Below are 54,759 nucleotides of genomic sequence, written 5' to 3' on the forward strand. Positions count from 1 at the left end.
AAAAGTCGCCCTCGTCGCGTGCATGCGCAAACTGCTCATCACGCTCAATGCCATCGCCCGCTCGGGCGAGCGGTGGCAGCCGGATTTCAAGGGCGCATGACATGGGCTGTCTCAAGATGGTTGCTGTTTGTATGTTTTGTGTACGGCTTCTTGGCACCTTGCACCGGGCAAACGGCGGCGTTCCACGCGGAGCGAGGCGTAACGCACCGAGCACGTCGTATTGCAGGTCCGGATGCAACTTACAAGTAGTGTGTATTGCTTGTTAATTGAGCAAAGCCTCGGATTGGACAGCCGTCAGCGGCCCGCTACGATCCTGGAGAATCGGCGGTACGACTCGGCGTTGCGGAAGGGAGCGGGGCGCTCGTGACAACCGGCGCCGGACGGGAAAACCGGGCTGGTCAGTCGGCGGAGCGCCGCTTGCCGGTCTTGTTGCGATTGCTGTCGATGTTCTGCTTCGGTACCGGCTGGCGCATCCCTTCGGTAATCAGCCGGATTGCCAGCTCGCGCCAGAGGTGGAACGCGGCGGTGACCTCGCCGAGATCGCCGCCGGTGACCACTTTGACGGTGAGCCCACGGATCACTGCGCTGGTGAGCCATTCGACCCGCTTGACGGTTTCTCCGGCCGGGCTGCCCACGGCTTCGATAACACCGTCGCTCAGATTCGAGAATCCGTCGGTGAAGCGCCCGTGAACCGCGGCGATTGCGCGATCGAGCTCGGGATCGCTTCGCCTGGCCAGTTCGATTTCCATGCTCGCGGCAAACAACGGTGTGCCGATCAATTCTCCAGCCACATCCAGTAACCGCTCAATGCGTTGGAGCGGGTCCGCTACGTTTTGCGCCGCCTCCTGGATGCGCATGAGGCGTGCGCTGATGAGTTGTTCCTGCGCGGCCGCCATCAATTCCGCCTTGGTCGGAAATTGATGCTGCATGGCACCCATGCTCATGGCTGCAGCTTTTCGAATGGCCAGCGTGGTCGCCCCCGAATAGCCGACGGTGTGCAGCAGGTCGATCGCGGCGTTCAAGACTCGCTCGCGTGTCGCTTGGCTTCGTTCTGCTTGCGTGGGTCGGCGTGCGTGCAGTTTGTCGCGAGGGGGTCGATCTATCGTCATTTCCACTTATGCCTCGATCGTGGGCATCGTCATATCGTGTTCAATCGGTGCCGACTGCGCCGGATGTGCAGGATTCGCCTATTGCGGCGAATTTTTCGTCTCTGTGCGTCGGGTAGTCGACAAGTGGCAATTATTGCATTCCTCGTTGCTACCGGAACAGCTGCCGCATGCCTTCTCCATCCTCTTGAAAAAGAGTCGACCTGTTTCAGGATGGGCACAGAAATGAAAAAAGGCCGGCTGGAAGCCGACCTTTTAGAAAACAGATGGTGCCCGGGAGACGACTCGGTCACGCATGCGCCCCCAGCTGCGCTTGCAAGCGCAGCCTTCGAACCTTTACGCAAAGCGCGCAGACGCCTGGCTTCCTTGGGCTTGAAATGAAAAAAGGCCGGCTAGAAGCCGACCTTTTTTCATGAATCAAGTGGTGCCCAGGAGAGGACTCGAACCTCCACGATGTTGCCACCGCTAGGACCTGAACCTAGTGCGTCTACCAATTCCGCCACCTGGGCACGTTTCGCTTGCTGCGATGCGAAGACTGCTATTGTAGCGTGTCTTGCCGGGCTGTCAACATAATTTGACGTTGGGGACGAAAATAATTTAGCGGGCTTGCCGGGGACACCGGGCAGTGAAGTCGAAGAATGCTGAAGGCGATAAACGGAGCCGGCGTCGGATGGCGTTGAACAATCATCGCCCTCGTCGCGCCAGCTTCGCCCCGTGCCAGGTACGTCGGTTGCTCGAAGGACCACGTAAGCTTTTGCAAGGAGAGCGACATGCCCGAACGGAAAACGATCGAGCGAGCACGCGCCGACAAGCGCGCAGGGAAGTCACCGAGCACGCAAGCAGGTGAGTTCGTCAAGGAGGAGGTCGACCGCGTACGCAGCGGCAAGCACGGTGTGCGCTCCGCCCGGCAGGCAGTGGCGATCGGCTTGTCGAAGGCCCGGCGCGCGGGCGTCGACCTGAAGCCGCCCACGAAGGGCAAGGCAAGCGAAGCGACGCGCAAGAAGGCCGCGCAGGACGCCGCTGCGGGCCAAGGCAGGAAGATGACGGGCCAAAGCACGGAATCGAAAGCAAAACGTTCCCGAACCACGACCGCCGTGTTGAAGCGCGAGAGCAAGGCCGGGGCATCGACAGGCGCGATGTCGAAGCAGGCGAAGAGCGCCGCGGCGCGTCGTCCGGCCGCCAGCCGCTCCGCGGCGGCCAAGAAGGCCGCGCAGACCAAGGGCGCGGCGGGTCGCTCCGCGGCGGCGAAGAAGGCGGCGCGGACGCGGGCGGCGCATGCGCACCAGGGGCATCGGTAAGGTCCGAATGGGTGGAGCGACGGTTTCTCGATAGTGGGGGCGCCGAAACCTCGGCGGGACGGGCGGAGCCTTTGCATGTCGACGCGTGCGGAATGGCGGCCGCTACGTTCCGACGTTTCCGACCGCCCGTGACGCCGGGCACCGATGCGGCCATGCCGGTTGCCGCTACCCGAATGACTGTTGGGGTGGAGAAAGCTGCCTGAAGCGTTTCCACAGCTTTTTCATCCGAACATAATCGGCAGCCACGCGTGCAGCCCAGAACCCTCGCGCGAACGCTGCGCCCGATGCGGTAGCGGAATGGGTAAGGGGGAGCGAATCCAGCAGACGGTGGGCCACCACTGCGTCGTTGCGCCAGCCCAGGTCGTCCTGCAAGGTACTCAACGTCGCGACGTAATGCTTCACGGCCGATTTCGAAAATAGCGAAGCAAAGAATTCCGTGGCATACCGAAGTTTCTTTGCTGCAATACGAGCCCGATGCCGGCGGCGATCGTCGAGACCGGCCAGCCCTCGGCCTCGTTTGAGCAGCTTGTCGTGCCTGCGGCGCAGGATGTCGGATGCAAGCCGCTTCGCCGGCTTTTGCAGGGTTTCGCACGCCTGCTGCGCCATGCCGTCACGCCATCCTGCGCCATTGAGCCAATGCGTCAGTTGAAGCATCAGTCGCGTATAACGGACGGAATTTGCAGCCGCGGCTGCATGGGCGCGCTTTTTCGTTGCAATCTGCTTGCATGCGCGTTCCACGGCACGACGTTCTTCTTTCTTGTCCGTCTCTGCAAGTGCCTGGCCAAGTGTCGAGCGGGTGAGCACTTCCCAGTCGCGCGCATCCCCAAGTTCCGATGCGATCCAGCGCAATTCGTCCTGAAGCCCCGGATAAGCGGGAATGACCTTATCGAACAGATCGAGCGCGGAGCGCAAGCGCCTGAGACCGACGCGCATCTGATGGACACTTGACGGGTCGTGACCGGATACGACTCCTCGTTCGTTCGCGTGAATCTGTTCGAGGCAATTGCGTGCAATCTTGCTGAATGCCGTCTCGACGCTGTCTCGTTTGTGAAGCGTCACCGGCCGCGCCTTGACGGGCGTCTGATGTCCTTGCAGAAGCATTTCATAGCCGCGGTCGGCCTTGCTCATGTAGTCGAAGCGCAGCGGGACTGTTTCCAGCAGATCGAGCGCGATTCGATAAAGACGGTCGGGCTCACCCTGCTTCAGTTCCATTTCGACAGCTGCGATGGAAGTCGATGCCGTGTCGGTATCGATGGTGCCTTCATCGATCGCGAACTCGATTTCCTCGCCGGCTTGCAAGCGCAATGGCAAAACGGTGCGGCGAATCCTCGTGACGAAGCGCGCTTCGAGTTGCGCGGCCGTGTGTTCGTCGCGGATGAGCTTTCCCACGCCGCTATCGGCAGGTATCGCATCGTAGAACAATCTCAAATCGGGAGCGTCGCCCTCGACCGGCATTTCGAATTCGTCGCGCTCGTACAGGCCAGCCTCTGCGGATCCGTCGAGCTTGATCGTCTGGATGGTCTTGTCGTTGTGATTTCGCACGCGCAGGGACGCATTGCACTGACGAAATGCCAGGTCAGACGTGTCGTAGTAGGTGCTGGTCAGCAGTGTTTCCGGCAAGGCGGCGTCCTTGCAATCCGAGAACATGGGCGCCTCGCGGATTTTGCCGACGTCCTTGAGGTCGACCAGCAGCTTCAATTCGCTTTCCATTGCACCTCCTTGCTCGTCACCGTCCGGGTAGTCCCGACGTCGTCGTGCGGCGAAGCGACTGATTCGACTGAACCGGCGAGCATTTTTCGCGCCCCTGACACCCGCGCGCGGGCTTGATGGGAACGGTCACGCAGGCTCGGAGTGTCGACTTTCGTTCCCATCGCCCAGCCCCCCGCCGCGCGGGCAGAGATATTTGCGCCAGCGAGGTAAAACATACAAATCGACGGAGGTGCGGTAGTACGGAATCGAGACGATCAAAAGCGCGTTCATCCGCCGGGTACAGGTTTTGCAACGTGAAGGAAAGCGTGCTCCGCATGGACTATTAGCTGGGAGGCTCGTCATGGAACCGCGCGATCCGAAAGTTCATTATCAGGCCAATATCTGGCGGGGCGAGATGCGTGGCTCGTGATGGCGTGATACGCGGATTGAAGGTGCTTGCCCGCTGGGTGCCGGGCATCGAATGGGTCAGGGCGTACCGGATAGCGTGGCTGCCGGGCGACGCAATCGCGGGCGTAACGCTCAGCGCCGTGCTGGTGCCCGCCGGTATGGCCTACGCGACTGCGTCCGGCCTTTCACCCGCGTCCGGACTCTATGCCTCGATTGCCGCGCTGGTCACCTATGCTGCGTTCGGACCGAGCCGAATCCTCGTGCTCGGACCAGACTCCGCGCTCATCGCGCTCATCGCGGCGAGCGTCATGCCGCTCGCGCACGGCAACCTCCAGCATGCGGCCGCGCTCGCGAGTGCGCTGGCATTGCTCTCCGGAGCCATCTGTCTGGCGGTAGGCCTGACCCGGCTGGGCTTCATCACCGATCTGCTCTCCACGCCGATCCGCTACGGCTATCTGAACGGCATCATTGTGACGATCATCGTCAGTCAGTTGCCGAAGCTGCTCGGTCTGGCGGTGCATGAAGCACCGATTCCGCAACAATTGCGCGAGCTCGCAAGCGCCGTCGCTTCAGGAAAGACCAACTTCGCGGCATTGACGATCGGTGTGCTGTCGCTGGCCGTGATCCTGGCGTTCAAACGCTGGATGCCGAAAGTGCCGGGTGTTCTGGTCGCCGTGGCGGTGGCGACGGTCGGGAGCGCGCATTTCGATCTGGTCGCACGGGCGCGCGTGAGTGTGGTGGGCGCCTTGCCTCAGGGGTTGCCGCTGCCGGATTTTCCGGCGTTAGCCTCGAACGAGTGGCTTGCGCTATCCGCGAGCGCCGCCGCCGTCGCGTTGGTGTCGTTTACCGACATCAGCATGCTGTCGCAGATCTATGGTGCCCGTAGCGGCGGCGACGTCGACCGCAATCGCGAATTCGTGGCACTCGGTATCGCGAACGTCACGGCCGGACTCTTTCATGGGTTCTCCGTCGCGGCCAGCGGATCGCGCACGCCGGTCGTCGAGGCAGCGGGCGCGAAGAGTCAGGCCTGCGGCCTGATCGCGGCGCTCATCGTTGCGGCGTTGCTGCTTTTCGCGCCGCAGGCACTGCGTGATACGCCGCACGCTACACTCGCGGCCGTCGTCGTGGCTGCATCGCTCTCGTTGATCGAAATCAGCGGGATGCGACGGCTCTACCGGTTGCGTCGTCCGGAATTCGTGCAGTCGCTCGCATGCTTTGCCGGAGTCGTGCTGTCGGGCGTGGTGGTCGGCGTGGGCATCGCCCTCGGGCTTGCCGTGCTGACCTTTCTCTGGCGGGCGTGGCGCCCTTATTCAGCGGTGCTCGGCCGGCGCGACGGCGTGAAGGGCTATCACGATGTCGCGCGTCATCCCGACGCGCGGCGCATTCCCGGCCTGGTTCTTCTGCGCTGGGATGCACCGCTGTTCTTTGCCAATGCAGAAATCTTTTACGAGCGCGTCATGACTGCTGCACGCACTGCGCCAACCCGCACACACTGGCTCGCCATTGCGGCCGAGCCCGTGACGGATATCGATGTCACAGCGGCCGACATGCTGGCGAGGCTCGACGACGAACTCGACGATTTGCATGTGCAGCTATGCTTCGCGGAACTCAAGGGCCCGGTCAAGGACATCCTGAAACGGTACGGACTGTTCGAGCGGATCGGCGAAGAGCACTTTATGCCAACGGTCGGCGAAGCCGTGTCGGCGTATCTGAAATCCCACTCGGTCGACTGGCATGATTGGGAAGGAGACGCGTGATCCTCGCGCCGGGTGCCGACGTCAGTAGCAATACGAACGATCACTGTTTCTTCGGCGACGCCGCGGCAGGCGCGGATGAATCGGCTGTGTCCGCGCTCGGCGTGCCCGGCGGCAGATGCAGTCCTTTTCCCTTTTTGCGCTGCCCTGGCGGCGGAGCGGTGGGTTGTTGAGACTGCATTGCCGTTATCAGTTGCTGGCATGGCAGCGGTTTGTGATTGCTCGGTGCAATCAGCGGAATCAGGGCGGCAAACGGATTAAGAAGACCGAGGCCGACCATCGCGCCGCCGCGTAACGCGAGGGCGGTCGGATTCACACCGACATGCGGATTCTTGAAGGTGCCCTTGACGTAGAGCGGCGAGCGCAGCGTGAAAATACGCAGACCCTTCGTGTGCGGGTGCACGCCGAGATCCATCGTTTCGTCCTTCATGTTCACCTTGCCGTCGACGTTGATCACCGCGTCGTCCGTATCGAGCGCGAACGCGTGCGAATCGAGAATGCCATCCGTGACGACGAAATCGGCGGCGGCACAGTTGATATGCACGACGCGTTCGCCATAGAGCTTTTCGTATACGACATTGGCCACGTTGAGGCCCGCGGCTTCCAGCAGCAGACGGCTGAGCGTGCCGTCGGTGACGAGCAGCTTCACCTCGCCATTGGAGGTGGCCGCGAGCGCCGCCGGCGTATTGCCTGTCGCGGACAACTGCGCGTCGCCGTTGACTTCGCCGAGCGCGCTCTGCATCGTCTTCACGGTCGGCAGCAATTGCTTCAGCCTGAGATGGCGCATTTGCGTCGAAGCGCGGGCCTTGAGCGGTCTCGCGCTGCCGTCGAGATGGAGGTTCGACGCCATCGAGCCGCCCGCGACGCCGAACTTCAGAGGCTCCAGCGACAGCACGCCGTCGGTCATCACGATGTGCGTGTACAGATCCGTAACGGGCAGTGCCGGGTTCCTGACGATGCGGCGGCCCGTGAATTTCACGTCGGCGTCGATCGCCTTCCAGCGCTCGGTCCTGAAGCCTTCGGTAGGCACGGCCTTGTTCGGCGGCTGCCGTGCGGCGACGCCGCGCTTCGCCTTGCTCGCGTTACTGTCCGCGCCCACCACCGGCGCGAGATCCTTGAACTGCAGCAGATTCGAAACCAGCTCGCCTTTGAGCAGCGGACGCGGCTGACGCTGTGTATAGATCAACGTGCCATTCAGGTCGCTTCCGCCCACCCGGCTTGTAAATTTTTCATAGCGGAACACGCTGCTGCCCGACTGGATGTTGCCTGTCAGGTGACCTTCCGTTGCATAGGGCGGTGTCGCGGGAAGCGTGATGCCCGTCAATTGATACAGGCGATCCATGCTGGAGCCTTGCAGCCACAGGCGCAAATCGACGGCAGCCAGATGCGCGAGGTTCGTGACGGTGCCGACCAATGAGATACGCAGGTCGCCTGCCTTGACGTCAGCCTGCACGGGGATGGGCCGCGAGGCGTCCTGCAGGGCAAGCAGGCCGCCAAGCTTGCCGCTGCCCGACACGGGGGAACGGCGGTAGCTGCCTGTTACTGTCCAGCCGATGCCGTATTGCGGTTCGTTCTTCTGCTGCGCGACGGAGGCAGTGGTTCCACTTGCGTCGGTCTGGCCAGCCGACGCGCTGCTTCCGCGCGTAGTCGCCGGCGCCGGCACGCCCGACGCTTCCGATGCAGTCGCTTTTGCCTGTGCGCTCAGTTGTTGCGCACCTCGCTTGCCGACGGCCTCGGCCGACGCGCTGCGTGACTTTCGTTCTTGCTGCCTGAGCGCTTCGCCGATCGGAATCGGTTGGCCGAGCGTATCGACCGTGGCCTGCATCACGATCTCTTTTTGCTGGTCGGAGAGCGCGACGATGCCCTTGTTGAGTCGAATGTCGTGCAGATCGAGCTTCCAGTCCAATGGTCGAGCGGAGGACTTGAGCTTGAAGGTCCAGTTGTTTCGTCCATCGGCGAGTCGCTCGAGGTCGACGGAAGGATTCGTCAGATTGATCGTCGGAATGACGATGTCATGCGTGAGCAGCGGAAGCAGCTTCACCTGGAACTCGATTTCGTCGAGCGTGGCGAAGTGCGGCCGTTTCGCCCAGTCGGGATTGGCGATCGTGATATTTCGCGCGGCAAAGGTCGGCCACAGCACCCACGCGCGCCAACCCGTTTCTCCGGCGGCGCGATGCCATCTCACCGTCAGATCGCCCTGGATGACGAACGGGCGGCCTATCGCTGCGCTAACCTTGTTGTCGACGAGGGGTCGCGCGCGATTCCAGTCGAACGTGAAAATGAACAGCACGACCGCTGAGGCCAGAATGATCAGCACTACGACGAGCCACGCCACGACCCTGCCGATCATTCTGCCGACGGTCGTTCCGGGCGAGTGCAGTACGGCCATGGCGGTCCCGTCGAGAATACGACCTTAGGTCGCGACGCAGCATGCGACGTGCCCACGACCGTCGCATCGACAGGGCGCGGCGCCCGAGATCGGCTTCATAGGCGGGCATCGGTTTTGCTCGCCGATCGTTATCGATTCGGGTTCGAGGCGACGTGACGACGACTCATACTGCTCGGCGCGGGCAAAGAGCTGGATGCGTTGCAGATCGGCATGCGGCCGCTCGCCGGATTGGTCCTCGCGCTGATAGGGGGGCGGGATTCCCGGTCGGCGCGCGTTTGACCAGACGCTCGGCGTTCGACGCGTCGTCGCTTCGACCACGATGGAGCACGGAATACCGCCGTGCGAAAGCGAGCAACGGATTCCCGCACCGGATAAAGGAGAAACTCGATGACGAAGTCACCCGCAGCCAAAGATGCCACACCTGAATCCCGCGATCCGTTCGTGATGGATATCGCAAAAATTCGCGAAGACGCGCGCAAGCACATGTCGGATGGCCCGGTCACGCAAACTTATGGCGCGGACCGCACCGTGGTGCTGAAGCTGCTCAATGATGCGCTGGCGACGGAGATCGTCTGCACGTTGCGCTACAAGCGGCACTATTTCATGGCCAAGGGCATCAATTCCGAGGCAGTAGCGCAAGAGTTTGCCCAGCACGCGACCGAAGAGCAGGGGCACGCCGATCGGATTGCCGAGCGCATCGTGCAACTCGGCGGCGAGCCGGATTTCGCGCCGGACGGCCTGAAGACGCGCGCCCATTCCGAGTACAACGAAGGCACGGACCTCACCAGCATGATTCGCGAGAACCTGGTGGCCGAGCGGATCGCGATCGATACGTATCGCGAAATCGTTCGCTATCTCGGCGAGAAGGATGTCACGACGCGCCGGCTATTCGAGGAAATCCTCGCGGTAGAGGAAGAACATGCCGACGATATGGCCGATCTGCTCCAGGGACGCGAGTAATCGGCGGGAGGCGCTACGCCGGGTGCGTGCGTCCGTGTTCGTGAACCCGGCGCGCAGGCGCTGATTTTTCAGGCTCTCACGCAACCGGCGCAGGCGCTTCGTGAGGGCTTGAAATGAAAAAAGGCCGGCTAGAAGCCGACCTTTTTTCATGAATCAAGTGGTGCCCAGGAGAGGACTCGAACCTCCACGATGTTGCCACCGCTAGGACCTGAACCTAGTGCGTCTACCAATTCCGCCACCTGGGCACGTTTCGCTTGCTGCGATGCGAAGACCGCTATTGTAGCGTGCTGGCGGAGTCTGTCAACACAATCTCATCCGAAACAGCAAAAATATCGCGCGCCTTATGCGCCGCGATCGTCACGCGCCCACCGGCTCCGCGTGCTTCGCCGTGAAATTCCAGCGTTGCGCCTGGCTCGTATCGACGCGAGCGGGCAGCAGTCCCGCCGCCAGGAACGTATCGGCGATCTTCTGTTGTTCGCCGAAGTTTTGCGCGGCCACCGCGCGGACGAGGTAGCTGCGTCGCGCATTCGCGCGTGCGATCGTCGCGGCATCGAGCCCCCAGATCGGCGCGAGCGTGTTCGCGGCCTCCTGCGGATGGTCGCGCAGCCACGCGCCGGCCAGCGACAGTTGGTCGAACAGGATCTGGACGACGTCGGGGCGCGCGGCGGCAAAAGTGCTCGATGCGAGGTAGTAGCGCTGGTACGACGCGAGTCCGTTGCCGTCGGCCAGGATCCGCACGTCGGGATTCCGGTCGACCGACGCGACATAGGGGTCCCAGGTGATCCATGCGTCCACGCTGCCGCGCTCGAATGCGGCGCGGCCGTCCGCGGGCGTCAGGTAATGGATCGCCACGTCGGCGGGCGCGAGCTTCGCGCGCGCGAGCGCGGCAAGCAGCAGGTAGTGACTGCCGGCCGCCTTCGTGACGGCGATACGCCGGCCCTTGAGATCGGCGAGCGTGCGCAGCGCGCTGTCCTGCTTGACGACGATTGCCTGAGCCTTCGGCGAAGGCGCTTCCTGCGCGACGTACACGAAACGCGCGTGCGCGGCCTGCGCGAAGACCGGGACCGTATCGGCCACGTCGGCACTGAAGTCGACGGCGCCGACATTGAGCGCTTCGGTCAATGGCAATCCGCTCGCGAATTCATGCCATGACACGCGCAGGCCGAGCGGCGTCAGCGCCTGCTCGAGCGTGCCGCGCGTCTTGAGCAGCGTGATCAGCGTCGACGACTTCTGGTAACCGATGCGCAGCGTGGCCGGCGCGTTCTCGGCGTGCGCGCGGACACCGGCGGCAGCGAGGCCCGCGGCCAGCATCGCGCGCGTGAATGCGCGGCGGTTCATCGACGTCATGAAGGGGGCTCCTCGTTGGATGCGTTGAAAGCGAGGCGGCTAACGTAACAACGGGGAGGGTGATTGATAACCGATAAATTCTGCTATCGATCGGAGCGCCCGACATAAGGGCGGACGACATGCGCGCGGCAAGCGCTGAAATGAAAAAAGGCCGGCTAAAAGCCGGCCTTTTTTCATAAATCAAGTGGTGCCCAGGAGAGGACTCGAACCTCCACGATGTTGCCACCGCTAGGACCTGAACCTAGTGCGTCTACCAATTCCGCCACCTGGGCACGTTTTGCAGTAGCTGCCTGCTGCAAAGAAGCGAAATTATAGCGCCCCAATTATTCCTGTCAACGTTTTTTTGCGATACACCGCAAACCAGCCGCCACCGTGCGCGGCCGCGGCATTCCCGCCATTTGGCGACACAAGCGGGTGATAGAATGACTCGCCGCCGTCAATATAGAACTGTCAGACGGACACCTCTATGTTGATGCCGTGCACTATCAGTCAACGCAACGAGAACAATCATCGACAAACCCTTGAGCAAATATCCGTATCCCATTCCGAGCCGTGAAGAGATTCTCGGCGTGCTGCGGACGAGCGACGCATCGCTGGCCGCCAACGACATCGCCGAAGCCCTGTCGATCAAGCGTCAGGAGCGCGAGGGGTTCTTCCGGCGCGTCGCCGCGATGGAGCGCGACGGCCAGATCCGCCTCGACAAGCGCGGCCACTACCAGTTGACCCATCCGTCGAATTTCGTCGCGGGGCGCGTGCAAGGGCATCGCGACGGCTACGGGTTCGTGATCCGCGACGACGGCCAGGACGATCTGTTTTTGCCGAACGGCGAAATGCAGAAGGTGATGCACAACGACCGCGTGCTCGCACGGATCGTCGGCTACGATCGCCGCGGCCGCCCGGAAGGGCATGTCGTCGAAGTCACCGAGCGCGCGAACAAGCGCGTGATCGGCCGCTTGCTCAACGAGAACGGTGCATTGATCGTCGCGCCGGAAGACAAGCGCATCGGTCACGACATCATGATCACGCAGAACGTGAAGAAGGCGAAGGTCGGGCAGGTCGTCGTCGTCGAGCTGACCGATTTCCCGAGCCGTCATTCGCAGCCGCTCGGCCGTGTCGTCGAGGTGCTCGGCGATATCGACGATCCGGGCATGGAAATCGAGATCGCGGTGCGCAAGTACGGCGTGCCGCACGAATTCAGCCAGCCGGCGCTCGACGGCGCCGCCGCGCTGCCCGACAAGGTGCTGCCGGCCGACCTGCGTTTTCGCGTCGACCTGCGCGACGTGCCGCTCGTGACGATCGACGGCGAGGATGCACGCGACTTCGACGACGCCGTCTACTGCGAGCCGGTCAAGGTCGGCCGCGGCGACGGCTTCCGGCTGATCGTCGCGATCGCCGACGTGTCGCACTACGTACAGCCGGGTAGCGGGCTCGATGCCGATGCGCTCGAGCGCAGCACGTCGGTCTACTTCCCGCGCCGCGTGATCCCGATGCTGCCGGAGAAGCTGTCGAACGGCCTCTGTTCGCTGAATCCGCAGGTCGACCGCTGCGTGCTCGCATGCGACATGGTGATCACCGCGCGCGGCGAGATCAAGGCATACCAGTTCTATCCGGCCGTGATCCATTCGGCGGCGCGCCTGACGTACACCGAAGTCGCGGCCGTGCTGTCGAACACGAAGGGGCCGGAGGCTGCGCGCCGCGCCGATCTGCTGCCGCACCTGCAGGATCTGTACGGTGTCTACAAGTCGCTGTTCGCCGCGCGGCAAAAGCGCGGGGCGATCGACTTCGACACGACCGAAACCTACATCGTCTGCAACTCGCAGGGCAAGATCGAGCAGATCGTGCCGCGTCAGCGCAACGACGCGCACAAGCTGATCGAGGAATGCATGCTGGCCGCGAACGTCTGCGCGGCCGATTTCCTGAAGCGCAACAAGCATCCGGGCCTGTACCGCGTGCACGCGGGGCCGACGCCGGAGAAGCTCGAGAACCTGCGCGCATTCCTGCGCGGCATGGGTCTGTCGCTCGGCGGCGGCGACAAGCCGCATGCGAGCGACTACGCGGCGCTGATGGCGCAGATCCGCGACCGGCCCGACGCGCAGATGCTGCAGCCGATGCTGCTGCGCTCGATGCAGCAGGCCGTCTACAGCCCGGACAACATCGGCCACTTCGGTCTCGCCTACGAGGCGTACGCGCACTTCACGAGCCCGATCCGCCGCTATCCGGACCTGCTCACGCACCGCGCGATCTACGCGATCCTGTCGGGCAAGAAGTACGCGCCGAAGGCGCCGGAAGGCTTCGAGCTGAACACGGCGCTGTCGCCGCGCGCCCGCGCGATGCAGCAGGCCGACGACGAAGCGCGCGGCCGCTCGCGTTCGAACACGGCGATCTGGGAAGAGCTCGGCCTGCACTGTTCGGCGAACGAACGCCGTGCGGACGAAGCGTCGCGCGACGTCGAAGCGTGGCTCAAGTGCTACTTCATGCGCGACAAGCTCGGCGAGGAGTACGGCGGGATGGTGAACGGCGTGACGTCGTTCGGCATCTTCGTGCAGCTCGACACGCTGTTCATCGAAGGGCTCGTACACGTGACGGAGCTCGGCTCCGACTACTTCCAGTACGACGAGATCAAGAACGAGCTGCGCGGCGAACGCACGGGCATCCGCTATCGCCTGTCGGATCGCGTGCGCGTGCAGGTGAGCCGCGTCGATCTCGATGCGCGCAAGATCGATTTCCGCCTCGTGCGCGATACGCCGGTGAAGGCGCCGCGTCCGTCGCCCGCGCCGGCTGCCGGCGTCGATCGCAACGGCAACGGCAACGGCCCGCGCGTGCGCGCGCTGCCGCCGGTGGAGGAAACCGTGCCGCGCCGCAAGACGGCCGCGAGCGCGCCGAGCGTCGCGGTGAAGGAAGCGCGCGCCGCGCGCGGCGCCGCGAAGAAGAAGGGCGGTGGCGGTGGCAGCGGCGCGCCGGCGAAGCCGGTCGCGAAGAAGGCCCGCGCCCGCAAGAAGTATTGAGCGTTCGGGGCGGCGCAAGCGCACGCCCCGCAGTATCGAGAGACGCCGCGTCACCGGTCATCGGCCGGCCACGCGGCGCTTTCCTTTTCCATGGATCGCGGCTGCGCACGTCGCGCGGCCGCACGTTTGATCGAAGGTTGTTCCAGTCATGTCACGTCTGAAGGTTCTTTACGGTTTTCATGCGGTGACCGCACGTATGCGGCACGATGCATCGACGGTGGCGGAGGTGCTGTACGACCAGACGCGCCGCGACCGCCGCATGCAGGAGTTCCTGCATGCCGCGAAGGAAGCGGGCGTGCGGCTGATCGCCGCCGACGAAACGCGCCTGTGGGGCCTCGCGCATACCGAGCGCCACCAGGGCGTCGTCGCGCGCGTCGAGGACATGCCGCTCGCGCAGAACCTGTCCGAGCTGCTCGACGGCATCAACGGGCCCGCGCTGCTGCTCGTGCTCGACGGCGTCACCGATCCGCACAACCTCGGCGCGTGCCTGCGAGTCGCCGATTCGGCCGGCGCGCACGCGGTGATCGCGCCGCGCGACCGGGCGGTGGGCCTGAACGCGACCGCGGCCAAGGTGGCGAGCGGCGCGGCCGATACGGTGCCGTACATCACGGTGACGAACCTTGCGCGCGCGCTGCGCGAGCTGAAGGAAGCCGGCGTGTGGATCATCGGCACGTCGGACGAGGCGTCGGCGACGCTCTACGAAACGAAGCTCGACGGCCCGGTCGCGCTCGTGATGGGCGCGGAAGGCGAAGGCATGCGCCGGCTCACGCGCGACACCTGCGACGAGGTGATGAGCATCCCGATGGCCGGCAGCGTGGAAAGCCTGAACGTGTCGGTCGCCAGCGGCGTGTGCCTGTACGAAGCCGTGCGCCAGCGGCGCGTGAAAGGCTGATCCCCGCGGCCGCCCCCCGGGGCGGCCCCGTCCCGCGCGCGATGCGCGGGCGTCGAATGACCCGAACGATGCGCGCCCCGATGCAAGCTCTCCGGAACCCGCGACCGATGACCCTGTTCCGTGTCGGCGTCTCCTGCGCCGTGCTCGGCCTGCTGGCGGCCTGTACGTCGCCGACGCTCGTCGAACGCGGCACCTACTACGCCGACACGAGCCTGCACGCACGCGGCGCCGATTCGCGGATCCGCTTTCTCGTGATGCACTACACCGAAAGCGACGAGACGAAATCGCTGCGCACGCTGACCGGCGATTCGGTCAGCGTGCATTACGTCATCCCGCCGCAGCCGCGCACCGAGCGCGGGATGCCCGTCGTCTACCAGCTCGTTCCGGAAGCGCGGCGCGCGTGGCATGCGGGCATCAGCGAGTGGCAGGGCACGACCGAGCTGAACGCGGTGTCGATCGGCATCGAGAACGTGAACCGCGGCCCGCTCGATCCGCAACATCGCACCTGGCAGCCGTATCCCCCCGAACAGGTCGACGCGCTGATCCGCCTGTCGAAGGATATCGTCAGGCGCTACGGGATTCCGCCGACGCGCGTGGTCGGGCACAGCGACATCGCGCCGCAACGCAAGATCGATCCGGGGCCGCTGTTCCCGTGGCATGCGCTCGCGCAAGCCGGCGTCGGCGCATGGCCGGACGACGCGACCGTCACCGCACGGCTCGGCGGCCGCGACCCGCACGCGCCGGTCGACGTGCGCGAACTGCAGTTCAAGCTCGCGCGCTACGGCTACGACGTGCCGACCGACGGCGTGCTCGACGCGCGCACGCGGCGCGTGTTCGCGGCGTTCCAGATGCATTTCCGGCCGTCCGACTACGCGGGCAACCCGGACGCGGAAAGCGACGCGATCGCGCAGGCGCTGCTCGACAAGTACTTCCCCGGCACGCAAGCGTCGGACTCCGCCCCGGCGGCTGACACGCGCTGAATACGCGCTGAATACACGGCGCATCGCTCGCCGAAAAACGCGGGGCCGTCCGCCGACTCCGGTAAACTGGCGGTTTTTCCGCAATCCCGCAGCATTACCACGCCATGACTCAAGACGAACTCAAACGCCTCGTCGGCCAGGCCGCCGCCGATTACGTGATCCAGAACGTGCCGGAAGGCGCCGTGATCGGTGTCGGCACCGGCTCGACCGCCAACTGCTTCATCGACGCGCTCGCCGCCGTCAAATCGCGCTATCGCGGCGCCGTGTCGAGCTCGATTGCCACGACCGAACGCCTGAAATCGCACGGCATCAAGGTGTTCGACCTGAACGAGATCGACGCGCTGCAGGTGTATGTCGACGGCGCCGACGAGATCGACGCGAGCGGCGCGATGATCAAGGGCGGCGGCGGCGCGCTGACGCGCGAGAAGATCGTCGCGTCGGTGGCCGACACGTTCGTCTGCATCGCGGACGCCAGCAAGCGCGTGCCGGTGCTCGGCGCGTTCCCGCTGCCGATCGAGGTCGTGCCGATGGCGCGCACGGCGATCGGCCGGCGCGTGACCGCGCTCGGCGGCGTGCCCGTGCTGCGCGTGACGAAGGACGGCGCACCGACCATCACCGACAACGGCAACGAGATCATCGACGTCAAGGGCCTGCAGATCGCCGATCCGCGCGGTTTCGAAGCGCAGGTGAACGCATGGCCGGGCGTCGTGACGGTCGGCCTGTTCGCCGAGCGCGGCGCGAATCTGTGCTTGCTCGGCACGGAAAACGGCGTTGAAACGATCGTTTATCCGGCTGGCTGAATCTGAATGAGAAGCAGTCCGTAACGGCGCGGTATCGGCCGTCATGGATTGGATATATAAATCTTGTGGAAACCGGGGTCCGGCAGGCGCGGCGCGCTTCCCGGGCCTTTTTTTTAGCCGTATAAATCACCTCGTTCAAAAGAGGGATAACCCTGTCAGGTGTTTACCAGATAGCGAAATATCGTCGAACTCATCAACTTATAGATCATAAGAACAGTAGTAACCAGGGCCGGCGGAACTGCGGAGCAGGTGTTCGCAAATCGACGCACGGGGAGGTGTCATGGAGCAGGGCAAAGACCGGTCACTGGTCGCCAAAGTGATGGATGGGCTTGTCGCGGGTATCGTCGAAGACAAGTACGGCGGCATCTTGCCGCCACAGGACGTGCTGTCGAAAGAGTTCGATGTGAGCCGCACGGTGATGCGGGAAGCGTTGTCGATGTTGCTTGCGCGCGACATGCTCGACGTGCGTCCGAAAGTCGGTACGCGCGTGCGGCCGATGCGCGACTGGCGGATGATCGACGAAGACGTCGTGAGCTGGCGATTTCGGGCAAAGCCCGATCCGCAGTTCATGCGCGACGTCATCGAATTCCGGATGCTGATCGAACCACGCGCGACCGCGCAGGCGGCGGTGCGTGCGACGGCGGCCGACATTGCGGGCATTCGCGAAGCGTTCGATGCGTTCAAGGTGCTGCAGCCGGGCGACCCCGGCTACGACACGGCGGACGAGTTGCTGCATACGCGGATCGTGCAGGCGAGCGGCAACCAGTTCTTCCAGCAGATGGCGGCGATCGTGCGCGGAGCAGTGCGTCTCGTGAATCCGCGCGTCGTGCAGAAGGAAGGCGCGCACGACATCGCGGTGAAGGCGCATGCGCGCGTCGTCGATGCGATCGAACGGCGCGACCCGCGCGAAGCCGAAGCGGCCTCGCTCGCGCTGATCGATTTCAGCGCGGACGAGATATCGCGCGATTTCTCGGTCGAGGTGCCGGTGCGTGCCTGACGCTGCGCGTATCGTTCATCCGTGTGCCGCCGGGCCGTTTATCATGACGGCCGGCCGGCAGCGTGCCGGCAACCGTCATACGACCGACACGGAAGATCAGGATGAACGACAACGACCATCGCCCGGTGCGCTTCGGCATCGTCGGTGCGGGCAGCATTGCGCGCCGCTTCGCGCAAAGCCTCGCGCACGTGCCGGGCGCCACGCTCGCCGGCGTCTGGGCCCGCCGCGCCGATGCAGCGGCCGCCTTCTGCGAGACATACGGCGGCGCGCCTGCCGCGCGCCTCGACGCGCTCCTCGCGAGCGATATCGACGCGGTCTACATCGCGACGCTCCATGACAGTCACGCGCAGTACACACTGGCCGCATTGGCTGCCGGCAAGGCCGTGCTGTGCGAGAAACCCGCGGCGCTGAACACCGCGCAACTCGACACGGTGCTGCACGCGGCGCGCGATGCCGGGCTGCTCTTCATGGAGGCGATGAAGCCGCCGTTCTTCCCGCTGTACCGTCAGTTGCGCGCGCACCTGCGTGACGATCCGATCGGCGAGATCCGGCTCGTACGGGCGGGCTGCGCATCGTCGTCGGTGCCGGGGGACCATTCCGTCTATCGGCTCGATCGCGCGGGCGGCGCGCTGCTCGACATCGGCATCTACGAGGCGTTTCTTGCCGTCGACTGGCTCGGCGCGGCGCGCGACGTGCAGACGCTCGGCCGCGTCGGTGCGACGGGTGTCGACCTGTTCGCGAGCCTGAACAGCGTGCATGCGAACGGCGGGATCGCGCAGCTCTTTTGCGGCCTCGACGTGATGGGGCGCGGCGACGCGCTGATCGCCGCGGCGGGCGGCCACGTGACGATTCACGAGAAGTGGTGGAACCCCGCGCGTGCGACGATCCGCTACGCGGACGGGCGCACCGTCGAACTCGATGCGCTGGTCGACGGCGGCGGGCTGAACTACGAGACCGCGCATTTCTGCGACCTGCTGCGCGCGGGCGAGACCGAAAGCCCGATCATGACGCACGACCATTCGCGGCGGATGATCGCGATGATCGACGCGGCGCGCGCCGTGCTCGGCGTGCGTTATTCGGGCGAATAAGCGGGCGAATAAGCGGGCGAATAAGCGGGAAGACCGGCGCCGGGCCCGCGAGCGCGGCCCGGTGCGACCGCGCGGCTCAGTGCCGCGACGGCAGCGACAGACGCTTTTCGTACCAGCGCTGCACCCATTCGAGGATCTGGCACAGGATCCAGTACACGGCCGCGGCGGCGAGATAGAGCGGCAGCGGCTGATAGGTCGCCGCGATCACTTCCTGCGCGCTGCGCAACAGCTCGGTCACGGTGATCACGGACACGAGCGACGTGTCCTTGATCAGGCTGATCAGGCTGTTCGACAGGCTCGGCACCGCGATGCGCAGCGCCTGCGGGCCGATCACGTAGCGCAGCGTCTGTCCCCACGACAGCCCGAGGCTGTACGCGGCGAGCCATTGGCCGCGCGCGATCCCGTTGATCGCGCCGCGCATGCTTTCGGACATGTAAGCCGCGACGTTCGCGGACAGCGCGATGACGCCGGCCGGCGTCGGGTCGAGCGAGATGCCGAGGCTCGGCAGCCCGTAATAGATGACGAAGATCTGCACGAGCAGCGGCGTGCCGCGCATCAGGCTCACGTACGCGCGCGCCAGCCACGCGAGCGCGTTGACCCAGATGCGTTCGAAACCGTCGAGCGCTTCGCTTTGCCGGATGCCCATCATCGCGAGCATGACGGCGCCAAGCAGGCCGAACACCATCGACAGCACGGCGAACTTGACGGTCAGTACGGCACCCTGGGCGAGCACCGGCAGCGATTGGACGAGCAAGGACGTTGTCGACATGGAATACGAGCGAATGCGTGCGCGAAAGCGCAATCATAAACCGGACCGATAAAACAAAGGGCGGCATCGTTGCGGATGCCGCCCTTCCGGCCCGCCGTCAGGCGGGAAATGCAGGCGTGCTTACTTGATCGGTTTCGTCACGTCGATGCCGAACCACTTGTCGGAGATCTTCGTGAACGTGCCGTCGGCCTCGAGTTGCGCCATCGCGTCGTCGATCGCCTTCTGGAACTTCGGGTTGCCCTTCTTGAACGGGATGCCCGACGGGTTCGCCGAGCCGACGTTCGCGCCCGGGCGCAACGGCAGCTGGGAATTCTTCGTCAGGTACGCGAGCATCAGGCGGTCGTTCAGCGCCGCGTCGAGGCGGCCCGCCGCCAGATCGCGCAGGTACTCGGGCGCGCCCGGGTACGTCTTCACGTCGATGCCCGGCACCGATTTCGCCATGTCCATGTAGTTCGTGCCGAGCGCGACGCCGAGCTTCTTGCCCTTCAGGTCTTCCAGCGACTTGAACTGGCGCGTGTCGTCCTTGCGCTGGATCAGCTGCGCGGACGAGTACGTGTACGCCGGCGAGAAGTCGAGCGTCTCCTTGCGCTTGTCGGTGATGCCGACCTGGTTGGCGATCACGTCGAACTTGCCGGCTTGCAGGCCCGCGATGATGCCGCTCCATTCGGTCGTCACGAATTCGGCCTTCACGCCGAGCTTCGCCGCGACGGCCTTCGCGATGTCGACGTCGAAGCCGACGAGCTCGCCCGACGGGCTTTTCGAGTTGAACGGCGGGAACGTGCCTTCGAGGCCGACCCGCAGCGTGCCGCGTTGTTTGACCTGGTCGAGGAGGTCGGCCGCATGCGCGGTCGCCGCAGCGAACGACGTGCCGATCACGCCGGCAACCAGCAGCTTCTTCAGCAGCGAAAATTTCATCGTGTGTGTCCTTGCCCTGTCCGGGTCGATGATCTGATAGTGAAGTCGAGGATAGCAAAAATACTATCGATATCTAAATATAGTTTGCTTATGGCTATATTACGCGCTGCGTTCGCGGGCAATTGCCTTCACGCACTCCGACACGAGTGCCGGGCCGCGATAGATGAAGCCGGTGTAGAGCTGGACGAGCGCCGCGCCGGCCGCCAGCTTCGCACGAGCGTCGTCGCCCGAGAAAATGCCGCCGACGCCGATGATCGGCACGTCGTTGCCGACTTGCGCGTGCAGCTTGCGGATCACTTCGTTCGACGCGTCGAACACGGGGCGGCCCGAGAGGCCGCCGGCTTCGTCCGCGTGCGGCAGGCCCTGGACGGCCGCGCGCGACAGCGTCGTATTGGTGGCGATGACCGCTTCGATCTTGTGGCGCAGCAGCGTGTCGCCGATTTCCTTGACCTGTTCGTCGTCGAGATCGGGCGCGATCTTCAGCGCGAGCGGCACGAGCTTGCCGTGCAGGTCGGCGAGGCGCTGCTGCTTGTCCTTCAGCGCCGCGAGCAGCGCGTCGAGCTCGCCGGCGCCCTGCAACTGGCGCAGGTTCTTCGTGTTCGGCGACGAGATGTTGATCGTCACGTAGCTCGCGAACGGGTACACGCGCTCGAGGCAGTACAGGTAATCCTCGGCCGCGCGCTCGATCGGCGTGTCGGCATTCTTGCCGATGTTCAGGCCGAGGATGCCGCGATAGCGGGCGGCCTGGACGTTCTTCACGAACTGGTCGACGCCATGGTTGTTGAAGCCCATCCGGTTGATCAGCGCTTCGGCCTGCGGCAGCCGGAACATCCGCGGGCGCGGATTGCCGGGCTGCGGGCGCGGCGTGACCGTGCCGACCTCGATGAAGCCGAAGCCGAGCGCCGCGAGGCCGTCGATGGCCGCGCCATCCTTGTCGAGGCCGGCCGCGAGTCCGACCGGATTGCGGAACGTGAGCCCCATCACGGTGCGCGGCGCGTCGGGCACGCGGGCCGACAGCGCGCAGGCGAGGCCCGTGCGGCCGGCCGCGCCGAGCGCGCGCAGCGTAAGGTGGTGAGCGTCTTCCGCATCCATTTTGAACAGGGATGCGCGGGCCAGCGGGTAGAGGGAACTGAACACGGGAATGGGGCGGACGGCCGAAATGAATGACAACCCGCTATTTTACCGGGAGTTGCGCGGCACGGGCGTGCTTCGCTTCGTAGCCGCCGCGACGTGCGTCAGTTCGTGCCGGAATGCCCCCCCGGCAACGGCGCGCGCGCCAGCGCCGCGTCGACGGGCGGCAGGTCGATCCGTTCCGGATCGAGCGCCTTCCAGCGGCCGTCGATCAGCCCTTCGAGCGGATGGAAGTTCGCCTTGTAGGCCATCTTCGGGCTCTCGCGGATCCAGTAGCCGAGGTACACGTAGGGCAGCCCGAGACTCTTCGCCTGTTCGATCTGCCACAGGATGTTGTAGGTACCGTAGCTCGTGTGCCGGTCGTCGGGCTCGAAGAACGTGTAAACCGACGACAGCCCGTCGCCGAGGATGTCGATCATGCTGACCATTCGCAGCTTGCCGGGTTCGCCGCCTGGTGCGTCGAGGTCGCGGAATTCGACGAGGCGCGAGTTGATCCGGCTTTGCAGCAGGAACTGCTCGTACTGGTCGCGGCTGTCGCGATCCATGCCGCCGCCCGCGTGGCGCGCGGACTGGTAGCGCATGTAGAGCGCGTAGTGCTCTTCGTCGTAGTGCAGCGGCGAAACCGTCGCGACCAGCGCGCGGTGCCGCTTCCACATCCTGCGCTGCGTGCGCGTCGGCACGAATTCGCCGACCGGCACGCGCACCGGCACGCACGCGCGGCAGCCGTCGCAGTACGGGCGGTACGTGAAGACGCCCGAGCGGCGGAAGCCGGCCTTCACGAGTTCGGTGTAGATGTCGGAATTGATCAGGTGGCTCGGCGTCGCGACTTGCGAGCGCGCGATGCGGCCGTCCAGATAGCTGCACGGATAGGGCGCCGTTGCATAGAATTGCAACGCCGAAAGCGGTGAAAGCGGCAGCTCAGTCGGGTGAGTCATGGGCAGCTCTCGATGCAGGGAAGGAGTGCCGCGCTAGCGCTCGGTCCCGGAGGGCGCCGCCGTTTCGGCGGGGCCCGTCAGCGCGGCGAGCACGCGCTTGTCGAACTGCCACGGAATCGGCGGTTCGGCTACCGCGCGGCGCACGTGAGCGACAAAGGCCTTGCGTGCGATCTCGCGGCCGCCGAGCGACGCTAGATGCGACGTATTCTGCTGGCAGTCTATCATTTCCAGCCCCTGCTCGCGAAGGTGCGCGATGAGCGCGGCCAGCGCGATTTTCGACGCATCGGTCACGTCCGCATACATCGACTCGCCGAAAAACATCCGGCCGAACGAGACGCCATAGAGGCCGCCGACGCGGCGCCCCTCGTGCCATGTCTCGATGCTGTGCGCGTTGCCGCTGCGGTAGAGCGACGTATAGGCGTCGATGATCTCGGCGGTGATCCAGGTGCCGCGCTGTCCGCGGCGAGGCGCCTGCGCGCAGGCGCGCATCACGCCGGGAAAGTCGTGATCGACGCGCACCTCCCATTCCGGCTCGCGCAGCACGCGCTTGAGCGTTTTGCGCAGCGACGGCGCTACCTTGAATTCGGTCGGCACGAGGATCATGCGCGGGTCGGGGCTCCACCACAGCACCGGCTGGCCGTCCGAGTACCACGGGAAGATGCCGCGCAGGTAGGCGTCGATGAGGCGCGACGGCAGCAGGTCGGCGCTCGCGGCGAGCAGCCCGGGTGCGCCGGTCGCGGGGCCGAGCGCGCGTTCGATGGACGGAAACGGATCGTCCGGGCCGAGCCAGGGAACCATGGGTGCGGGGCTCAGCCGTTGCGCAGCGAGCGGAAGATATCGCCGGTGTGCACGCCGTAGTCGCCGGCGGCGCGATCGGCGAAGAAGAAGCGCAGCGTCTGGCTGACGGTCGGGAACGCGATCTCGTCCCACGGAATGTCGGCTTCGTCGAACAGTTTCACTTCGAGGCTTTCCTCGCCGGCTTCGAAGCCCGGATCGGTGAGCCGCGCCAGGTAGAACAGGTGGACCTGGTGCACGTGCGGCACGTTGAGCAGCGTGAACAGGTTCTGCACCTCGACGCGCGCGCCGGCTTCCTCGAGCGTTTCGCGCGCGGCGGCTTCCGCGGTCGTTTCGCCCATTTCCATGAAGCCCGCCGGCAGCGTCCAGAATCCGTAGCGCGGTTCGATCGCGCGGCGGCACAGCAGGATCTGGTCGCCCCAGACCGGCACCGTGCCGACGACGTTGCGCGGATTCTGATAGTGGATCGTGCCGCAGTGATCGCAGACGAAGCGCTCGCGGTTGTCGCCCGGAGGAATGCGCGCGAGGACTTCGTAACCGCAGACGGAGCAGAATTTCATGTCGAATGGAAGGGACGAGGTGATGCGAGTGTATCACCGGGCCGCGGCATTCTCGAACGCCCGCGCATGCGGCGGCGTGTCGTCCGAAATGGCGGCCGCGTGCGCGAAGAGGGGGCGGCGCCCGGACGCGCAAAAACAAAAAGCCCGGCGTTAAGCCGGGCTTTTTGCGAAATTCTGGACGGTTGGTTGCGGGGGTAGGATTTGAACCTACGACCTTCGGGTTATGAGCCCGACGAGCTGCCAGACTGCTCCACCCCGCGTCCGTCGAAGAAATGAATTATAAGGAGTTACCCGAGCGCGTGCAAGCACTTTCTGACAATCGCGTGTCGTGTCTTGTGGGGCCGGTACGGTGGGTGGGTGCGCTAGAATCGAACGGTTTGTTTCGTTTCTTCGGCAACGGCGCCTTGCGCGATCGCATCGGCGCCGTTGCGACTCTCACTACTGCATCGACGGATTCATGGACATCGCTCACGATCTGCAATCGATCGGCGCGCAGGAACAGGCGCTCGTGTTTCCCCATTTCGATCCCGCCCGCGCGTGGGCGCTCGGCAACCGGATGCATGCGCTCGCGACGTCACGCGGTCATGCGATCGCGATCGACATCGTCACGTTCGGCCAGCCGCTGTTTTACGCGGCGCTTGCCGGCGCGACGCCCGACAACGCCGACTGGGTGCGCCGCAAGCGCAACGTCGTCGCGCATTTTCGCCGCAGCTCGTACGCGATCGGCCTGCGCATGCAGCAGGCCGGCGCGACGCTCGCGGACAAGCATGGATTGGCGGTCGCCGAGTATGCGTCGCACGGCGGTTCGTTTCCGCTGACCGTCGCCGGCGCCGGCGTGATCGGCTCGATCACCGCGTCCGGGCTGCCGCAGCGCATGGACCACGAGTTCGTCGTCGAGGCGCTGTGTGCCGAGCTCGGTCACGACTATGCGGTACTGGCCCTCGCAAGGAGCTGAGCGATGCAACTGCCCGGTTACGCCTGGCTCGCGATCGCGATCGTCGCGGAAGTGATCGGCACGTCGGCGCTGCGCGCGGCGGACGGTTTCACGCGCTTCTGGCCGTCGGTGCTCGTCGTCGCCGGTTACGGCGTCGCGTTCTACTGCCTGTCGCTCACGTTGCGCACGATGCCCGTCGGCATCATCTATGCGGTCTGGTCGGGCGCCGGCATCGTGCTGATCACGCTCGTCGCGATGCTGCTCTATCGCCAGGTGCCGGACGTGCCGGCGGTGATCGGCCTGGGGCTGATCATCGCGGGCGTCGTGGTGCTGAACCTGTTCTCGAAGATGCAGGCGCACTGAGCGTGCGACTGCCGTTTGACGGATGACCTTCATGACCGATTCCACTTCCGCCGCCGTTTCCGCCGAATCCGCCCAGCCCGACGTGCGTGCGTATGTCGCGAACCGCATCGGGTTTCTCGAACTGAACCGGCCGAAGGCGTTGAACGCGCTGTCGGTCGGCATGATCCGGCTGATGCAGCAGGCGCTCGACGCATGGCGCGACGATCCCGACGTCGTCGCGGTCGTCGTGCACAGCCCGCATCCGCGCGCATTCTGCGCGGGCGGCGACGTGCGCTTCTTCCACGACGCGTGGCAGCGCGGCGACCGCGATGCGGTCGACACGTTCTTCATCGAGGAATACACGCTCAACCATGCGATCTTCACGTATCCGAAGCCGTACATCGCGCTGATGCACGGCGTCGTGATGGGCGGCGGCATGGGGATTTCACAGGCGGCGCGGCATACGGGCGGCCTGCGCGTCGTGACCGACTCGACGAAGATGGCGATGCCCGAAACGCGCATCGGCCTGTTCCCGGATGTCGGAATGAGCTGGTTCCTCGCGCGTACGCCCGGCGCGATCGGCCGCTATCTCGCGGTGACCGGCGCGACGCTCGATGCGGCCGGCGCGCTGTACGCGCAACTCGCCGACGTCTATCTGCCCGATGCCGCGCTGCCGGTGCTGCTCGACACGCTGCACGGCGTGCGCATCGACAGCGGTGCGCACGCCGTCGCCTGCGTGACCGAGGCGGCTGCCGCGCACAAGGTCGTGCCGACGCCCGACACGTCGGCGCTCGCCGACGCGCGCGCCGGGATCGACCGGCATTTTGCGCGCCCCGACCTCAACGCGATCCTCGCGTCGCTCGACGCCGAGCAGGATTGCGCGGCGGTCGACGGGTGGGTCGAGAAGGCGACCCACGCGATGCGCGAGCAGTTGTCGCCGCTGTCGATGGCCGTGTCGCTCGAAGTCGTCGAACGCGCGCGCGGCGCGACGATGGCCGATTGCCTGCGGCGCGATCTCGATCTCACGCGCTCGACCTTCGCGCGCGGCGACGTGATCGAAGGCGTGCGCGCGCTGATCGTCGACAAGGATCACCAGCCCGTGTGGCGTTTCAGGTCGACCGCCGACGTCGGCCGCGCCGACGTGCTCGCGATGTTCGACAGCCCGTGGACGCCCGACACGCATCCGCTGCGCAAGCTGAAGGACTGACGTCGATCGGGCCGACCCGCGCGGCCCATCAGCCGCGACACGGAAACGAAAAGGCCGCGTGCACATGCACGCGGCCTTTTTCATGGACATCGGCCGGCCCGAGCCCGAAGGGTGCGTCGCCCGCGCCGACGTTATTCGTCGCCCGCGTCGTCCGACATGAAGGCGCGCATGAACACGAGCGCGCCGAAGCCCCACACCGCGTTCGCCGCGAAGCCGGCCGCGAGCACGGGCATCATGTTGCCCGACGGCCAGATGCCGCGCAGCGGATCGATCGCGAACACGCGGGCGGCCGTCAGCACGATACCGCCGAACACGAGCGCGCCGATCCACGATGCTTCGCGTTCCGGCGAGACGCGCAACAGCCATGCCATCGGAATCGCGCAGCACGCGCTGATCAGCGCATTCGCGACAAATTCAGGAATGCCGAGCGGCGCGAACGGTTGTGTCGAGAAGCCGGTTGCGGCGATCAGGTCGGCCGTGTGAAGGAGGGCGAGCGTGGCCTCGCGGAAGAACAGGGCGGCCAGGAAGCCGGACAGGAATGGCAGGATGACTTTCTGCATCGATGAGTGCACCGCAGGCGCGCACGGCGGGGCCGGGCGCGCGGAGTTATTCGGATAGGTGCGCCATTATAGAGCCCGGCCGCCGCGATATTCGCTCCAGCGTCGCGCTAATCACGAAAGCGGAAAACCTAAGCTCAAAAAAATCGTTCCAAAGCCCTGGACCGATCCCTAGACTGATTTCCCGGAAACAGCCGTGCGATCGCGTCCTCGTCCGCTGCACGGCCTCACCGGCGAGCCATCCCGATTCGAATGCACTCCATGCATGCGTCGCTCATTCGCGACGCGAGCAGGGCGACGTTTTTTCAAATTTTGGCAGTGACAGTCAAGCAGGAGCAGCAGATGAATGTGTTCTGGTTTATCCCCACGCATGGCGACAGCCGCTATCTCGGCACGGCCGAAGGCGCGCGTGCCGCGGACTACGATTACTTCAAGCAGGTTGCCGTGGCGGCGGATACGCTCGGCTACGACGGCGTGCTGCTGCCGACCGGTCGTTCCTGCGAGGATGCGTGGGTCGTCGCGTCGAGCCTCATTCCGGCAACGCAGCGCCTGAAGTTCCTGGTCGCCGTGCGCCCCGGCATCGCTTCGCCGGGGCTGGCCGCGCGGATGGCCGCGACGTTCGACCGTCTGTCGGGCGGCCGCCTGCTGATCAACGTCGTCACGGGCGGCGATGCGGCCGAGCTCGAAGGCGACGGCCTCTTTGCCGATCACGACACGCGTTACGAGATCACCGACGATTTCCTGAACATCTGGCGTGGGCTGCTGGCCGCGTCGCACGACAACGGCGGGTTCGACTACATCGGCAAGCACCTGCAGTCGAAAGGCGGCAAGGCGCTTTATCCGCCCGTGCAGCATCCGCATCCGCCGCTGTGGTTCGGCGGCTCGTCGCCGGCCGCTCATGCGATTGCCGCCGATCACATCGATACCTACCTGACCTGGGGCGAGCCGCCCGAGGCCGTCGCGAAGAAGATCGCCGACATCCGCGCCCGTGCCGATGCGCGCGGCCGCAAGATCAAGTTCGGCATCCGCCTGCACGTGATCGTGCGCGAGACCGAGGACGAGGCATGGCGTGACGCCGAGCGGCTGATCAGCCGGCTCGACGACGACACGATCGCGCGTGCGCAGAAAGCGTTCGCGAACATGGATTCGGAAGGCCAGCGCCGGATGGCCGCGCTGCACGGCGGCAAGCGCGGCGGCCGCGAGGTGCTCGAGGTCTATCCGAACCTGTGGGCCGGCGTGGGGCTCGTGCGCGGCGGCGCCGGCACGGCGCTCGTCGGCAATCCCGAGCAGGTCGCGGAACGCATGCGCGAATACGCGGATCTCGGCATCGAGACGTTCATCCTGTCCGGCTATCCGCACCTCGAGGAGTCGTATCGCTTCGCGGAACTCGTGTTCCCGCTGATCAAGGGCAAGGGCGTCGAGAAGGCGGCCGGCCCGCTGTCGGGGCCGTTCGGCGAGATCGTCGGCAACAACTATCTGCCGAAGACGAGCCAGAGCTGAGCAACGGAGGCTTGCGATGACAACGAAAACATCGACGACGGGCGCCGCCGTGGCCGCTCGCGCATGGCGCGGCGTCGCGCCGTGGCTCGTGCCGCTCGCGTTGCTGGTGGTGTGGGAAGTCGGTGCGCGCACCGGCTGGCTGTCGACCCGCGTGCTGCCCGAGCCGGTGGCGGTCGTGCGCGCGGCCTGGTCGCTCGTGACGTCGGGCGAAATGTGGGCGAATGTGAAAGTGAGCACGTGGCGCGCGCTGTTCGGCTTCGCGATCGGCGGCGGCGTCGGCCTCGCGCTGGGGCTTGCGACCGGGCTGTCGAAGGCCGCCGAGGTCGCGCTCGACTCGACGATCCAGATGATCCGCAACATCCCGGCGCTCGCGATGATCCCGCTCGTGATCCTGTGGTTCGGCATCGACGAGAAGGCGAAGCTGTTCCTCGTCGCGCTCGGCGTGTTCTTCCCCGTCTACATCAATACGTATCACGGGATCCGCTCGGTCGACGCGAACCTGATCGAGATGGCGAAGAGCTACGGTGTGCGCGGCTTCGCGCTGTACCGCGACGTGATCCTGCCCGGCGCGTTGCCGTCGATCCTCGTCGGCGTGCGTTTCGCGCTCGGGCTGATGTGGGTGATGCTGATCGTCGCGGAGACGATCTCCGCGCAGTCGGGCATCGGCTACATGACGATGAACGCACGGGAATTCCTGCAAACCGACGTGGTGGTGGTCGGCATCCTGCTGTACGCGGTGCTCGGCAAGCTGGCCGATGTGCTGGCGAAATGGCTCGAACGCGTGATGCTGCGCTGGCACCCCGCTTATCAATCAGGAGCAAAGGCATGAATGCGACGACTTCGGCGGCCGCCTATGGCCCGCTCGCCGGCGCAGACCTCGAGGCCGAGCTGGCGCAGGCCCGCGTCGCGGACGGCGACGCGCGTGACGCGGCGATCCTCGAGCGCGACGGCGGCGCATCGGTCGTGCCGCTCGCGCGGCGGCGTGCGGCGGGCAGCCCGGCCCCCGACGACGCGGTCACGCTGTCGGGCGTCAGCAAGCGCTTCGGCGCCCGCACGGTGCTCGACAACGTCGAGCTCGGCATCGCGCGCGGCAGCTTCGTCGCGATCGTCGGCCGCAGCGGCTGCGGGAAGTCGACGCTGCTGCGTCTGGTCGCGGGGCTCGAGCAGCCGAGCAGCGGCGCGCTCGTGAGGCGCGGCGAGGGCGGCGGCGTGCTCGATACGCGGATCATGTTCCAGGATGCGCGCCTGCTGCCGTGGAAGACCGTGCTGCAGAACGTGATGCTGGGCCTCGGCCGCGGCGCGCGCGACCAGGCCCGCGCGGTGCTCGACGAAGTCGGGCTGCTGGAGCGCGCGAACGACTGGCCCGCGCAATTGTCGGGCGGGCAGCGGCAGCGTGTCGCGCTGGCCCGCGCGCTCGTGCACCGGCCGCAACTGTTGCTGCTCGACGAGCCGCTCGGCGCACTCGATGCGCTGACCCGCATCGAAATGCATGCGCTGATCGAGCGCCTGTGGCGCGAGCACCGGTTCACCGCGCTGCTCGTCACGCACGACGTGCAGGAGGCCGTCGCGCTCGGCGACCGCATCCTGCTGATCGAGCAGGGGCGCGTGGCGCTCGACCAGCCGGTGCCGCTCGACCGGCCGCGTGCCCGTGCGTCGGCCGCATTCGCGGCGCTGGAGGATCGCGTGCTGAAACGCGTGCTCGCCGGCGGCCCCGGCGCGGCCGTTCAAGACGCGGAGCGTGAAGCAGACAAGGTTCGGCCGGCCGGGCAAATCCGCTGGGCCGTTTAATTCCGGGCGGCTCCGGCCGCCCGTTCTGAGACTTTTTTCTTCGGAGCGATCATCCCGATGAGCATCACTGCAATCAACGTACGGAACCAGTTCAAGGGCAAGGTCAAGGAGATCATTCGCGGGTCCGTGGTTTCCGAAGTCGACGTCGAGACGCCGTTCGGCATCGTCACGTCGGTGATCACCACCCGTTCGGTGGACGAACTCGAACTGAAGGTCGGCGCCGAAGTCGTCGCGCTCGTGAAGTCGACGGAAGTCTCGATCGCGCGCCTCTGAGCGCGTGTGTCGTGCATCGGGGCGCCGCCGGGCAGACAACGTGCCCGACGGCGCCGCATTTGCATTCGCGCAGCGCGTTTGCCTCGGTATTCGACTCCCGGACGAAGTGCTAGGATGGAACGACACCGATGCCGGAGGCGAACGCATGACCCCCATCCTTTCCCCCGAAGCCATCGAGGCGCTGAAATGGATCGACCAGTTCGGCGACAGCCGGCCGGTTCCCGCCGCGTTCGACGACGTCGTCCATGCGTTGCTGAACGACGGGCTGATCTATCTGGCGACGGCCGACCGGGTCGATCTGACGGCCGATGGCCGGTCCTTTTTGTCCGACGAATACGATTGAGCGCGCGGCGCCGGCTGCTCGGGCGGCCTGGCGCGGCGTCGCCTCGGAGCGTGCGATGGAACCGAGAGGCAGCGACCTCGGCGATTTCAGCGAGCCGTACCGCGGTTTCGAGATCGAGGTGAAGACCGAGCAGGTCTGGGACGGTGAGCATGCGCACTATCGCGTGCTGCAGGGCGATGCCGTGCGGATCGACTGGCGGCTGGTCAAGGTCGACGGGATGCTGCTGACCGAGCGGCGCGTGATCGAGCGCGTGCTCGACGAGGCGCGCCGGGCGGTCGATGCGGAACTGGGCTAGGGCTAGGGCCTGTTCACGCTGATAACGGGCTTGCGAACGTGCCTTTCCGCCCGGAGGGCAAGGAGAGAGGAGGCGCAATAGCCGTCGCTATTGCAACGACGAACGACGCCGCCATGCGGGCGGAAAGGCACGTTCCCCTGTTTGGAAAAAATTCGTTCGTGGGGCTGGCCCCCAGAAGGGCCGATCGCCGCGTCATGCTCCTCGCGAATACGTCGAGTATTCGCTTCGTCGCAATCCTTGCGCTCGGCCCTTCTGGGGGCCAGCGCAAGCCCGTTATTAGCGTGAACAGGCCCTGGCGCACGTGTCGGGCGGGCACGGCCCGTATTGCGGTAAAATATTGGGTTGTTTCCGTGCCGCCTGGCCTGTACCCGAATTCATGTCCGTTCCGTCCTCGCTTCCTCCCCGCCGTGTATCCGTCGCGCCGATGCTCGACTGGACCGACCGTCATTGCCGCTCGTTCCACCGCACGCTGACGCGCAATACGTGGCTGTATACGGAGATGATCACGACGGGCGCGCTGCTGTTCGGCGATGCCCAGCGGCATCTTGCGTTCACGCCGAGCGAATCGCCGGTCGCGCTGCAACTGGGCGGCAGCGAGCGCGACGATCTCGCGCGCGCGGCGAAGCTCGGCGAACAGTGGGGCTACGACGAAATCAACCTGAATTGCGGGTGTCCGTCCGAGCGCGTGCAGCGCGGCGCGTTCGGCGCATGCCTGATGAACGAGCCGCAGCTCGTCGCCGACGGCGTGAAGGCGATGCGCGATGCGGTGTCGGTGCCGGTGACGGTCAAGCACCGCATTGGTGTCGATGCGGTCGAGGACTACGCATTCGTGCGCGATTTCGTCGGCACGGTGGCCGAGGCCGGTTGCGAAACGTTCGTCGTGCATGCCCGCAACGCGATCCTGAAGGGGCTGTCGCCGAAGGAGAATCGCGAGATCCCGCCGCTCAAGTACGACTATGCGTATCGGTTGAAGCGCGATTTTCCGTCGCTGGAAATCGTGATCAACGGCGGCATCACGACGCTCGATGAAGTCGAGCAGCATCTCGAGCACGTCGATGGCGTGATGCTCGGCCGCGAGGCGTATCACAACCCGTACGTGCTGGCGGAGGTCGATGCGCGCTTCTACGGGTCGACCGCAGCGGTGCCCACGCGTGAAGAGGCTGAAGCGCAACTGATCGCGTATTGCGCGGCCGAGTTGAAGCGCGGCACCTACCTGGGCGCGATCGTGCGGCACGCACTTGGGCTGTATCGTGGCATGCCGGGCGCGCGCGGCTGGCGTCGCGTGCTGTCCGACAACAAGAAGCTCGCACGCGGCGATCTGGCCGTGTTCGACGAGGCACGCGCGCATCTGAACGAAGCCGAAGAATTTTTTGAAAAAAAGGCTTTGCAAGATTCAAAAGACTTCGTATAATCTTGTTCTTCGCTGCTGAAACAAAACAGCGAAGCGAAGAAAGCAGTATCAGTGGTGGCTGTAGCTCAGTTGGTAGAGTCCAGGATTGTGATTCCTGTCGTCGTGGGTTCGAGTCCCATCAGCCACCCCAACGAATTCAAGCAAAAAGCCCGGTTCAATGAACCGGGCTTTTTGCTTTCTGGCGTTCGGACGCACCCACGGTGTGTTTTGGTCACGGCGTCTTTAACGGAATGGCACACCGTATTCAATGAATCAACCGTGATGCCATCTCGGCTTCGCGCTTCAAAAGAACGATTACGTAAAGCGCTCGGCGCGACAACAACATCAAGCGCATGGAAGGGGCCGCCCTATGCACGAGAGAATCGAATGCCGTAGCGATGAATTCGACGGTCACGAAATCGTCATCGAGTCCGTGCAGGTGTCGAAATCGGGCGTGTGAACATGCGTGGTATCGACCGATAGCGCCGCTTGTCCGGCATCTCCGATGTGAATGACGGAGAGGGCGACGAGGCCCCCGGGTGTGCTTCGTATCGCGTTTCCGTGTAGTTGCGCCGACAACCTTCGTATCAGGTTTGCCCGCGACGCTTCTTTCCCCCTAAGGTTCCCGCCCGCCGTGCCGTTATCTTGCCTGGACAGCCCTCGTGCCTCGAATGCTGATCCGTTTTCTTGCCTGCTCGCGCAAAACGCGAGCAGGCTTTTTTCGTTTACGACCGCTCGCAACCGGCTGATTGGCGGAATCGCACAGGGCCTTGGCGTAAACCGACAAAGCGCAGCAGTCTTACATGCATGTAATGTGTGACCTTCCTCGTGCCCTCATGCTTTGCAGGGCCGTTCGATCCCGACGACCGGAGAAGGTGTCGGGATTTTTTTGCCCGCGTGCCGGCCTCCCGACGACGAGCCCCGGCGAAATGCATCCCGCAGAAGCGCGGTATATTTTGCGAAGACACATGCCGATCAAGAGAACGAGCACAAGGAGTTGCCACCGATGCCGGACACCCGGACCACACTGCGCGCCGCGACGGCGCACGACGCGAGCCACATTGCTCGCCTGCACACGCTGAGCTGGCAAACCGCCTATAGCCACATCCTTCCGGCCGCCTATCTGTCCGACGAGGTGCCGACGGAGCACGCGGTCCGGTGGCGCAAATATCTCGATCGCAGCGAGAGCGAGTGGGGCCTCGTGCTGATCGCCGAGTCGAATGGCGAGCCAGTGGGCTTCGTCAGCGCCGAACGCCCCGTCGATCCGGCGCTTGGTGTGTTGCTTGATTGCCTGCACGTTCATCCGTCTCATCACGGCAGCGGCACGGGCAAGCGCATGATCGAAGCCGTTCGCGCATGGGCCCGGTCGATTGGCGTGGACAAGGTCCATCTGCAAGTGCTGGAGGGCAACGTGCGTGCGATCGGGTTCTACGAACACAACGGCTGGCAATTGGCCGGTGTCGAAACGAGCCGCATCGGCCGGACGGAAGTCACCGACCGGATTTACGCGATCCAGGCTTGAACGCTTGCCGGCATCGCCGCGCGGCGCGCGCGCGTGCAACCGCGGCCGGCCGCTACGGCATCGCGGCCGGTGAAAGCCGAATGGACTGTGCCATTACTCTCCGCAATACCGGAGAAGCAAATCGGCTTCGGTCTCGTGGATTTCGACGGGCAAGATCGTCGCGCCGGCATAGGCGAGATAGCGCGCGCGATGCTGGCCGTTACGGAACGATGCGACGCCGATTTTCGACAGGCCGGGAATGCCGAGCAACGTTCGTGTTCTCGTCTCGCGAAACGTGATGAACGGCATGTCCGGAATCCGGTCCTGGTTCGGATCGAGGAATTCGCGAATACCCGCGGCCTTTCCAGGCGCCCAGTACTGAACCGACGGCAGCACATAGTCGGTGGTGTCGCGGTCGGCGCAGGTCAGCAGCTTCTTCAGGTCGATCGTCACGACCCGATGTCGAGAGTCGTCGGACGAAAATACCCGCTTGAGGTGCGTGTAAGCATAGGGAGCGTGCCCGGGAAGCTGGACGATCCAGACATCTACGCCGCCTTGTCGTGCATGAGCGAGCGTCATTATTTCCTCTGGTGGCGCAAGCAGTCTTTGTGACTCGAGTTTAGCAGCGCGGACAGCTGCACTGCACGCCGATACCAAAAATAGGAAAGCGAGCGACTTACAGCTTAACCGGCAAAAAATGAGACCGGTCATACGTTGACGGTCCATATCGACAGGCCGCGAGAATATCGCGATACTGCCAGCGAGAATGAAACCCTGCGCGAAATTCACGCAAGATTCACACGGTGTTGCGAAGCACGTCGGGCGCCGGGCATCATGAAAATTGAGAAGGCACGTTGAGCGGAGAAACCATGTCGTCGAAACTCGAGATCGAATATCTCGATTACTGCTTCACGGCAACGCTCGAAATCACGGCGTCCGGCCGTACCGCCGTTGTCGACAGGCGGCTCGAATCCGACGTGCGAAGCAAGACGCTCGCGTGGATCGTATTCGATCGTTTTCTGGAGCGAAGCGATTTCGCCGATGAGGAGGACGCGCGCGCCAATATCGTCGACTGGCTGGAGCGGCTTGCCGATCCGAGGCCCGTCGCATCAACCGAGATTGCGAAGGCGAGCGCGGTGGCAACCGGCGCAGTGGCGGCAGATGCGTCGACAGCCGGCATCGCCTCCGACGCCGCTAGTGAAATCATCTGCAATCTCGACTGGATCGAAATGGTTGGCGACTGGTTTTCCAATGGCTCGTTGTAGCAACGAACTCGTATTTTCGTGATGCAGATCATTGTGCGCAAGAAATTCCGCGTGAAAAAATGACGCGGAAATCGTATCGCACAAAAAAAATAGAATAATCCTGCTTTGACAATATCCGCGACTTACCGGAAACTGCGCCCGGGTATGAAAAATCGACTTGAGTTAAAAATAAATAAAACGCTGGAATGAAAAGGCGGGCGCTGTCGCCGGGCTCTTCGTCAACGATGCCGGCAAGCAATGCGCCGCGCTTGAATCATGACGGTATTCGCCGGCAGGCGAGCATGCCGATGCCGTCACGTTGTCACCAAAGGGTGAGTTGCCGCACAGACCGCCGCGCGACCCGCGGTCACAATTTGACCGGTTGACCGTTCTTCCCCGGCCCGGTCAACCATTTCCCCGCTCGCTCGCGCAGGAGCGGGGGCTTTTTGCCCCCCGACGCCGGAAGGCTGCGTCGGTGGAACCGGACAGGCGTTCGGCGGGCTGTGCGACGGCACTCGTGCGCATCCCGACATCCGTTCGCCCGATCCGTACGAATTGCTTTCCTCGTGCCTGAGCGAACCCTCAGGCCCATCGCCGTTTTTTGCCGGCGATGCCTTGATCCCGGCGGCGCGCAACAACGCTGCCGGGATGTTTTTTGCGTCGCCTGCGTGACGTCACGTCGCGCCACGGGCATGGCGCTCCGCTCAGCCCGCCTGTTCGACGCTCGTTTCCCATCCATCGTAGTTGCCGCCGAGTGCGCGCACCTCGCGATTGAGCGCGATCGTATGGCGCGTGATGTCGGCGAGCGCCGTCGTGCCTTCGTGCGAAAACCGCACCGCCGACTTGCCGTCTTCGGTCGGCGCGACCGATTCAACCGGATAGCCTTTCGCTTCGGCCCAGTCCGCGAACTGGTGCGCGTCGCTCGGGTCGGGGAAGTACGCCCAGTGCATCACGCGCCGGTTCACGTCGGGGACGTCGCCTTGCTGCCGCAGCGCATCCAGCGTGCGCATGTCGCGCATGATCTGCCAGTCGTCGTCGGTCGGGTAGAGCGTCTGCCAGTATGTCGTCTTGTCCGGGTCGTCCTGATGGGCGTACTGAAGCGCATAGGTCGTCTGGTCGGCCAGCGAGTCGACGATCTCCGCGGCCGCCTCTTCGTCGAACGGCACGTAGAAAAGAAAATCCTGGTTGCCGTCGACGGTGATGCGGCCGACCTGCACGCCGCCTTTCGCGGTGATCGCGGCATCGAGCAGAGCCTCGATCTTTGCGAGATCGGCGTATTCGTCGCCGGTCGGCAGACCTTCGGGCGACGGATGTGCAAAGGGGATGCGCACGCTGAGCACCGACGTGCGCGGATCGCCATCCGCGATTTCCGCGAAGCCGTGGTTGAAGCTGATGAAAGCCTGATGGTCGCCCATTCTGGCAGGGAAGGTTCCCCAGGCGTCGCTCATGTGTTTCTCCCGTACACGATTGTCTGTTGACGGTTGCAAAGCGTCTCAATGTATCATCGAAAATCGCGTTGGCCGGAGCCGCGCACGTGATCGCGGGCCGTGCGCGCCGCGCAGGCGAGGTCCGGGCTGTTCGCCGCTCGCCGCATGCATGCGGCAGGCCGCAAAAATTCAAGGGAGATGCCGATGTCGACGTTTGCGGTGAATGGTGTCCGAATCGATCCGCTCAGCGCGCGCGTGACGCACGTGCGGTGGGCGGCCGTGAACCCGGCCGATCGCTCGTGGGCGGCGGCGCCCAGCGAGGCCCCGGTGGCGGACGTGGCGCGCGCGCTCGCGTCCGGTGGCGATGTCCGCGCGATCTTCTCGGCATCGGACACCACCGCAATCGGCCCCAGGCTGAAGCGCGTGCTGTATCGCGATGCGTCGGAAGGCATCGAGCTCGACATCGATGCGACGAGCGAGTCGCGCACATTGCGCGATCTGCCGCAGATCTGACTACGACGGTACCCGAAACGAATCGCGAGAACGCGTCCATGACCCTGCCCAGAACCGCCATCGCCCCGCTGGCATTCGCGCTTTGTTTGCCGCTTGCCGCCTGTCAGACCGCGTCCGGCCCGACGCCCGTGCAACCGTCGCCCGAGACCGCGTCGGCGACCGTTCCCGCGTCTTCGCCGCCGGCCGCGCCGATTCGCGGCATGGGGCTCGCGCCTCGTCTGGCTGGGCAGAGCCACTGGGCCGTCGGTCAATGCACGACCAACGGTACCGTCAAGGTATGCAATTGACCGACGTCGGCGCAATGGCGCGTGATTCGCGCAAACGGGATCGGAGTCCCGACATGCCGCCCGAGTCGATGGACCGGCGGGCGTCGGCACGAGCAGGCGTGCAATGAACGAACGCGAAACGACGAATTCCGGCTGGCACGTCGATCCCGTCGCGGGAACGGTCGCCGGCTCGTTGCCGGTCACGCTGGCAGTCGACGGCCGAAGCCTGAAAAGCAGGGCGGTCGTGTGTGCGGGGCTGGCCGCGGCGAGCCTGTGCGGTTATGTGGCCGCCCCGACGCTCTGGCCGGTGGCGGCGCTGGCCGCGTTGCTGGGGTTGTCCAGTGCCGCATTGTTCGTCTCGTCGCGGCGCAAGATGGCGCTGCAGGTCGACGAGACGGGCTTCCGGCTGATCGGTTCCGCCCGCGAAAAACCTGTCACGCCGTGGCGTGACGTCACGGAATTCCGGATCGTCCGCGTCGCCGGTAATCATTACATCGGCTACCAGTTCTCCGCACATTCGTCGCGCACGAAGGTGCCGGGTGGTGTGATGCTGCCGATCGCCCGGTTTGCCGATCTTCCGCTCGACGCGGTGGCCGAGTTGCTGGAGGCCTGCCGCCGCCAGTTCGGCCTGCCGGACGAACCGGCCGACCGAACGGGCTGACGAGGCCCGAGGGGCGCTCGGTGCACCCAGTGGCTCAACCAAACAAAAAATCTCGTGTGTCGTGTCGATTTCCGCGGGAGTCGTCCGTCGTAGCATCGGAGGCGTGCGCATCGCGCGTCCGTCCCGATTTTCGATACGACAACCGACTGAAGGAGCGACACCATGCCCACGTCCGTCAAGCCGATCCCGGAAGGGATGCGCACGCTGACCCCGCATCTGATCTGCGCGGGCGCAACCGCAGCCATCGACTTCTACAAGCGCGCATTCAACGCGACCGAACGGTTTCGCCTCGCGATGCCCGACGGCCGGCTCGCGCATGCGTGCCTTGCGATCGGCGATTCGACGCTGATGCTGGTGGATGAAATGCCCGAACACGGTGCGATGGGCCCGAAGGCGCTGAAAGGCACGCCCGTCTGCCTGCATCTGTACGTGCCGGATACCGATGCCGCAATCGCAAAGGCGGTCGCGGCCGGCGCGACGATCACGATTCCGGCCGCCGACATGTTCTGGGGCGATCGTTACGGGCAGGTCGAGGATCCGTTCGGGCATCGCTGGTCGCTGGCGACCCATCAGCGCGACCTGACACCCGAGCAGATCGCGGACGCAATGGCTAGCGCGCCGCCTTGCGGAAGCTGACCGACGTCACTGCACGACCGCGGCCGAGCGGCGGCCTGGTTGCGCCGCGGCGGCGCGGCGCGTCCGCGGTCATGCGCCGGCCGTCTTGCCGCGCTGCTTGTGTTCGTACATCCGGTGATCGGCCGATGCGAGCAGGTCGGCGACGGTGCGATGGCGTGCGGGATCGTACGCAACGTGCCCGACGCTGAAACGGATCGCGTAGCCGCGTGAGTCGGCTGCATTGCGCTGCGCGAGCGCCTGCGTCACGCGTTCGATGGGCTGGGCGACGTCGGACGGATCGGTGGCGCTCAACAGCGCGACGAACTCGTCGCCGCCGAGCCGCGCGATGACGTCGCTGTCGCGCAGCGCGTCTGTCAACGTTTCGGCGAACGCCTTCAGCGCGCGATCGCCTTCGGCATGGCCGAAGCGGTCGTTGATCGCCTTGAAATCGTTCAGGTCGAAGAACAGCAGCACGGCGTGGCGGCCGACGCGATCGCACAGGCTCAGCACATGGCGGGCGAGAATCTCGAAGCCGCGGCGGTTCGTCAACTGCGTGAGTTCGTCGGTGGTCGCGAAATGCAGCGCGGCGATCTCGCGCTCGGTCATGTGGGCGAGATCGCCGAGGAGTGCGAGTTCGTCGGGTTCGAGCGAGCGCGGCCGCGTGTCGATCAGGCATAGCGTGCCGATGGGGGCGCCGTTCGGTGCGGCGAGCGGCCGGCCGGCGTAGAAGCGGATGCCGGGCGCGCCGGTGACGAGCGGGTTGTCGTGGAAGCGATCGTCGTTCAGTGCATCCTGGATCACCATCGTATCGCCCGCGAGCAGTGCGTGCGCGCAGAACGACACGTCGCGCGGCGTCTGCGTGGCGTCGAGTCCCGCACGACTCTTGAACCACTGGCGATTCTCGTCGACGAGGCTCACGAGGGCGATCGGTACGTCGAACAGCCGTCGCGCGAGACGCGTCAGGCGATCGAAGCGCTCTTCAGGTGGCGTATCGAGGATCGAGAGCGAACGAAGCGTATCGAGCCGGGCCGCCTCGTCGGTCGGTGTCGGTGCGATTTGCATGGGCCTTGCCTCTTGTCCCGGCCGTTGGGCCGTCATGGGTCGTACGTTGAACAGTATCGCGCATTCCTCGATGCATCGCCACGCTTCATGTCTCGCGGCTGCGGTGAGGGGGCTCGGGAGGGTCGGCGAAGATGCCGTGAGAAGCGGGTGTCATCGCACCGTGTTTCGTTCCGATGCGGAATCGCACAGGCGATACCTCAAGGTGCGCGTCGCCATGCCGTAAATAGGACGAGTCCAATCGTTCATCACATCCCATCGCACCATGGTTCGAATTCTGTACGCGGGCTATCTCGCGTTTGCGCTGTATCTCCTTTACCCGCTGGTTCAGAACACGCTGATGTTCAGCACCGATTGCGTGAGCAGGGTGCTGCCCATGGGCGATCACGGCTTGTCGGCGAATTCGGCAAGCGGTGCGGACGGGCACGCGAACCACTGTATGTCGGGCGCGCATGCCGGCGCAGCGATCGGGCGGGTGCCTGAAATCCATTGAACGCGGCGTCGTCGCTCGTGAGGGGCGCTTCGCGAATTGGCATGCTGGCCATTTGGCCGAATTGAACATCGCGCCATGCTCGCCGATCATCTGCAACACGGCGGCAAAAATGCGGGCGGTCGAGCGCGGGGCGAAAGCGCGTGTCGCGCGTCAGTAGCTGGAGCGGTACGGCGTGCCCTGGTCGAAGCGGCTTTGCCAGTGCGTGAGGTAGCGCGACGCGAGTTGCGGATTGTTCCAGACCACGACGACGTTCTCGGAATTGCGGCTGGCCGCCGACGCACTGTAGTTGAACGAACCCGTTTCGACGTGCTCGGCGTCGATCACGAGGTACTTGTCGTGATGGATCGCATAGGCGTCGATCGTGCGCGTCGGGATGCCCGCGTTGACGAGCAGGTTCAGTGCCTGCTTGCTGCTCTTCGCGCGGTTGCCCTTGTCGTCGACGACCACCGCGACATTGACGCCGCGGCGCTTGGCGGCAAGCAGCGCGCGCGCGACGGGCGGCGACGTGAACGAGTAGGCGGCGACCCGGATCGAGCTGCGCGCCGCGCCGATCGCTTTCAGCACGAGCGCCTCGGCGCCGCCGTCGGGCGAGAATGCCGATTCGACGACCTGGGTCGCGGGTGCTTCGTGAGTGGGGGCCGGCAACCATCGCGACACGAGATCGATCGCTTGCTGGAGCAGCGATTCGCTTTGCGTCTTGCCGAAGGCGGCGAAGGGTGTGGCGAGCAGGGAAGCGGCGAGACAGGCGGCAGCGAGGCGATTGCGCGACAACATCTTGGACAGCGAATAATTTCGAGACAGCGGGCCGTGAGTGTAACGCACGCGTGGCGGCCCGGTCACGTGCGGATGCGAAGCGACGGTGCGCGCGATGATCGGCAGGGGTGGTGGGGGGACGCAAAGTTGCGTTGTCCAGCTCGTGGGTGCGAGCGGGGTGGTCGACGGATAGCGGATAGGGCCGGCGATGGCATGCGATTGCATGCGCCGTTGCAGGGCACGCGAGTGCGAGCAATGCGTGCACCCGGTCGGACGGACGGGGACTCAATGCGGCTTGTCGCCGAAGCACGTGCAACGGGCGCGTCAGCCAGACATTCGCGCGCAGCGCATCGTCAATCCGTCTCTGCAGACGCCCCCGCTTCGTCGGTCGCGATCCATCCGGGCCCAGGCTCTGGCTGCACGTCGCGTGCGTCGAGCGGTTCGCCACAGGCCGAGCATACGGTCACCGCGTGCATCAACTGCCCGCAGGTCCGGTGGCGCAATTGCAACGGCGGCCCCTGGCCGTCGTCCTTCCAGCGATCGCCCCACGCCATCAGCGCGAGCAGCGCCGGGTAGAGGTCGAGGCCCTTTTGCGTCAGTCGGTATTCGAAGCGCGGCGGGCGTTCCTGATACGCGCGCTTCACGAGCACGCCTTCGTCGACGAGCCGCGCGAGCCGTTCGGCCAGCACGTGGCGCGTCAGGCCAAGCTGGGCCTGGAACGCATCGAAGCGGCGGCAGCCGAGGAAGGCGTTGCGCAGGATCAGCATGGTCCAGCGGTCGCCGAGCACGGCGAGCGTGCGTGCGACTGAACAGTTCAGCGTGCCGATGTCGTCCCATTTCATCGTCGAGTCTCTTGCCTCTTGCGGCGGTCTTGCGGCGGTTCAGCGAAATAGCGGGTTCGATTATAGAACCCACCTTCGGTCGCAACACGCTCAGCCGCGTTGACAACGGCCGGTATCGTTGACAATAATGAGTTCCAATTTAGAACTTACTCGCGCGGCGACGCGCTTTCAACCCGGAGACAACCCGATGAATCCGCTTTCCCTGTCTGGCCTCGATCTGCTGCGTGCCGCCGCGTCGGGCGACGCGCCCCTTGCGTCGATTTCCGAGACGATCCCGATGCGTCCGCTCGACGTCGAGCTCGGTTACGTGAAGTTTTCGGCGCGGGCGGACGGTCGGCACCTGAATCCGCTGGGCGGCGTGCACGGCGGGTTCGCCGCGACGGTGCTCGATTCGGTCACTGGGTGCGCGGTGCATTCGATGCTGGACGCGGGCGTCGGTTACGGCACCGTCGATCTGCACGTGAAGATGCTGCGGCCCGTGCCGCGCGACGTCGAGCTGATTGCGGAAGGGCGCGTGATTCACCTCTCGCGTTCGCTGGGCGTCGCGGAGGGCACGCTGAAGACGCCGGACGACAAGATCGTCGCGCACGCGTCGGCGACCTGCTTCATCCAGCGGCCGCAGTGACGCAAGGCGGCAGCACCGTCGTCCGAGCAGGCGCGTGACCGCTGGGCACCCGCAAGGCACGCTCGTAAGCGTGCGCGGCGCCCGCCTGAAGCAATCGCGTCGATGTGATAGCGTTCCTGCTTTCCACCGACGCGACAGGAACAGCATGGAATACCGCACACTCGGCGACTCGGGCATCCAGGTCAGCCTGATCGGTCTCGGCACGATGACGTGGGGCGAGCAGAATTCGGAGCGCGACGCGCACGAGCAGATCGACTATGCGCTCGGGCAGGGCGTGACGCTGATCGACGCCGCGGAGATGTATCCGGTGCCGCCGAAGCCCGACACGCAGGGCCGCACCGAGCAATACATCGGCACCTGGATCGCGCAGCATCGCGCGCAGCGCGACCGCATCGTGCTCGCGACGAAGATCGCGGGGCCGGCGCGGCAGCCGCACAATCCGCGCCATATTCGCGGTGAGGGCAACCAGTTCGACCGCAAGAACCTGACCGAAGCGCTCGACGGCAGCCTCAAACGCCTGCAGACCGACTACGTCGATCTCTACCAACTCCACTGGCCCGACCGCAGCACGACCACGTTCGGCCGACCCGCGTATCCGTGGGTCGACGACGCGTACACGGTGCCGATCGAGGAAACGCTCGGCGTGCTCGCGGAATTCGTGAAGGCCGGCAAGGTGCGCGCGATCGGCGTGTCGAACGAAACGCCGTGGGGTGTCGCGCAGTTCCTGCGCGCGGCCGAGCGGCTGGGGCTGCCGCGCATCGCGAGCATCCAGAATCCGTACAGCCTGCTGAACCGCACGTTCGAAAACGGGCTGTCGGAATTCACGCATCGCGACGGCGTCGGCCTGCTCGCGTATTCGCCGCTCGCGTTCGGCTGGCTGTCCGGCAAGTACGAGAACGGCGCGCGTCCGGCCGGCGCGCGCATCACGCTGTTCGAGCGCTTCCAGCGCTACAGCAAGCCGCAGGCCGTCGAGGCGACGTCGCGTTACGTCGCGCTCGCGCAGCGTCACGGGCTGTCGCCCGCGCAACTGGCGCTCGCGTTCGTCAACAGCCGCCCGTTCGTGCGCAGCAATCTGGTCGGCGCGACGTCGCTCGAGCAGTTGAAGGAGAACATCGGCAGCATCGATGTGACGCTGTCCGACGAGATCCTCGCCGAAATCGACGCATTGCACGAACGGCAGCCGAATCCGGCGCCGTAAACGGCGCGCGACCCGCGCGGCAGCGATGCCGCGACGGGCCGCGTCGGCGGCGCATTGCCGCGCCGTCGCTTCCCGCGTCAGCGCATCTTCAGCCGCGTGCGCGCGACGAACAGCGCGGCGAGGCTCAGCAGCGCACATCCGATCAGATAGAGCGCCGGCGACAGCCGGTTGCCGGTCGTGCTGATCAGCCAGGTGATGACGAACGGCGCGAAGCCGCCGAACAGCGTGACGCCGGTGTTGTAGCTGACCGCGAGCCCGGTGGCGCGTGTCTGCGACGGGAACAGTTCGGCCATCAGCGCCGGCAGCGCGCCGCAATACATCGCCTTCAGCGCGCCGATCCAGACCAGTGCGGCAAGCATCGTCGCGAACGACGCGTGGCGTGTGAGCCATGCGAACGTCGGCCACACGGTCAGGAGCATCAGCACGGCCGCGACCGCCATCATGCGGATCCGCCCGGTGCGGTCGGACAGATGGCCGACGACCGGCGTGACGAGCGTCAGCACGAAGCCGGTCGCGAGCGTCGCCGCGAATCCCGTCGATGCCGGCAGCCCGAGCTGCTTGATCGCGTAGGTCGGCATGTACAGGATCATGTAGTTGATCGCGGTTGAAATCACGAGCACGCCGGTCGACAGCAGCAGCCGCACCTTCTGGTCCGCGAACAGCTCGCGCACCGGCGCTTCGGAGCGTGCCTGCGTCTTGAACTCGACGCCTTCGTCGACGTAGCGGCGGATGTACAGCCCGACCGGGCCGATCGCGAGGCCGAACAGGAACGGCACGCGCCAGCCCCAGCTTTCGAGTTGCGCGGAGCTCAGCGTGGCCGTCAGCAGCGCGCCGAAGCCCGACGCGAGCAACGTCGCGAGGCCCTGGCTCGCGAACTGCCAGCTCGACATGAAGCCGCGCCGCTGCGGCGCATGCTCGACGAGAAACGCGGTCGAACTCGCGAATTCGCCACCCGCGGAAAAGCCCTGCATCAGCCGCGACAGCATGATCCCGAGCGGCGCCAGAATGCCGATCGACGCGTAGGTCGGCATCAGCGCGATCAACAGCGTGCCGGCCATCATCATCGCGATCGACAGCAGCAGCGACGCCTTGCGGCCCGCGCGGTCCGCGTACGCGCCGAGCACGAAGCCGCCGATCGGCCGGATCAGGTAGGACAGCCCGAACGTGCCGAGCGTCAGCATCAGCGACGTCGCTTCGCTCGTGGCAGGGAAGAACAGCTTGGCGATCGTGACCGCGAAGAAGCCGTAGACGATCAGGTCGAACCATTCGAGCGCGTTGCCGATCGACGCCGCGAAGATGATGCGCCGGATCTTCGCGGCGCTGGGGCGCGCGGCGTCCTGCGAGGTCAGGGTGGTCGTATTCATCGTGTGTGCAGTCCCGTGAAAGGGGCGAAGCGCGTTACAGGGCGGCGCCGGCCGCGGCGGATGCCGCGCGGCGAACGGGCGGCGCGTCGTCGCCGAGATCCCAGAAGAGGCCGGCCATCATCTGCAGCCCCTCGCTGACGACGCTGGCGAGCAGGTGCTCGTCGGGCGCGTGCTGCGAGCACGCCGGGTACGAGTGCGGCACCCACAGCGTCGGCAGCCCGAGCGTGTCGGCGAACACCTCGTTCGGCAGCGTGCCGCCGAGATTCGGCAGGATCGCGGGCTTCTTGCCGGTGGTGCGCGCGAGCGACGCGACGGCCCAGCGGACCCACGGATCGTCCGGCGGCACGCGCGTCGCCGGCGCGCCGCGTTCGACGTCGATCTCGATGTCGGCGAAGCCGTGCGCATCGAGATGCGCGCGAAGGTGCGCAGGCAGCGCTTCCCAGTCGGTGCCGACGACGAAGCGCAACTGGCAATGCGCATACGCGACGGGCGGGATCGCGTTGACGGGGTGCTCGGGGTTGCCGGCCTTGAACGCGAGAATCTCGAACGTGTTCCAGCCGAATACGCGCTCGGCGGCGGACAGGCCGGGCTCGCCCCAGTCGGCGTCGAGCGCCGGATCGCCGGGGCCGCCGCCGACCGAAAGATCGGCGAGCGCGTCGCGCACCGCGGCCGGGATCGGCGGGGGGCGCAGCCCCGCGACGCGAATCGCGCCGCGCGCGTCGACGAGGCTCGCGAGCGCATGCGCGAGCACGATCGCCGGGTTGCGCAGCAGTCCGCCCCAGTTGCCGGAGTGATGTGCGCCGTCGCGGGCGCGCAGGCTCAGCTTGAAGTTGACCGCGCCGCGCGAGCCGAGGAAGACCGTCGGGCGCGCGGCGGCGATGCGCGGGCCGTCGGACGCGATCAGCACGTCGGCCGCGAGCGCGTCGCGCTCCTGGCGGCACAGCGCGTCGAGGCCCGGCGACCCGGTTTCCTCGCCCATCTCGATCAGCAGCTTCGCGTTGAAGCCGAGCCGGCCGCCGCGCGCATCGAGCACGCTCGCCAGCGCGGCCAGGTTGATCGTGTGCTGACCCTTGTTGTCGGCGCTGCCGCGGCCGTACCAGCGGTCGCCGTCGGCCGTCAGCGTCCACGGCGACAGCGGCGCGCGCCACTGCGCGTCGTAGCCGCGCACGACGTCGCCGTGGCCGTAGATCAGCACGGTCGGCAGCGCGTCGTCTTCGTGGCGCGACGCGAGCAGGAACGGCCCGCCGCCGTCGACGGGATTCTCGACGATGCGCGACGTGAAACCGAGGCCGGCGGCCTCGGGCGCGATCTCGTCGGTCAGATAGGCGCGCAGCGCGGCGTCGCTGCCACTTTCCTGGCTTTCGGTGCGCAGGCCGACGCGGCGGCTCAAGGTGGTGAAGAACGCGCCGGATTCGAACTGGTTCAGTGCATGCTGGATGGCGGCGTTGCGGCTCAAATCGTGTCTCCTCTGATGGTTCGCTGTGCGCGGGCCGTGCCCGCAACGTGAAGTGCGATCGATTCTAGAAAGCCGGTTTTTTTGTCACAATAATCGAATTTCGAACCTTTCTTTGCCGAAAAGGCAAAGCAGCGCGGCCGGATGCGGCGCGGAGACAGAACGATGGCGGCTTTCCTGCATGGTCTGGCGTTGCGATATTTCGTCGAGGTAGCGCGTACCGGCTCGATCAGCGATGCGTCCGCGCGGCTGCACGTGGCCGTGTCGGCGATCAGCCGCCAGATCGCGAAGCTGGAGAGCGAACTCGGCGCGCCGCTGTTCGAGCGGCGGCCGCGCGGAATGGCGCTGTCGGAGGCCGGCGAGCGGCTGTTGGCATTCGCGCAGCGCAGCCTGCTGGAGGCCGAACACGTGATGAAGGACATCGGCGGGCTCGACGCGCTGCACGGCAGCCTGCTGAAGATCGCGTGCTCGGAAGGATTCGCGATCGATTTCCTGCCCGGCGTGCTCGCGAGCTTCAAGGCGCGCCATCCGGGCGTCGATTTCACGGTGTGGGTGGTGTCGCCGGCGGACGCGACCCGGCGCGTGCGCGACGGCGATGCGGACATCGCATTGACCTTCAGCCTCGCGCCGGAGAAGGGCGTGCGCGTCGACCACACCGAGCGCGCGCCGGTCTTCGCGCTGGTCCGGCACGATCATCCGCTCGCGGCGCGCGACGCGGTGTCGCTTGCCGATGTCGCGCGGCACGCGCACGTGCTGCCTGAAGCCGGCACGACGGTGCGCCAGTTGATCGACATCGCATGCGCGCTCGACGGGTTGCTGCTCGAGCCCGAACTGACGAGCAACAACACCGCGGCGATGTACGGCTACGCGCGGCGCACGGGCGCGGTGATGTTCACCGGGCTGTTGTCGGTGCGCGATCGCTCCGATGCGGACGGCTTCGTCGCCGTGCCCCTGACGAACCCGCAATTGCGCGAACGCAGCATCCAGGTGCAGACGATGGCGGGACGCGATCTGCCCGCGTCGGTGCGCGCGTTCCGCGACCACCTGATCGATGCGATGCAGGCCGCCTCGCCGCCGCCGACTGCCGCGCGACGCCCGGGACGCCGGCCCGTGAGATAATCGTCAATCCGCCTTTCCATGCCCATGCGGCTCTTCGAGCCGCATCGCCCCTGTTCGACGCCAAATTGAAGAACCTGATTGTCACCCTCGATCGCGCTGGCGAGTTCGACGAGATCATCGACGTGCGCACGCCGCTCGAGTTCGCCGAGGACCATATTCCCGGCGCGCTGAACGCGCCCGTGCTCAGCAACGAAGAGCGCGTGCTCGTCGGCACGATGTACCGGCAGGTGTCGCCGTACGAGGCGACGCGCGTCGGCGCGGCGATCGTCGCGCGCAACATCGCGCGCCATCTCGACACGACGTTCGCCGACCGGCCGCGCAACTGGCGCCCGCTGATCTACTGCTGGCGCGGCGGCAAGCGCTCGGGCTCGATGACGACCTGGTTCAACCTGATCGGCTGGAAGGCGCGCCAGCTCGACGGCGGCTACAAGGCGTACCGCCAGTCGGTGTGCGCGACGCTTGACTCGCTGCCGACGCGCTTTCGCTATATCGCGCTCGTCGGCCATACGGGCTGCGGCAAGACCCGCCTGCTGAATGCACTGCGCGACGTGGGCGCGCAGACGCTCGATCTCGAAGCGCTCGCCTGTCATCGCGGCTCGCTGCTCGGCGCGCTGCCGGGTAAGCCGCAGCCGGCGCAAAAAGGGTTCGATTCGGGGCTCGTCGAGACGCTGGCGCGTTTCGACCCCGAATGGCCGGTATTCGTCGAGTCGGAAAGCCGCAGGATCGGGCTCGTGCAGTTGCCGATCGCGCTGATCGAAGCGTTTCACGCGGGGCCGTGGGTGCAGGTCGAAGCGGCCCACGACGAGCGGATCGCGTTCCTGCTCGACGATTACGCGCACCTGTTCGACGACCCGGACGCGTTCAAGGCGCAGCTTCATCGGCTGATCGGCCTGCACAGCCGCGAAGAGGTGACGCGCTGGAAGGGGCTGATCGATACCGGCGCGCGGGCCGATTTGTTCGCCGAACTGATCGACAAGCATTACGATCCCGCCTATGCGCGCACTTACCGCGCGACGTACAACAAGCCGAACCGGGCGCTGACGTTCACGTTCCGGCCCAACGCAGCCGACGTGCGCGATCAGGCGCGCACGCTGCTGGCCGAGCTCGCGCAAGCCGGATTGCCCGCGTCGGCCGCGCTTGCCGCCGGCGCGACAACCGCAACCGACAAAGACCAATCGACGACCACCGCACGATGACGACCACACGTACCCAACCCACTCCGGCGCTCGGCTGGATGACCTTCCTGCTGATCGCGATCGCGGGCCTGTTCTATGTGAAATGGTTCCCGTACTACAACAAGGCGTTCGTTGCCGCAGAGCACCATTCGATCGGCCAGTCGATCCTGATGGGCACATCCGCGGCCGCGCCCGAACCGTCGCTGAAGGCGGCGCTCGACTACGCGTGGGCATACGGCAAGGCGATCTGGCAGGCGATGGTGCTCGGCCTGCTGCTCGGCTCGGCCGTGCAGGCGCTGTTGCCCGCGCACTGGGTGGCGCGCGTGCTCGGCCGCACGGGCTTCGGCAGCGTCGCCGCGGGCGGGCTGCTGTCGCTGCCCGGGATGATGTGCACGTGCTGCGCGGCGCCGGTCGTGGCGGGCTTGCGTGCGCGCCATGCGTCGCCCGGCGGCGCGGTCGCGTTCTGGCTCGGCAATACGGTGCTGAACCCGGCGGCGCTGGTGTTCATGGGCTTCGTGCTCGGCTGGCACTGGAGCGCGCTGCGCCTCGTGCTCGGCATCGCGATGGTGTTCGGGATCGGCTATCTGCTGAACCGCATCGCGCGTCCCGAAGACCGCAGCATCGACGATGCGCAGCTCGCCGCGCTGGCGGCCGAGCAGGCCGCGGCCGGCAATCCGTTCGTCCGCTGGGTGAAGCTGCTCGCGCGCATGGCCGTGCGGCTCGTGCCCGAATACATCGTGCTCGTGCTGCTGCTCGGCGCCGCGCGCGCGTGGCTGTTCCCGCATATCGGCCCGGACATCGGCAATCATCTCGGCTGGATCGTCGCGTTCGCGGTCGCGGGCATGCTGTTCGTGATCCCGACGGCCGGCGAGGTGCCGATCATCCAAGCGATGCTGTCGCTCGGCATGGGCGTCGGTCCGGCCGCTGCGCTGCTGATGACGCTGCCGCCGATCAGCGTGCCGTCGCTCGCGATGCTCGCGCGTTCGTTCAAGCCTTACATGCTGGCGATCGTCGCGACGCTCGTCGTCGTGTTCGGGATCGCGAGCGGCTTGCTCGCGATCGCGTTCGGGTTCTGACGCATGCAAACGGCGCACCCGGAGCGCGCCATCGCCGTATTCATCCGGCGCCGCCGCTTCACGTGTGCGGCGCCTTTTACAAGAAGCAAACAGGAAAACGCATGACCCAACCGAAGATCCATCCTCGACTCGAAAAGGCGCTGACGCGCGGCGATCTCGCGATCCGCCAGGCCAATTCCGCGCGGGCGACTGCCGTGCTGCATGCACTCGGCACGATGATCATCGAGGCCTCCGCAACGATCGGTGTCGAGGCGAGCATCGACATTCCGCAAGGCGATCGCATTTACGATCCCGTCAACGGCCTGTGGCCGCAGAAGATGCTGGTGTCGTTCGACGGCCCGGTGGACGAAGCCGACAAGGAAGAGCTGCGCACGGTCTATCTGCTGGCCGACGATCCGGGCACGCAGTTCCGCGTCGAATGGCATCGCGCGGACGGCAAGCTCGGCCGCCAGGAAGGCGGCCCGCTCGCGACCGTCGCGTTCCTGACCGACGTCGAAATTCCGTGGAGCGACGACGACGAGTAACGTCGTCGCATGAAGCCGGCGCCCGGTGCGCGGTGCCCGGCGCGCCGGCCGTCAGCGCATCATCCGCCGCCGGAACAGCCACGCGGACAGCAGGAACCCGCCGAACGCGTAGCCGGCGAGCACCGCGACGTGCAGCGCGATGTCGGCCGCCGGCCGGCCGAGCATCGCAGGGCGGATCAGCTCGACCGCGTTCGCGAGCGGCAGCGCCTGCGCCGCGTGCTGCGCGAGCGGCGGCAACTGCGTGATCGGGAAGAACACGCCTGACAGCAGCAGCATCGGCGTCAGCACGAGCGTCTGATAGAACATGAAGAAATCGTAGGACGGTGCGAGCGCCGTGACGATCATCGCGATGCTGGCAAACGCGAGGCCGGCCAGCGCGATCACGGGCAGCACCGCGAGCATCGACGGAAACCGCGCGTAGCCGAGCCCTCCCGCGACGAGCATGATCGCGCCTCCCGACAGCATCGCCTTGCTGGCTGCCCAGACGATCTCGCCGAGCACGATGTCGCCGAGTGCGAGCGGCGTATGCATGATCGCTTCCCACGTGCGCTGCACGTGCATCCGCGAGAAACCCGAATACATCGATTCGAAGCTCGCGGACATCATCACGCTCGAGCCGACCGTGCCGGCCGCGAGGAACGCGATATACGACACGCCGTCGACATGGCCGAGCATCAGGCCGAGCCCGAAACCCAGCCCGAACAGATAGATCATCGGATCGGCGAGATTGCCGAACATCGACGCGAGCGCGAGCTTGCGCCACACGAGATAGTTGCGCCGCCAGACGGCGATCCAGTTGCTGGCGTTCGCCGGCATCGCTATCGCGAAGCGCGATTCGCGCGGCGGGGCCGATCGCGCGGTGGCGGAATAGTTACGGACGTCCATGGTCGATCAATCCTGCATCTCGCGGCCCGTGAGCCGCAGGAACACATCCTCCAGATTGGCCGGGCGATGCAGATAGCGCAACCCCGTCCGGCCCTTGAGTCGTGCGCTGATCGGTTCGGGGTCGGTCACATAGCAGAATAGCGTTTCGCCGCTGATCTCGGTGTGCTTCGCGAATGCCGACAACTCGTCGCGCAGCGCGGCCGGCTCCGGCCCGTAGATCTCGATCACGTCGCAACCGATCTCCGATTCGATCAGTGCGTGCGGCGCGCCTTCGGCGATCTTGCGGCCTTCCTCGATCACGCACAGCCGATCGCACAGGCGCTCGGCTTCTTCCATGAAATGCGTGGTGATCAGGATCGTCTTGCCGCGCGCGAGCAGCGAGCGCAGCCGCTCCCACATCAGATGCCGCGCCTGAGGATCGAGGCCCGTCGTCGGCTCGTCGAGCACCAGCACATCGGGATCGTTGACGAGCGCGCGGGCGAGCGTGAGGCGGCGCTTCATGCCGCCCGACAGCTCGCCGACTTTCGCATCGGCCTTGTTCTCGAGCTTTGCGAATTCGAGCAGCGGCGGCACGAGCGCGCGTGCGGCCTGCGCCGACATCCCGAAATAGCGGCTGAACACGAGCAGGTTTTCCCGGACCGTGAAGTCGGGGTCGAGGTTGTCGAACTGCGGGACGACGCCGACCCGCCGGCGTGCATGTCGCGCACGCGATGGAACCGGTTCTCCGCACAGCGAAATGGTGCCTGCATCGGGGTGCGCGAGGCCGAGCAGCATCTTCAGCGTCGTGGTCTTGCCGGCGCCATTCGGCCCGAGCAGGCCATAGCATTCGCCGGCCTTCACGTTGAAGGACAGACCGTTGACGACGAGCTTGTCGCCATAGTGCTTTTCGACGTTGCGGAAATCGATCGGTGCGACGGACATGGGCGGGTTGTCGTTGTAAGCGGGCCGTTCCGCTGCCCGGTGCGTGGCGGGTTGGCGAACGGATCGCGCGAATGCGTGTCACACGGGCATGGCCGAAGCATACGACGCCGGCGCGAGGTGGCCCGCTGGAGGTGGAACGGGCCATTCTAGTGCATCGGCTGCATCGCTTCAGCGCATGCCTGCACGGTGCGATGCAAGTGCGCACCGATCGTGCGCCGCACCATCGCGCATGCGCCGCGCGGGGCGAATCAGCGTTTTCCATCCCTTGCGTCCTGAATTGCGGCGCACCATGATGAATGCGTAGGCTCGTTGTCGCGATAGGGAGGCTCCATGGCTAGCTACAACAAGATTTTGCTGTGTTACGACGGCACGCTCGAAGGGCGCAAGGCGCTGCGTTGCGGCGCCAATCTCGCAATGGACCTGAAGGCCGAAACGCATTTGCTGTCGGTCGTCGACATGCGTTCGAGCATTGCGCAAAGCGCGGGTTTGCTGACCGATGTGGCGTGCGGCCGCTTCGAGGAAACCGCGCGCGAAATCCTGCAGGAAGGCGTGAACTGGCTGCGCGAGCGCGGCGTCCAGGCCGAAGGCCATTTCGCGTTCGGCTATCCGATCGACGAAATCGCGAATCTCGCGTCGGAGCTGAAGGTCGATCTCGTCGTCGTCGGCCACCGGTGCCGCAGCGGATTGTCGAGATGGTGGATGGGGTCGGGCAACACGCAACTGCTCGATCGCGTGAACTGCAGCATTCTGGTGGCGTGTTCGTCGGCGGAAGAGCAGAAGGCCGAAATCGCGCGCGAGCGTGAAGCGGCCATGGCGAACGGCAAATGATCTAAAGGCTGGATGGCCGCCTGACCGGCGATGCATGCCGGCCAGGCGTCGCACTGCCCGGCAGGGCGCGCGTCGAGCGCGGCCCTATGCGTGCAGGTCGATTCCGGACAATTTCCACGAGAACAGCCCGAAGCGGTGGAAGATCGCCGCATAGCGCGTGCCGTCGGCACTGCGCTGATACGTCACGACGAATTCATCGATATTTCGGTAGCCCGCGCTGGTTTGCTGCTGGGGCGGCGCTTGCGTGGCTTCGTTCGGGCTGGCCGGTGCGGCGGGCGCGGGGGTCGGCGATGATGCCGCCGAAGCCGCCGTGTTTCCGCTCGGTACGCTGGCACTTGCCGGCGCCGCCGGATTGGCGGGCGGTGCGGCAGGCGTGTTGCCGGGCGCATTGCCTGCGGACGGCTGATTTGACAACTCGGGCGGACGCTCGCCCGGATTGCCGCGTGGCGGCAATCCGCTCATCAGCGCGGCGACGCCTTCCGGGGTCGCATACGCATCGACCAGCGGGCCGATCAGGGCGGACCCGATCAGCGCGCCAATCACCGCGAACGGATTGTTTTTCTTCACTGCGTCGATCCGGCGCATCAACTCTTCCGTGACCTGCTGCTTCAGGCTGACGCGCAGCGACGGAAAGTCGACATACTCGCTGATCGCCTGCGCATCACGCGCATCGATTGCCGATTTCAGGCGACCGAGCGCGACGTACGGCGACGCATACGCATAGCCGAGCGTCGCAATGACGGCGACGATCAGCACGGTGATCAACAGGGGCTTGAGTCGCCGTGCGCGGCGCGCCGATTCAGTCACGTTGCCTCCGGTGCGGGAATGTTCCGCAATCAGAGACCGCCCGGCGTGGCCGATCGTTCCTCTGCGATGCAGCGATCGATCATCCGGCACACGGCATCGATCGTGCCCACCATGATCAGGCGCGATCGGCCGTGATAGACGCGCACCGGCGCGCGGCGCGCGGGTTCCGCGTGGTTCAGACCGGCGTTCAGCGATACCCGTGCGAACGCGGGGAGGGCTGACGGCAGCAGGGACGCCTGCCGTTCGACTGCGACTTCTTCTTGCACTGGCGCCGCCGCGGACAGCGGTGCGCAGGGCGTGCGGCCGCGCAGATGACGCAGGCGACCGAATTGACGGAAAGGCAGCAGGCGGGCAAGGCGTTCCATGATGTTCTCCTAGCGAGACGGAATGTCAGAGTTCGCCCGAGCGGATCAGCCCGACGGCGATGCCTTCCAGCGCGAAATCCGCGCTGCCGGCCTTGACGAAGATGTTTTCGTAATCCGGGTTCTCCGCGATCAGCTCCAGGCCGCCGGGCCGGCGCATCAGGCGCTTGACCGTGACGTCGTCGCCGAGACGCGCGACGATGATCTGGCCGTCCTTCGCTTCCGTGCGCTTCTGCACGGCGAGAAGATCGCCGTCGAGAATGCCGGCGTCGCGCATCGACAGGCCGCGCACCTTCAGCAGATAGTCGGGCTTGCTGGTGAACAGCGCGGGATCGCACGCGTAATGGTGCGAGATGTGCTCCTGCGCAAGGATCGGGCTACCGGCCGCGACGCGGCCGACGAGCGGCAGCGACAGTTGCATCAGGCCGGCGTGCGGCAGCGTGAACTGGTGCGGGGCGTCGTCGATGCCGAGCAGCCGGATGCCGCGCGATGCGCCGGCGGCCAACTCGATCACGCCCTTGCGCGCCAACGCGCGCAGGTGCTCCTCGGCCGCATTCGGCGAGCTGAAGCCCAGTTCGGCCGCGATCTCGGCGCGGGTGGG

Annotated in this window: 56 protein-coding genes, 5 tRNA genes and 1 pseudogene (1 of these 62 only partly in view); 35 read left to right on the plus strand and 27 right to left on the minus strand. The window is 65.7% G+C overall.

The genetic code is table 11. The features are described 5' to 3' along the window. Window positions 1-100, plus strand: a pseudogene (locus tag C4B30_RS36335) (IS110 family transposase); the annotation flags it as partial. Between the two features lie 298 nt (window positions 101-398). Here the strand turns inward: C4B30_RS36335 and C4B30_RS28390 are convergent. After that, window positions 399-1,022, minus strand: a complete 624-nt coding sequence (locus C4B30_RS28390) for a TetR/AcrR family transcriptional regulator (protein WP_234015465.1) — start codon at window positions 1,020-1,022, stop codon at window positions 399-401. 506 nt (window positions 1,023-1,528) lie between these two features. Then, window positions 1,529-1,615 (minus strand) — tRNA-Leu (locus tag C4B30_RS28395). A gap of 261 nt (window positions 1,616-1,876) precedes the next feature. Here C4B30_RS28395 and C4B30_RS28400 point away from each other — a divergent pair. After that, window positions 1,877-2,404, plus strand: coding sequence for a DUF6496 domain-containing protein (locus C4B30_RS28400; protein WP_027784319.1), 528 nt, complete (start codon window positions 1,877-1,879; stop codon window positions 2,402-2,404). Window positions 2,405-2,569: 165 nt separating this feature from the next. Here the strand turns inward: C4B30_RS28400 and C4B30_RS28405 are convergent, their stop codons facing one another. Beyond that, a complete protein-coding gene (locus tag C4B30_RS28405; protein WP_027784320.1) occupies window positions 2,570-4,114 on the minus strand; it encodes a CYTH and CHAD domain-containing protein in 1,545 nt (514 codons plus the stop codon). Window positions 4,115-4,512: 398 nt separating this feature from the next. On the opposite strand from C4B30_RS28405, the gene C4B30_RS28410 reads away from it, so the two are divergent. Then, window positions 4,513-6,258 (plus strand): SulP family inorganic anion transporter, encoded by a 1,746-nt coding sequence (locus tag C4B30_RS28410; protein WP_027784321.1) that lies wholly within the window; start codon window positions 4,513-4,515, stop codon window positions 6,256-6,258. 40 nt (window positions 6,259-6,298) lie between these two features. On the opposite strand, the gene C4B30_RS28415 is transcribed toward C4B30_RS28410, so the two are convergent. Then, entirely contained in the window at window positions 6,299-8,644 is a 2,346-nt protein-coding gene (locus tag C4B30_RS28415) for an AsmA family protein (protein WP_027784322.1), read from the minus strand. Window positions 8,645-9,031: 387 nt separating this feature from the next. Between C4B30_RS28415 and C4B30_RS28420 the strand changes: the two genes are divergently transcribed. Next, window positions 9,032-9,604: a ferritin-like domain-containing protein gene (locus C4B30_RS28420; RefSeq protein ID WP_027784323.1), complete on the plus strand. Its 573-nt coding sequence runs from the start codon at window positions 9,032-9,034 to the stop codon at window positions 9,602-9,604. Window positions 9,605-9,762: 158 nt separating this feature from the next. Here the strand turns inward: C4B30_RS28420 and C4B30_RS28425 are convergent. The 3 genes from C4B30_RS28425 to C4B30_RS28435 all read right to left on the minus strand — a co-directional run bounded on the left by C4B30_RS28425 (window position 9,763) and on the right by C4B30_RS28435 (window position 11,223). Beyond that, window positions 9,763-9,849, minus strand: a tRNA-Leu gene (locus tag C4B30_RS28425). A 112-nt stretch (window positions 9,850-9,961) separates the two neighbouring features. Then, entirely contained in the window at window positions 9,962-10,951 is a 990-nt protein-coding gene (locus tag C4B30_RS28430; protein ID WP_027784324.1) for an aliphatic sulfonate ABC transporter substrate-binding protein, read from the minus strand. A 185-nt stretch (window positions 10,952-11,136) separates the two neighbouring features. Beyond that, window positions 11,137-11,223 (minus strand) — tRNA-Leu (locus tag C4B30_RS28435). Between the two features lie 249 nt (window positions 11,224-11,472). On the opposite strand from C4B30_RS28435, the gene rnr reads away from it, so the two are divergent. The 6 genes from rnr (at window position 11,473) to C4B30_RS28465 (ending at window position 18,713) form a co-directional block, all read left to right on the plus strand. After that, on the plus strand, window positions 11,473-13,956 hold the full coding sequence (rnr, locus tag C4B30_RS28440) for a ribonuclease R (RefSeq protein ID WP_027784325.1): 2,484 nt from the start codon (window positions 11,473-11,475) through the stop codon (window positions 13,954-13,956). 148 nt (window positions 13,957-14,104) lie between these two features. Beyond that, entirely contained in the window at window positions 14,105-14,848 is a 744-nt protein-coding gene (gene rlmB / locus C4B30_RS28445; protein WP_027784326.1) for a 23S rRNA (guanosine(2251)-2'-O)-methyltransferase RlmB, read from the plus strand. Window positions 14,849-14,955: 107 nt separating this feature from the next. Then, window positions 14,956-15,828 carry an N-acetylmuramoyl-L-alanine amidase gene (locus C4B30_RS28450; protein ID WP_027784327.1) on the plus strand — a complete coding sequence of 291 codons (873 nt, stop codon included), beginning with the start codon at window positions 14,956-14,958 and terminating at the stop codon, window positions 15,826-15,828. A 104-nt stretch (window positions 15,829-15,932) separates the two neighbouring features. After that, window positions 15,933-16,628 (plus strand): ribose-5-phosphate isomerase RpiA, encoded by a 696-nt coding sequence (rpiA, locus tag C4B30_RS28455; protein WP_027784328.1) that lies wholly within the window; start codon window positions 15,933-15,935, stop codon window positions 16,626-16,628. A gap of 280 nt (window positions 16,629-16,908) precedes the next feature. Further along, on the plus strand, window positions 16,909-17,625 hold the full coding sequence (locus C4B30_RS28460; RefSeq protein ID WP_027784329.1) for a FadR/GntR family transcriptional regulator: 717 nt from the start codon (window positions 16,909-16,911) through the stop codon (window positions 17,623-17,625). Window positions 17,626-17,726: 101 nt separating this feature from the next. Further along, complete coding sequence (locus C4B30_RS28465) at window positions 17,727-18,713, plus strand: Gfo/Idh/MocA family protein (RefSeq protein WP_027784330.1); 987 nt, start codon at window positions 17,727-17,729, stop codon at window positions 18,711-18,713. Between the two features lie 76 nt (window positions 18,714-18,789). Here C4B30_RS28465 and C4B30_RS28470 read toward each other — a convergent pair whose 3' ends face one another. From C4B30_RS28470 to C4B30_RS28500, 7 genes are all read right to left on the minus strand, one after another. Next, the gene (locus C4B30_RS28470; protein ID WP_027784331.1) at window positions 18,790-19,482 is read right to left on the minus strand and encodes an amino acid ABC transporter permease; all 693 of its coding nucleotides are present in this window, start codon (window positions 19,480-19,482) and stop codon (window positions 18,790-18,792) included. A gap of 120 nt (window positions 19,483-19,602) precedes the next feature. Continuing rightward, a complete protein-coding gene (locus C4B30_RS28475) occupies window positions 19,603-20,397 on the minus strand; it encodes a cystine ABC transporter substrate-binding protein (protein WP_027784332.1) in 795 nt (264 codons plus the stop codon). Between the two features lie 99 nt (window positions 20,398-20,496). Next, a complete protein-coding gene (locus tag C4B30_RS28480) occupies window positions 20,497-21,534 on the minus strand; it encodes a quinone-dependent dihydroorotate dehydrogenase (RefSeq protein WP_027784333.1) in 1,038 nt (345 codons plus the stop codon). 98 nt (window positions 21,535-21,632) lie between these two features. Beyond that, window positions 21,633-22,463, minus strand: a complete 831-nt coding sequence (locus tag C4B30_RS28485) for an arginyltransferase (RefSeq protein WP_027784334.1) — start codon at window positions 22,461-22,463, stop codon at window positions 21,633-21,635. A gap of 33 nt (window positions 22,464-22,496) precedes the next feature. Beyond that, on the minus strand, window positions 22,497-23,261 hold the full coding sequence (gene aat, locus C4B30_RS28490; protein WP_027784335.1) for a leucyl/phenylalanyl-tRNA--protein transferase: 765 nt from the start codon (window positions 23,259-23,261) through the stop codon (window positions 22,497-22,499). Window positions 23,262-23,272: 11 nt separating this feature from the next. After that, window positions 23,273-23,818: an NUDIX hydrolase gene (locus tag C4B30_RS28495; protein ID WP_027784336.1), complete on the minus strand. Its 546-nt coding sequence runs from the start codon at window positions 23,816-23,818 to the stop codon at window positions 23,273-23,275. Window positions 23,819-24,001: 183 nt separating this feature from the next. Further along, a tRNA-Met gene (locus tag C4B30_RS28500) sits at window positions 24,002-24,078 on the minus strand. 197 nt (window positions 24,079-24,275) lie between these two features. Here C4B30_RS28500 and C4B30_RS28505 point away from each other — a divergent pair. The 3 genes from C4B30_RS28505 to C4B30_RS28515 are packed head-to-tail and all read left to right on the plus strand — an operon-like array spanning window position 24,276 to window position 26,301. Next, window positions 24,276-24,773: a heme-degrading domain-containing protein gene (locus C4B30_RS28505; RefSeq protein WP_027784337.1), complete on the plus strand. Its 498-nt coding sequence runs from the start codon at window positions 24,276-24,278 to the stop codon at window positions 24,771-24,773. Between the two features lie 9 nt (window positions 24,774-24,782). After that, the gene (locus tag C4B30_RS28510) at window positions 24,783-25,115 is read left to right on the plus strand and encodes a DMT family transporter (protein WP_369718844.1); all 333 of its coding nucleotides are present in this window, start codon (window positions 24,783-24,785) and stop codon (window positions 25,113-25,115) included. Window positions 25,116-25,146: 31 nt separating this feature from the next. Further along, window positions 25,147-26,301, plus strand: a complete 1,155-nt coding sequence (locus C4B30_RS28515; RefSeq protein WP_027784338.1) for an enoyl-CoA hydratase/isomerase family protein — start codon at window positions 25,147-25,149, stop codon at window positions 26,299-26,301. A gap of 131 nt (window positions 26,302-26,432) precedes the next feature. Here C4B30_RS28515 and C4B30_RS28520 read toward each other — a convergent pair whose 3' ends face one another. Next, window positions 26,433-26,861 carry a hypothetical protein gene (locus C4B30_RS28520; RefSeq protein WP_006484223.1) on the minus strand — a complete coding sequence of 143 codons (429 nt, stop codon included), beginning with the start codon at window positions 26,859-26,861 and terminating at the stop codon, window positions 26,433-26,435. A gap of 339 nt (window positions 26,862-27,200) precedes the next feature. Here C4B30_RS28520 and ssuD point away from each other — a divergent pair, with 339 nt between their 5' ends. The 9 genes from ssuD (at window position 27,201) to C4B30_RS28565 (ending at window position 33,969) form a co-directional block, all read left to right on the plus strand. Then, complete coding sequence (gene ssuD, locus C4B30_RS28525; protein WP_027784339.1) at window positions 27,201-28,358, plus strand: FMNH2-dependent alkanesulfonate monooxygenase; 1,158 nt, start codon at window positions 27,201-27,203, stop codon at window positions 28,356-28,358. Between the two features lie 16 nt (window positions 28,359-28,374). Next, entirely contained in the window at window positions 28,375-29,187 is an 813-nt protein-coding gene (gene ssuC / locus C4B30_RS28530) for an aliphatic sulfonate ABC transporter permease SsuC (RefSeq protein WP_027784340.1), read from the plus strand. Continuing rightward, window positions 29,184-30,146, plus strand: coding sequence for an ATP-binding cassette domain-containing protein (locus C4B30_RS28535; RefSeq protein ID WP_027784341.1), 963 nt, complete (start codon window positions 29,184-29,186; stop codon window positions 30,144-30,146). Before ssuC ends, C4B30_RS28535 begins: the two co-directional genes overlap by 4 nt. A gap of 57 nt (window positions 30,147-30,203) precedes the next feature. Then, a complete protein-coding gene (locus C4B30_RS28540) occupies window positions 30,204-30,419 on the plus strand; it encodes a TOBE domain-containing protein (RefSeq protein WP_006476104.1) in 216 nt (71 codons plus the stop codon). Window positions 30,420-30,564: 145 nt separating this feature from the next. Next, on the plus strand, window positions 30,565-30,762 hold the full coding sequence (locus C4B30_RS28545) for a hypothetical protein (RefSeq protein ID WP_027784342.1): 198 nt from the start codon (window positions 30,565-30,567) through the stop codon (window positions 30,760-30,762). Window positions 30,763-30,817: 55 nt separating this feature from the next. Beyond that, window positions 30,818-31,057 carry a hypothetical protein gene (locus C4B30_RS28550; protein ID WP_027784343.1) on the plus strand — a complete coding sequence of 80 codons (240 nt, stop codon included), beginning with the start codon at window positions 30,818-30,820 and terminating at the stop codon, window positions 31,055-31,057. A 424-nt stretch (window positions 31,058-31,481) separates the two neighbouring features. Then, a complete protein-coding gene (gene dusA / locus C4B30_RS28555; RefSeq protein ID WP_027784344.1) occupies window positions 31,482-32,468 on the plus strand; it encodes a tRNA dihydrouridine(20/20a) synthase DusA in 987 nt (328 codons plus the stop codon). A gap of 54 nt (window positions 32,469-32,522) precedes the next feature. After that, window positions 32,523-32,598 (plus strand) — tRNA-His (locus C4B30_RS28560). Window positions 32,599-33,453: 855 nt separating this feature from the next. Continuing rightward, complete coding sequence (locus tag C4B30_RS28565; RefSeq protein WP_027784356.1) at window positions 33,454-33,969, plus strand: GNAT family N-acetyltransferase; 516 nt, start codon at window positions 33,454-33,456, stop codon at window positions 33,967-33,969. A gap of 93 nt (window positions 33,970-34,062) precedes the next feature. Here C4B30_RS28565 and C4B30_RS28570 read toward each other — a convergent pair whose 3' ends face one another. Beyond that, window positions 34,063-34,527, minus strand: coding sequence for a plasmid fertility inhibition factor family protein (locus C4B30_RS28570; protein WP_027784357.1), 465 nt, complete (start codon window positions 34,525-34,527; stop codon window positions 34,063-34,065). A 290-nt stretch (window positions 34,528-34,817) separates the two neighbouring features. On the opposite strand from C4B30_RS28570, the gene C4B30_RS28575 reads away from it, so the two are divergent. Next, window positions 34,818-35,213, plus strand: coding sequence for a hypothetical protein (locus tag C4B30_RS28575; RefSeq protein ID WP_027784358.1), 396 nt, complete (start codon window positions 34,818-34,820; stop codon window positions 35,211-35,213). A 683-nt stretch (window positions 35,214-35,896) separates the two neighbouring features. Here C4B30_RS28575 and C4B30_RS28580 read toward each other — a convergent pair. After that, window positions 35,897-36,640, minus strand: a complete 744-nt coding sequence (locus C4B30_RS28580) for a DUF695 domain-containing protein (RefSeq protein ID WP_027784359.1) — start codon at window positions 36,638-36,640, stop codon at window positions 35,897-35,899. Between the two features lie 183 nt (window positions 36,641-36,823). Between C4B30_RS28580 and C4B30_RS28585 the strand changes: the two genes are divergently transcribed. From C4B30_RS28585 to C4B30_RS28600, 4 genes are all read left to right on the plus strand, one after another. Next, the gene (locus tag C4B30_RS28585; RefSeq protein WP_027784360.1) at window positions 36,824-37,132 is read left to right on the plus strand and encodes a hypothetical protein; all 309 of its coding nucleotides are present in this window, start codon (window positions 36,824-36,826) and stop codon (window positions 37,130-37,132) included. 38 nt (window positions 37,133-37,170) lie between these two features. Continuing rightward, on the plus strand, window positions 37,171-37,419 hold the full coding sequence (locus tag C4B30_RS36225) for a hypothetical protein (RefSeq protein WP_080681337.1): 249 nt from the start codon (window positions 37,171-37,173) through the stop codon (window positions 37,417-37,419). Between the two features lie 103 nt (window positions 37,420-37,522). Continuing rightward, the gene (locus C4B30_RS28595) at window positions 37,523-38,059 is read left to right on the plus strand and encodes a hypothetical protein (protein WP_027784361.1); all 537 of its coding nucleotides are present in this window, start codon (window positions 37,523-37,525) and stop codon (window positions 38,057-38,059) included. Window positions 38,060-38,221: 162 nt separating this feature from the next. Further along, the gene (locus C4B30_RS28600) at window positions 38,222-38,695 is read left to right on the plus strand and encodes a VOC family protein (protein ID WP_027784362.1); all 474 of its coding nucleotides are present in this window, start codon (window positions 38,222-38,224) and stop codon (window positions 38,693-38,695) included. A 69-nt stretch (window positions 38,696-38,764) separates the two neighbouring features. Here the strand turns inward: C4B30_RS28600 and C4B30_RS28605 are convergent, their stop codons facing one another. After that, on the minus strand, window positions 38,765-39,736 hold the full coding sequence (locus C4B30_RS28605; RefSeq protein ID WP_027784363.1) for a GGDEF domain-containing protein: 972 nt from the start codon (window positions 39,734-39,736) through the stop codon (window positions 38,765-38,767). 262 nt (window positions 39,737-39,998) lie between these two features. Between C4B30_RS28605 and C4B30_RS28610 the strand changes: the two genes are divergently transcribed. Further along, window positions 39,999-40,226 carry a hypothetical protein gene (locus tag C4B30_RS28610; protein ID WP_027784364.1) on the plus strand — a complete coding sequence of 76 codons (228 nt, stop codon included), beginning with the start codon at window positions 39,999-40,001 and terminating at the stop codon, window positions 40,224-40,226. A 150-nt stretch (window positions 40,227-40,376) separates the two neighbouring features. Here the strand turns inward: C4B30_RS28610 and C4B30_RS28615 are convergent, their stop codons facing one another. Further along, a complete protein-coding gene (locus C4B30_RS28615; protein WP_027784365.1) occupies window positions 40,377-41,000 on the minus strand; it encodes a phospholipase D family nuclease in 624 nt (207 codons plus the stop codon). A 332-nt stretch (window positions 41,001-41,332) separates the two neighbouring features. Next, window positions 41,333-41,821, minus strand: coding sequence for a winged helix-turn-helix transcriptional regulator (locus C4B30_RS28620; RefSeq protein WP_027784366.1), 489 nt, complete (start codon window positions 41,819-41,821; stop codon window positions 41,333-41,335). A 187-nt stretch (window positions 41,822-42,008) separates the two neighbouring features. Here C4B30_RS28620 and C4B30_RS28625 point away from each other — a divergent pair, with 187 nt between their 5' ends. After that, complete coding sequence (locus C4B30_RS28625; RefSeq protein WP_027784367.1) at window positions 42,009-42,446, plus strand: PaaI family thioesterase; 438 nt, start codon at window positions 42,009-42,011, stop codon at window positions 42,444-42,446. 145 nt (window positions 42,447-42,591) lie between these two features. Beyond that, window positions 42,592-43,644 (plus strand): NADP(H)-dependent aldo-keto reductase, encoded by a 1,053-nt coding sequence (locus tag C4B30_RS28630; protein ID WP_027784368.1) that lies wholly within the window; start codon window positions 42,592-42,594, stop codon window positions 43,642-43,644. 77 nt (window positions 43,645-43,721) lie between these two features. On the opposite strand, the gene C4B30_RS28635 is transcribed toward C4B30_RS28630, so the two are convergent. Beyond that, complete coding sequence (locus tag C4B30_RS28635) at window positions 43,722-45,008, minus strand: MFS transporter (RefSeq protein WP_027784369.1); 1,287 nt, start codon at window positions 45,006-45,008, stop codon at window positions 43,722-43,724. Window positions 45,009-45,042: 34 nt separating this feature from the next. Next, window positions 45,043-46,464, minus strand: coding sequence for a M20 family metallopeptidase (locus C4B30_RS28640; protein ID WP_027784370.1), 1,422 nt, complete (start codon window positions 46,462-46,464; stop codon window positions 45,043-45,045). Window positions 46,465-46,626: 162 nt separating this feature from the next. Between C4B30_RS28640 and C4B30_RS28645 the strand changes: the two genes are divergently transcribed. The 4 genes from C4B30_RS28645 to C4B30_RS28660 all read left to right on the plus strand — a co-directional run bounded on the left by C4B30_RS28645 (window position 46,627) and on the right by C4B30_RS28660 (window position 50,355). Continuing rightward, entirely contained in the window at window positions 46,627-47,580 is a 954-nt protein-coding gene (locus C4B30_RS28645; RefSeq protein ID WP_027784371.1) for a LysR substrate-binding domain-containing protein, read from the plus strand. A gap of 65 nt (window positions 47,581-47,645) precedes the next feature. Further along, on the plus strand, window positions 47,646-48,776 hold the full coding sequence (mnmH, locus tag C4B30_RS28650) for a tRNA 2-selenouridine(34) synthase MnmH (protein WP_027784372.1): 1,131 nt from the start codon (window positions 47,646-47,648) through the stop codon (window positions 48,774-48,776). Next, complete coding sequence (locus C4B30_RS28655) at window positions 48,773-49,831, plus strand: permease (RefSeq protein WP_027784373.1); 1,059 nt, start codon at window positions 48,773-48,775, stop codon at window positions 49,829-49,831. Before mnmH ends, C4B30_RS28655 begins: the two co-directional genes overlap by 4 nt. Before the next feature lie 101 nt (window positions 49,832-49,932). Then, window positions 49,933-50,355: a hypothetical protein gene (locus C4B30_RS28660; RefSeq protein ID WP_027784374.1), complete on the plus strand. Its 423-nt coding sequence runs from the start codon at window positions 49,933-49,935 to the stop codon at window positions 50,353-50,355. A gap of 51 nt (window positions 50,356-50,406) precedes the next feature. On the opposite strand, the gene C4B30_RS28665 is transcribed toward C4B30_RS28660, so the two are convergent. Together C4B30_RS28665 and nodI are read right to left on the minus strand one after the other, a co-directional pair. Further along, window positions 50,407-51,240: an ABC transporter permease gene (locus C4B30_RS28665; protein ID WP_027784375.1), complete on the minus strand. Its 834-nt coding sequence runs from the start codon at window positions 51,238-51,240 to the stop codon at window positions 50,407-50,409. 6 nt (window positions 51,241-51,246) lie between these two features. Next, window positions 51,247-52,161, minus strand: coding sequence for a nodulation factor ABC transporter ATP-binding protein NodI (gene nodI, locus C4B30_RS28670; protein WP_027784376.1), 915 nt, complete (start codon window positions 52,159-52,161; stop codon window positions 51,247-51,249). 330 nt (window positions 52,162-52,491) lie between these two features. Here nodI and C4B30_RS28675 point away from each other — a divergent pair, with 330 nt between their 5' ends. Beyond that, window positions 52,492-52,989 carry a universal stress protein gene (locus tag C4B30_RS28675; protein ID WP_027784377.1) on the plus strand — a complete coding sequence of 166 codons (498 nt, stop codon included), beginning with the start codon at window positions 52,492-52,494 and terminating at the stop codon, window positions 52,987-52,989. Window positions 52,990-53,073: 84 nt separating this feature from the next. On the opposite strand, the gene C4B30_RS28680 is transcribed toward C4B30_RS28675, so the two are convergent. The 3 genes in view from C4B30_RS28680 to lexA are tightly spaced (at most 29 nt apart) and all read right to left on the minus strand, a layout consistent with a single transcriptional unit that may run on beyond the window. Next, window positions 53,074-53,796, minus strand: a complete 723-nt coding sequence (locus C4B30_RS28680; protein WP_027784378.1) for a DUF2939 domain-containing protein — start codon at window positions 53,794-53,796, stop codon at window positions 53,074-53,076. Between the two features lie 29 nt (window positions 53,797-53,825). Next, window positions 53,826-54,161 (minus strand): hypothetical protein, encoded by a 336-nt coding sequence (locus C4B30_RS28685; protein ID WP_006476078.1) that lies wholly within the window; start codon window positions 54,159-54,161, stop codon window positions 53,826-53,828. A gap of 25 nt (window positions 54,162-54,186) precedes the next feature. Beyond that, window positions 54,187-54,759, minus strand: the 3' portion of a protein-coding gene (gene lexA, locus C4B30_RS28690; protein ID WP_027784379.1) for a transcriptional repressor LexA. Its footprint extends 75 nt past the window's final position; only the last 573 of its 648 coding nucleotides appear in the window; its start codon lies off the right edge, out of view; the stop codon is at window positions 54,187-54,189.

Origin of the sequence: Burkholderia sp. BE12, assembly GCF_002959955.1 — a bacterium.
Classification (GTDB): Bacteria; Pseudomonadota; Gammaproteobacteria; order Burkholderiales; family Burkholderiaceae; genus Burkholderia.

What these genes read in the sequence shown, in the direction of transcription:
- C4B30_RS28540 (WP_006476104.1), top strand. Translation starts at nt 30,204, where the DNA reads ATGAGCATCACTGCAATCAACGTACGGAACCAGTTCAAGGGCAAGGTC.
- C4B30_RS28535 (WP_027784341.1), top strand. Translation starts at nt 29,184, where the DNA reads ATGAATGCGACGACTTCGGCGGCCGCCTATGGCCCGCTCGCCGGCGCA.
- C4B30_RS28635 (WP_027784369.1), bottom strand. Translation starts at nt 45,008, where the DNA reads ATGAATACGACCACCCTGACCTCGCAGGACGCCGCGCGCCCCAGCGCC.
- C4B30_RS28575 (WP_027784358.1), top strand. Translation starts at nt 34,818, where the DNA reads ATGTCGTCGAAACTCGAGATCGAATATCTCGATTACTGCTTCACGGCA.
- C4B30_RS28495 (WP_027784336.1), bottom strand. Translation starts at nt 23,818, where the DNA reads ATGAAATTCTGCTCCGTCTGCGGTTACGAAGTCCTCGCGCGCATTCCT.
- C4B30_RS28565 (WP_027784356.1), top strand. Translation starts at nt 33,454, where the DNA reads ATGCCGGACACCCGGACCACACTGCGCGCCGCGACGGCGCACGACGCG.
- C4B30_RS28485 (WP_027784334.1), bottom strand. Translation starts at nt 22,463, where the DNA reads ATGACTCACCCGACTGAGCTGCCGCTTTCACCGCTTTCGGCGTTGCAA.
- C4B30_RS28450 (WP_027784327.1), top strand. Translation starts at nt 14,956, where the DNA reads ATGACCCTGTTCCGTGTCGGCGTCTCCTGCGCCGTGCTCGGCCTGCTG.
- C4B30_RS28520 (WP_006484223.1), bottom strand. Translation starts at nt 26,861, where the DNA reads ATGCAGAAAGTCATCCTGCCATTCCTGTCCGGCTTCCTGGCCGCCCTG.
- C4B30_RS28570 (WP_027784357.1), bottom strand. Translation starts at nt 34,527, where the DNA reads ATGACGCTCGCTCATGCACGACAAGGCGGCGTAGATGTCTGGATCGTC.
- C4B30_RS28550 (WP_027784343.1), top strand. Translation starts at nt 30,818, where the DNA reads ATGGAACCGAGAGGCAGCGACCTCGGCGATTTCAGCGAGCCGTACCGC.
- rpiA (WP_027784328.1), top strand. Translation starts at nt 15,933, where the DNA reads ATGACTCAAGACGAACTCAAACGCCTCGTCGGCCAGGCCGCCGCCGAT.
- C4B30_RS28430 (WP_027784324.1), bottom strand. Translation starts at nt 10,951, where the DNA reads ATGACGTCGATGAACCGCCGCGCATTCACGCGCGCGATGCTGGCCGCG.
- C4B30_RS28620 (WP_027784366.1), bottom strand. Translation starts at nt 41,821, where the DNA reads ATGAAATGGGACGACATCGGCACGCTGAACTGTTCAGTCGCACGCACG.
- C4B30_RS28610 (WP_027784364.1), top strand. Translation starts at nt 39,999, where the DNA reads ATGGTTCGAATTCTGTACGCGGGCTATCTCGCGTTTGCGCTGTATCTC.
- C4B30_RS28545 (WP_027784342.1), top strand. Translation starts at nt 30,565, where the DNA reads ATGACCCCCATCCTTTCCCCCGAAGCCATCGAGGCGCTGAAATGGATC.
- C4B30_RS28615 (WP_027784365.1), bottom strand. Translation starts at nt 41,000, where the DNA reads ATGTTGTCGCGCAATCGCCTCGCTGCCGCCTGTCTCGCCGCTTCCCTG.
- C4B30_RS28420 (WP_027784323.1), top strand. Translation starts at nt 9,032, where the DNA reads ATGACGAAGTCACCCGCAGCCAAAGATGCCACACCTGAATCCCGCGAT.
- aat (WP_027784335.1), bottom strand. Translation starts at nt 23,261, where the DNA reads ATGGTTCCCTGGCTCGGCCCGGACGATCCGTTTCCGTCCATCGAACGC.
- ssuC (WP_027784340.1), top strand. Translation starts at nt 28,375, where the DNA reads ATGACAACGAAAACATCGACGACGGGCGCCGCCGTGGCCGCTCGCGCA.
- C4B30_RS28595 (WP_027784361.1), top strand. Translation starts at nt 37,523, where the DNA reads ATGAACGAACGCGAAACGACGAATTCCGGCTGGCACGTCGATCCCGTC.
- C4B30_RS28655 (WP_027784373.1), top strand. Translation starts at nt 48,773, where the DNA reads ATGACGACCACACGTACCCAACCCACTCCGGCGCTCGGCTGGATGACC.
- C4B30_RS28415 (WP_027784322.1), bottom strand. Translation starts at nt 8,644, where the DNA reads ATGGCCGTACTGCACTCGCCCGGAACGACCGTCGGCAGAATGATCGGC.
- C4B30_RS28600 (WP_027784362.1), top strand. Translation starts at nt 38,222, where the DNA reads ATGCCCACGTCCGTCAAGCCGATCCCGGAAGGGATGCGCACGCTGACC.
- C4B30_RS28660 (WP_027784374.1), top strand. Translation starts at nt 49,933, where the DNA reads ATGACCCAACCGAAGATCCATCCTCGACTCGAAAAGGCGCTGACGCGC.
- C4B30_RS28460 (WP_027784329.1), top strand. Translation starts at nt 16,909, where the DNA reads ATGGAGCAGGGCAAAGACCGGTCACTGGTCGCCAAAGTGATGGATGGG.
- C4B30_RS28605 (WP_027784363.1), bottom strand. Translation starts at nt 39,736, where the DNA reads ATGCAAATCGCACCGACACCGACCGACGAGGCGGCCCGGCTCGATACG.
- C4B30_RS28645 (WP_027784371.1), top strand. Translation starts at nt 46,627, where the DNA reads ATGGCGGCTTTCCTGCATGGTCTGGCGTTGCGATATTTCGTCGAGGTA.
- C4B30_RS28675 (WP_027784377.1), top strand. Translation starts at nt 52,492, where the DNA reads ATGGCTAGCTACAACAAGATTTTGCTGTGTTACGACGGCACGCTCGAA.
- nodI (WP_027784376.1), bottom strand. Translation starts at nt 52,161, where the DNA reads ATGTCCGTCGCACCGATCGATTTCCGCAACGTCGAAAAGCACTATGGC.
- C4B30_RS28515 (WP_027784338.1), top strand. Translation starts at nt 25,147, where the DNA reads ATGACCGATTCCACTTCCGCCGCCGTTTCCGCCGAATCCGCCCAGCCC.
- C4B30_RS28400 (WP_027784319.1), top strand. Translation starts at nt 1,877, where the DNA reads ATGCCCGAACGGAAAACGATCGAGCGAGCACGCGCCGACAAGCGCGCA.
- C4B30_RS28465 (WP_027784330.1), top strand. Translation starts at nt 17,727, where the DNA reads ATGAACGACAACGACCATCGCCCGGTGCGCTTCGGCATCGTCGGTGCG.
- C4B30_RS28585 (WP_027784360.1), top strand. Translation starts at nt 36,824, where the DNA reads ATGTCGACGTTTGCGGTGAATGGTGTCCGAATCGATCCGCTCAGCGCG.
- C4B30_RS28475 (WP_027784332.1), bottom strand. Translation starts at nt 20,397, where the DNA reads ATGAAATTTTCGCTGCTGAAGAAGCTGCTGGTTGCCGGCGTGATCGGC.
- C4B30_RS28685 (WP_006476078.1), bottom strand. Translation starts at nt 54,161, where the DNA reads ATGGAACGCCTTGCCCGCCTGCTGCCTTTCCGTCAATTCGGTCGCCTG.
- C4B30_RS28625 (WP_027784367.1), top strand. Translation starts at nt 42,009, where the DNA reads ATGAATCCGCTTTCCCTGTCTGGCCTCGATCTGCTGCGTGCCGCCGCG.
- C4B30_RS28665 (WP_027784375.1), bottom strand. Translation starts at nt 51,240, where the DNA reads ATGGACGTCCGTAACTATTCCGCCACCGCGCGATCGGCCCCGCCGCGC.
- dusA (WP_027784344.1), top strand. Translation starts at nt 31,482, where the DNA reads ATGCTCGACTGGACCGACCGTCATTGCCGCTCGTTCCACCGCACGCTG.
- C4B30_RS28630 (WP_027784368.1), top strand. Translation starts at nt 42,592, where the DNA reads ATGGAATACCGCACACTCGGCGACTCGGGCATCCAGGTCAGCCTGATC.
- C4B30_RS28470 (WP_027784331.1), bottom strand. Translation starts at nt 19,482, where the DNA reads ATGTCGACAACGTCCTTGCTCGTCCAATCGCTGCCGGTGCTCGCCCAG.
- ssuD (WP_027784339.1), top strand. Translation starts at nt 27,201, where the DNA reads ATGAATGTGTTCTGGTTTATCCCCACGCATGGCGACAGCCGCTATCTC.
- C4B30_RS28405 (WP_027784320.1), bottom strand. Translation starts at nt 4,114, where the DNA reads ATGGAAAGCGAATTGAAGCTGCTGGTCGACCTCAAGGACGTCGGCAAA.
- C4B30_RS36225 (WP_080681337.1), top strand. Translation starts at nt 37,171, where the DNA reads ATGACCCTGCCCAGAACCGCCATCGCCCCGCTGGCATTCGCGCTTTGT.
- rlmB (WP_027784326.1), top strand. Translation starts at nt 14,105, where the DNA reads ATGTCACGTCTGAAGGTTCTTTACGGTTTTCATGCGGTGACCGCACGT.
- C4B30_RS28580 (WP_027784359.1), bottom strand. Translation starts at nt 36,640, where the DNA reads ATGAGCGACGCCTGGGGAACCTTCCCTGCCAGAATGGGCGACCATCAG.
- C4B30_RS28505 (WP_027784337.1), top strand. Translation starts at nt 24,276, where the DNA reads ATGGACATCGCTCACGATCTGCAATCGATCGGCGCGCAGGAACAGGCG.